This window comes from Arthrobacter sp. Soil_N43, assembly GCF_057655195.1.
On the sequence record NZ_JBDGML010000105.1, the window covers coordinates 1 to 52243 of the forward strand.

Annotated in this window: 45 protein-coding genes and 1 pseudogene; 23 read left to right on the top strand and 23 right to left on the bottom strand. The window is 66.3% G+C overall.

The features are described 5' to 3' along the window. The 4 genes from AC3A3W_RS14470 to AC3A3W_RS14485 form a co-directional block, all read right to left on the bottom strand. The coding region (locus tag AC3A3W_RS14470; RefSeq protein WP_487443726.1) for an ABC transporter ATP-binding protein at positions 1-1626 on the bottom strand (1626 nt) is incomplete at its 3' end. After that, positions 1623-3470 (bottom strand): ABC transporter ATP-binding protein, encoded by a 1848-nt coding sequence (locus AC3A3W_RS14475; RefSeq protein ID WP_487443727.1) that lies wholly within the window; start codon positions 3468-3470, stop codon positions 1623-1625. The genes AC3A3W_RS14475 and AC3A3W_RS14470, both read right to left, overlap by 4 nt. Positions 3471-3577: 107 nt before the next feature. Beyond that, positions 3578-4522, bottom strand: a complete 945-nt coding sequence (locus AC3A3W_RS14480) for a metallophosphoesterase (protein ID WP_487443728.1) — start codon at positions 4520-4522, stop codon at positions 3578-3580. A 5-nt stretch (positions 4523-4527) separates the two neighbouring features. Further along, entirely contained in the window at positions 4528-6867 is a 2340-nt protein-coding gene (locus AC3A3W_RS14485; RefSeq protein ID WP_487443729.1) for a transglycosylase domain-containing protein, read from the bottom strand. A 37-nt stretch (positions 6868-6904) separates the two neighbouring features. Between AC3A3W_RS14485 and sp36 the strand changes: the two genes are divergently transcribed. The 3 genes from sp36 to AC3A3W_RS14500 are packed head-to-tail and all read left to right on the top strand — an operon-like array spanning position 6905 to position 8523. Beyond that, positions 6905-7060, top strand: coding sequence for a Sp36 family protein (sp36, locus tag AC3A3W_RS14490; RefSeq protein WP_205652420.1), 156 nt, complete (start codon positions 6905-6907; stop codon positions 7058-7060). 1 nt (position 7061) lies between these two features. Further along, positions 7062-7595: a RidA family protein gene (locus AC3A3W_RS14495; RefSeq protein ID WP_487443730.1), complete on the top strand. Its 534-nt coding sequence runs from the start codon at positions 7062-7064 to the stop codon at positions 7593-7595. Positions 7596-7611: 16 nt separating this feature from the next. Continuing rightward, positions 7612-8523, top strand: coding sequence for an NUDIX hydrolase (locus AC3A3W_RS14500; RefSeq protein WP_487443731.1), 912 nt, complete (start codon positions 7612-7614; stop codon positions 8521-8523). Positions 8524-8630: 107 nt separating this feature from the next. On the opposite strand, the gene AC3A3W_RS14505 is transcribed toward AC3A3W_RS14500, so the two are convergent. Then, on the bottom strand, positions 8631-9308 hold the full coding sequence (locus AC3A3W_RS14505; RefSeq protein ID WP_205652417.1) for a Crp/Fnr family transcriptional regulator: 678 nt from the start codon (positions 9306-9308) through the stop codon (positions 8631-8633). A 192-nt stretch (positions 9309-9500) separates the two neighbouring features. Between AC3A3W_RS14505 and AC3A3W_RS14510 the strand changes: the two genes are divergently transcribed. Further along, positions 9501-10685: a MarP family serine protease gene (locus tag AC3A3W_RS14510; RefSeq protein ID WP_487443732.1), complete on the top strand. Its 1185-nt coding sequence runs from the start codon at positions 9501-9503 to the stop codon at positions 10683-10685. Between the two features lie 30 nt (positions 10686-10715). Here the strand turns inward: AC3A3W_RS14510 and aroQ are convergent, their stop codons facing one another. From aroQ to AC3A3W_RS14555, 9 genes are all read right to left on the bottom strand, one after another. Then, complete coding sequence (gene aroQ, locus AC3A3W_RS14515) at positions 10716-11192, bottom strand: type II 3-dehydroquinate dehydratase (protein WP_487443733.1); 477 nt, start codon at positions 11190-11192, stop codon at positions 10716-10718. A gap of 40 nt (positions 11193-11232) precedes the next feature. Next, on the bottom strand, positions 11233-12123 hold the full coding sequence (locus tag AC3A3W_RS14520; RefSeq protein ID WP_487443734.1) for a carbohydrate ABC transporter permease: 891 nt from the start codon (positions 12121-12123) through the stop codon (positions 11233-11235). Continuing rightward, positions 12123-12986 (bottom strand): carbohydrate ABC transporter permease, encoded by an 864-nt coding sequence (locus tag AC3A3W_RS14525; protein ID WP_487443735.1) that lies wholly within the window; start codon positions 12984-12986, stop codon positions 12123-12125. The genes AC3A3W_RS14520 and AC3A3W_RS14525 overlap by 1 nt, the downstream gene beginning before the upstream one ends. Beyond that, a complete protein-coding gene (locus AC3A3W_RS14530) occupies positions 12987-14267 on the bottom strand; it encodes an ABC transporter substrate-binding protein (protein ID WP_487443736.1) in 1281 nt (426 codons plus the stop codon). Between the two features lie 68 nt (positions 14268-14335). Continuing rightward, a complete protein-coding gene (gene galE / locus AC3A3W_RS14535) occupies positions 14336-15349 on the bottom strand; it encodes a UDP-glucose 4-epimerase GalE (protein ID WP_487443737.1) in 1014 nt (337 codons plus the stop codon). A 97-nt stretch (positions 15350-15446) separates the two neighbouring features. Then, positions 15447-17657 carry an alpha-galactosidase gene (locus AC3A3W_RS14540; RefSeq protein ID WP_487443738.1) on the bottom strand — a complete coding sequence of 737 codons (2211 nt, stop codon included), beginning with the start codon at positions 17655-17657 and terminating at the stop codon, positions 15447-15449. 137 nt (positions 17658-17794) lie between these two features. Further along, a complete protein-coding gene (locus tag AC3A3W_RS14545) occupies positions 17795-19144 on the bottom strand; it encodes an ABC transporter substrate-binding protein (RefSeq protein WP_487443739.1) in 1350 nt (449 codons plus the stop codon). Positions 19145-19221: 77 nt separating this feature from the next. Continuing rightward, positions 19222-20121, bottom strand: coding sequence for a carbohydrate ABC transporter permease (locus tag AC3A3W_RS14550; RefSeq protein ID WP_487443740.1), 900 nt, complete (start codon positions 20119-20121; stop codon positions 19222-19224). 12 nt (positions 20122-20133) lie between these two features. After that, positions 20134-21078 carry a carbohydrate ABC transporter permease gene (locus AC3A3W_RS14555; RefSeq protein ID WP_487443741.1) on the bottom strand — a complete coding sequence of 315 codons (945 nt, stop codon included), beginning with the start codon at positions 21076-21078 and terminating at the stop codon, positions 20134-20136. Between the two features lie 224 nt (positions 21079-21302). Here AC3A3W_RS14555 and AC3A3W_RS14560 point away from each other — a divergent pair, with 224 nt between their 5' ends. Further along, on the top strand, positions 21303-22508 hold the full coding sequence (locus AC3A3W_RS14560) for a Gfo/Idh/MocA family protein (protein ID WP_487443742.1): 1206 nt from the start codon (positions 21303-21305) through the stop codon (positions 22506-22508). Positions 22509-22522: 14 nt separating this feature from the next. Beyond that, positions 22523-23542, top strand: coding sequence for a LacI family DNA-binding transcriptional regulator (locus tag AC3A3W_RS14565; protein WP_487443743.1), 1020 nt, complete (start codon positions 22523-22525; stop codon positions 23540-23542). Between the two features lie 11 nt (positions 23543-23553). Here the strand turns inward: AC3A3W_RS14565 and AC3A3W_RS14570 are convergent, their stop codons facing one another. Both AC3A3W_RS14570 and acs read right to left on the bottom strand, forming a co-directional pair. Continuing rightward, entirely contained in the window at positions 23554-24336 is a 783-nt protein-coding gene (locus AC3A3W_RS14570; protein ID WP_487443744.1) for a DeoR/GlpR family DNA-binding transcription regulator, read from the bottom strand. A 180-nt stretch (positions 24337-24516) separates the two neighbouring features. Next, entirely contained in the window at positions 24517-26541 is a 2025-nt protein-coding gene (acs, locus tag AC3A3W_RS14575; protein WP_487443768.1) for an acetate--CoA ligase, read from the bottom strand. 466 nt (positions 26542-27007) lie between these two features. On the opposite strand from acs, the gene AC3A3W_RS14580 reads away from it, so the two are divergent. Genes AC3A3W_RS14580 through AC3A3W_RS14590 form a run of 3 tightly spaced genes read left to right on the top strand, consistent with a single transcriptional unit; the run spans position 27008 to position 30133 of the window. Next, positions 27008-28507: a hypothetical protein gene (locus AC3A3W_RS14580; protein WP_487443745.1), complete on the top strand. Its 1500-nt coding sequence runs from the start codon at positions 27008-27010 to the stop codon at positions 28505-28507. A 10-nt stretch (positions 28508-28517) separates the two neighbouring features. Continuing rightward, a complete protein-coding gene (nth, locus tag AC3A3W_RS14585; RefSeq protein ID WP_487443746.1) occupies positions 28518-29459 on the top strand; it encodes an endonuclease III in 942 nt (313 codons plus the stop codon). Beyond that, on the top strand, positions 29456-30133 hold the full coding sequence (locus AC3A3W_RS14590) for an NUDIX hydrolase (RefSeq protein WP_487443747.1): 678 nt from the start codon (positions 29456-29458) through the stop codon (positions 30131-30133). Before nth ends, AC3A3W_RS14590 begins: the two co-directional genes overlap by 4 nt. 13 nt (positions 30134-30146) lie before the next feature. Here the strand turns inward: AC3A3W_RS14590 and AC3A3W_RS14595 are convergent, their stop codons facing one another. Together AC3A3W_RS14595 and AC3A3W_RS14600 are read right to left on the bottom strand one after the other, a co-directional pair. Continuing rightward, positions 30147-30344, bottom strand: a complete 198-nt coding sequence (locus AC3A3W_RS14595; RefSeq protein ID WP_487443748.1) for a YegP family protein — start codon at positions 30342-30344, stop codon at positions 30147-30149. A gap of 219 nt (positions 30345-30563) precedes the next feature. Then, positions 30564-32318 (bottom strand): bifunctional 3'-5' exonuclease/DNA polymerase, encoded by a 1755-nt coding sequence (locus AC3A3W_RS14600; protein WP_487443749.1) that lies wholly within the window; start codon positions 32316-32318, stop codon positions 30564-30566. 167 nt (positions 32319-32485) lie between these two features. Here AC3A3W_RS14600 and ssd point away from each other — a divergent pair, with 167 nt between their 5' ends. From ssd to AC3A3W_RS14635, 7 genes and pseudogenes are all read left to right on the top strand, one after another. After that, positions 32486-33763 (top strand): septum site-determining protein Ssd, encoded by a 1278-nt coding sequence (gene ssd / locus AC3A3W_RS14605; protein WP_487443750.1) that lies wholly within the window; start codon positions 32486-32488, stop codon positions 33761-33763. Then, positions 33760-35053, top strand: a pseudogene (locus tag AC3A3W_RS14610) (TadA family conjugal transfer-associated ATPase). The gene ssd and the pseudogene AC3A3W_RS14610 overlap by 4 nt, the downstream one beginning before the upstream one ends. Then, complete coding sequence (locus tag AC3A3W_RS14615) at positions 35050-35874, top strand: hypothetical protein (protein ID WP_487443751.1); 825 nt, start codon at positions 35050-35052, stop codon at positions 35872-35874. The pseudogene AC3A3W_RS14610 and the gene AC3A3W_RS14615 overlap by 4 nt, the downstream one beginning before the upstream one ends. 61 nt (positions 35875-35935) lie before the next feature. Continuing rightward, on the top strand, positions 35936-36550 hold the full coding sequence (locus AC3A3W_RS14620; RefSeq protein ID WP_487443752.1) for a type II secretion system F family protein: 615 nt from the start codon (positions 35936-35938) through the stop codon (positions 36548-36550). A gap of 152 nt (positions 36551-36702) precedes the next feature. Next, positions 36703-36987, top strand: a complete 285-nt coding sequence (locus AC3A3W_RS14625; RefSeq protein ID WP_487443753.1) for a DUF4244 domain-containing protein — start codon at positions 36703-36705, stop codon at positions 36985-36987. Between the two features lie 140 nt (positions 36988-37127). Then, entirely contained in the window at positions 37128-37523 is a 396-nt protein-coding gene (locus AC3A3W_RS14630; RefSeq protein ID WP_487443754.1) for a TadE family type IV pilus minor pilin, read from the top strand. Next, the gene (locus AC3A3W_RS14635; protein ID WP_487443755.1) at positions 37520-37885 is read left to right on the top strand and encodes an Rv3654c family TadE-like protein; all 366 of its coding nucleotides are present in this window, start codon (positions 37520-37522) and stop codon (positions 37883-37885) included. Before AC3A3W_RS14630 ends, AC3A3W_RS14635 begins: the two co-directional genes overlap by 4 nt. Before the next feature lie 39 nt (positions 37886-37924). Here the strand turns inward: AC3A3W_RS14635 and AC3A3W_RS14640 are convergent, their stop codons facing one another. Beyond that, positions 37925-40336 (bottom strand): DEAD/DEAH box helicase, encoded by a 2412-nt coding sequence (locus tag AC3A3W_RS14640; protein WP_487443756.1) that lies wholly within the window; start codon positions 40334-40336, stop codon positions 37925-37927. A 75-nt stretch (positions 40337-40411) separates the two neighbouring features. Continuing rightward, the gene (locus AC3A3W_RS14645; RefSeq protein ID WP_487443757.1) at positions 40412-41104 is read right to left on the bottom strand and encodes a GNAT family N-acetyltransferase; all 693 of its coding nucleotides are present in this window, start codon (positions 41102-41104) and stop codon (positions 40412-40414) included. A 165-nt stretch (positions 41105-41269) separates the two neighbouring features. Here AC3A3W_RS14645 and trhO point away from each other — a divergent pair, with 165 nt between their 5' ends. Beyond that, on the top strand, positions 41270-42163 hold the full coding sequence (gene trhO / locus AC3A3W_RS14650; protein WP_487443758.1) for an oxygen-dependent tRNA uridine(34) hydroxylase TrhO: 894 nt from the start codon (positions 41270-41272) through the stop codon (positions 42161-42163). Here trhO and AC3A3W_RS14655 read toward each other — a convergent pair. From AC3A3W_RS14655 to AC3A3W_RS14665, 3 genes are all read right to left on the bottom strand, one after another. Continuing rightward, on the bottom strand, positions 42160-42729 hold the full coding sequence (locus tag AC3A3W_RS14655) for a DUF6023 family protein (protein ID WP_487443759.1): 570 nt from the start codon (positions 42727-42729) through the stop codon (positions 42160-42162). The genes trhO and AC3A3W_RS14655 overlap by 4 nt on opposite strands. Before the next feature lie 148 nt (positions 42730-42877). Continuing rightward, the gene (locus AC3A3W_RS14660; protein WP_487443760.1) at positions 42878-43321 is read right to left on the bottom strand and encodes a DUF6023 family protein; all 444 of its coding nucleotides are present in this window, start codon (positions 43319-43321) and stop codon (positions 42878-42880) included. 10 nt (positions 43322-43331) lie between these two features. After that, positions 43332-43937 carry a hypothetical protein gene (locus AC3A3W_RS14665; protein WP_487443761.1) on the bottom strand — a complete coding sequence of 202 codons (606 nt, stop codon included), beginning with the start codon at positions 43935-43937 and terminating at the stop codon, positions 43332-43334. A gap of 42 nt (positions 43938-43979) precedes the next feature. Here AC3A3W_RS14665 and AC3A3W_RS14670 point away from each other — a divergent pair, with 42 nt between their 5' ends. From AC3A3W_RS14670 to proC, 6 genes are all read left to right on the top strand, one after another. Beyond that, the gene (locus AC3A3W_RS14670) at positions 43980-45587 is read left to right on the top strand and encodes a DUF7059 domain-containing protein (protein WP_487443762.1); all 1608 of its coding nucleotides are present in this window, start codon (positions 43980-43982) and stop codon (positions 45585-45587) included. A 71-nt stretch (positions 45588-45658) separates the two neighbouring features. Then, positions 45659-46348 carry a winged helix-turn-helix domain-containing protein gene (locus AC3A3W_RS14675; protein WP_487443763.1) on the top strand — a complete coding sequence of 230 codons (690 nt, stop codon included), beginning with the start codon at positions 45659-45661 and terminating at the stop codon, positions 46346-46348. Positions 46349-46473: 125 nt separating this feature from the next. After that, entirely contained in the window at positions 46474-49197 is a 2724-nt protein-coding gene (topA, locus tag AC3A3W_RS14680) for a type I DNA topoisomerase (protein ID WP_487443764.1), read from the top strand. 63 nt (positions 49198-49260) lie between these two features. Next, a complete protein-coding gene (locus AC3A3W_RS14685) occupies positions 49261-49710 on the top strand; it encodes an SseB family protein (protein WP_487443765.1) in 450 nt (149 codons plus the stop codon). 118 nt (positions 49711-49828) lie between these two features. Next, positions 49829-50851, top strand: coding sequence for a Ppx/GppA family phosphatase (locus AC3A3W_RS14690; protein WP_487443766.1), 1023 nt, complete (start codon positions 49829-49831; stop codon positions 50849-50851). A gap of 517 nt (positions 50852-51368) precedes the next feature. Next, the gene (gene proC / locus AC3A3W_RS14695; protein ID WP_487443767.1) at positions 51369-52202 is read left to right on the top strand and encodes a pyrroline-5-carboxylate reductase; all 834 of its coding nucleotides are present in this window, start codon (positions 51369-51371) and stop codon (positions 52200-52202) included. Positions 52203-52243 lie beyond the last annotated feature (41 nt).

Genomic DNA, 52243 nt, shown 5'->3' on the forward strand with positions numbered 1-52243 from the left:
CAGGCCGCTCTGCACCAGGCGCTCGGAGGGGATGTCCAGGGAGGACGTGGCCTCATCGAGGATCAGCACGGCCGGCCGGGCCAGGAAGGCGCGGGCGAAGCTGATCAGCTGGCGCTGGCCCGATGAAACACGGCCGCCGCGTTTGTTGACGTCGGTGTCGTAGCCCTCCGGGAGCTCCGAGATGAACTCGTGGGCGCCCACGGCTTTCGCTGCTGCCTCGATTTCCTCCCGCGATGCGTCGGGCCGGCCCAGTGCGATGTTGTCCGCCACGGAGCCGCTGAACAGAAACGCCTCCTGGGTTACCATCACAATGTTCCGCCGCAGGTCGCCGGTGCCGAGCTGCCGCAAGTCCACGCCGTCGAGCGTGACTGAACCGGAGGTGACGTCGTAGAAGCGGGCGATGAGTTTGGCGAGGGTGGATTTGCCCGCGCCGGTCTGCCCGACCAGTGCCACCGTCTGCCCCGCGGGGATGCTGAGGTTCAGCGTGGGGATGACCAGCGGGCCGCTGCCGTACCGGAACTCGACGTCCTTGAACTCGATCGCGCCGTCGGCATCCCGCAGGTCCACGGCGTTGCGGGGCGGGCGGACCGTGGGCACCTCCTCGAGCAGGCCGGAGACCTTCTCCAGCGCCGCCTGGGCGCTTTGGAAGGAGTTGTAGAACATGGCCATCTGGTCCACAGGCTGGAAGAACCGCTTGGTGGACAGCATCAGCGCCAGCAGCACGCCCACGGCGAGGTCGCCGCTGAGCACGCGGAAACCGCCGAAGAGCAGCACCGCGGCCACGCAGACGTTGCCGGTCAGCACCAGCCCCGGCTGGAAGACGCCGTTGAGGTTGATGGACCGGACGGTCGCCTTCCGGTACTCCTCGGCCAGTTCCCCGTACTCAGCGGCGTTGTCGCGTTCCTTCCGGAAGGCCTTAACCGCCCGGATTCCGGTCATGGTCTCCACGAAATGCACGATCAGCCGGGCAGACACCACACGGGATTCGCGGAACGCGATCTGGGAGTGCTTCTGGTACCAGCGGGCCAGGAAGAACATCGGAACGCCGGCAGCGAGCACGATCAGCCCGCTCCGCCAATCGAGGGCAAAGACGGTGACGGCCGTGAAGAGCATGAACAGGAGGCCGGATGCCAGGGAGCTGACCCCGGAATCGAGGAGTTCGCGGAGGGCCTCCAGGTCCGACGTCTGCCTCGCGATGATCCGGCCCGAGGTGTATTTCTCGTGGAACTCCAGGCTCAGCCGCTGGGTGTGCCGGAAAACCCGCAGACGCAGGTCCAGCAGCATGGCCTGGCTCAGCCTCGCCGTCGATGTCACATACAGGGCGGTCAGGCCCGCGGTCGCCACAGCCGCGGCGAGGTACGCGGCGCCGGTCATCACGAGCGGGAGGTTGTCGCCGGCGCGCAGGGCCGGCAGTGCGTGGTCGATGCCGAAAGCGATCAAGGCAGGCCCGGCGACGCGCGCCGCCTGGGAGAGGACAACGGTGGCGATGGTGAACCAGAACCGCAGCCGGACGGGGCGGATCAGCGACGCCAGCAGGGCGAGCGACCGGCGTCGCACCGCTTTGCTGTCGCTCTTGCTCAGGTGGGCGTTGTCCTCGTTGGCGGTGCCGAATGCTGTGGTGCTCACCGGACGGCCTCCTCGGCGTCGTCCTCCAGGGCGGACAGCTCGGAGTCGAGGTCGCGGGGCTCGCTCTTCAGGCTGGCGATGACATACCGGTAATGGTCATTGGCCGCCAGCAGCTCGGCGTGCGTTCCGACGGCGGCGATCCGGCCGTCCTCGAGCAGTGCCACCCGGTCGGCCAGCGTGACGGTGGAGGGACGATGCGCCACGATCAGGGTCGTGGTGCCGGCCAGTACCTCCCGCAGGCGGTGCTCCACCAGTTCCTCGGTGTTGACGTCAAGGGCGGACAGCGGATCGTCCAGCACCAGGAGTTTGGGCCGGGCCGCGATGGCGCGCGCCAGGGCGATCCGCTGGCGCTGCCCGCCGGAGAGGCTTAGCCCCTCGTCGCCGATCAGGGTGTCCAGGCCGTCCGGCAGCGAATAGGCGAAGTGTGCCTGGGCGGTGTCGAGGGCCTCCTCCAGGACGGCTTCCAGTTCGTCCTGGCCGGTGCTCCCGGAAGTACCCACGCCGGCGTCCGTCCGGGCGCCCAGCAGCACGTTGTCGCGGACGGAATTCGAGAAGAGCGTGGTGTCCTCGAACGCAACGCCGACCACGCGGCGCAGTTCCTCCACGCTGAAGTCGCGCAGGTCCACGCCGTCGATGGTGATGGATCCGCTGGTGACATCATAGAGGCGCGGAACAAGCTGCAGCAGGGCGCTTTTGCCGCTGCCTGTGACGCCCACCAGCGCCATGGTTTCCCCGGTGCGGATGTCCAGGCTGATGCCTTTGAGGATGGGTTTGTCCGGGGCGTCCTCGAAGGCGAAGGTGACGTCGTGGAAGGAGAGGGCGCCCGTCAGTTCCGCGGGCCGGGCAGGATTCGCCGGGCTGGTGATGGTGTTCTGCGCGTCCATGACTTCAAAGTGGCGGTCCAGTGCGCTCTTCGCCGTCAGGGCCATGGCCAGCAGCATTCCGGAGAACTCCACGGGCGCTGCGATGACGGCTGCCGTGGCGAAGAACGCCACGAGCGCGCCGATGCTGAGCTGGCCGTCGGCGGCCAGGAGGATTCCAACCACCAGTCCGGCGCCCAGCGCCAGCTCGGGCAGGAGCGTGACCACCATGCTGAAGGTGGCCTGGTGCCTGGCTTTGGCGATCTCGGTCTGGCGGAGTTCCTCGGCCTGCCCGTTGAACGTTTCCAGCGCCTCGCGGCTCCTGCCGAAGGCCTTCAGCACGCGGATGCCGTGGACTGATTCCTCCACCGTGGTGGCGAGGTCGCCGGCCTGGTCCTGGCTGCGGCGGGCAACCTTGCTGAAGCGGGTCCGGAAACGGAAGCCGTAGATCATGATGGGCACCGCCGCCGCCAGGAAGATCAGTGCCAGCTGCCAGCTCATGGTGAACATTACCGCGACGCCGATCACCACGGTCAGTGTGGTGACCACCAGCATGATCGCTCCGAAGGCCATCCAGCGCCGCAGGAAGTTCAGGTCTGTCATGGCACGGGAGAGTAGCTGCCCGGAGCCCCAGCGGTCGTGGAAGGAGACGGTGAGGTCCTGCAAATGGCCGTACAGCGAAACCCGCATCCGGGTTTCCACCGTGGTGGCCGGGTTGATGACGAAGGTCCGGCGGAGCGCCACGAGCGCTGCCTCGGCGATGCCCAGGACGAGGATGACGCCGGCGGATGACCACACTGCATCAGCGGTGGCGCCCGGCCGGAGTGAATCATTGATCAGGGCTCGCAGGACCTGGGGGATGGTGAGGGCAACGACGCTGGCCAGGAGGGCGCACAGCAGCCCCAGGATAAGCCGGGGGAGGATCGGCTTCACATGCGGGTAGAGACGGCTGACGGATCTGAAAAACGAAGTCTGCTTGGCCATGCCCGCTTCTCGAACTCAAGTGCAAATGTGGTGTCCCGTAGCAACTACCCTATGCCATGAGTGCCGCGGTTCACACGGCGCCGAACCGGTGATTCAGGAGCGGTGTTTCAGGAGCGGGCAGTCAGCGTCAGCAGGACGGCCTCGGGCTTGCAGGCGATCCTGACAGGAGCGAAGCGCGAGGTGCCGATGCCGCCCGAGACATTGACCGGCGTCGTACGGCCGTTGCTTTGCCAGTCGTGCAGCCCCTTGGCCCGCCATGTCGGGATGTCGCAGTTGGCGATGACCGCACCGTAACCCGGAATGCACAGCTGGCCGCCATGGGTATGGCCGGCCAGGAGCAGGTCGGCGCCGTCCTCCGTGAAGTGATCCAGCACGCGCTGGTACGGGGCGTGGATGACCGCCACGCGCAGGTGGGCGTTGGAGTCCTGGCCCCTGGTGCCCCTGGGCCAGCCGGCGTACCGTTCACGCTTCAGGTGGGGGTCGTCCACGCCGGAGAAATCGAAACGGATGCCCCTGAGCACAATCGACTGGTTGCGGTTGGTCAGATCCACCCAGCCGCCCATGCCAAAGCCGGAGCGGAGCCGCGGCCAGTCCAGCTCCTCGGTGTCCCGCTTGACCTTTGACGGCCCCCGCAGATACGACGCCGGGTTCTTCAGCTTGGGGGCATAGTAATCATTCGAACCGGGGACGAAGACGCCCGGAAACTCCATGAGCGGCGCTAAGGCAGTGAGCAGCGGATCCACGGCCTTGGGGTGGCTCAGGTTGTCCCCGGTGTTGACAACGAGGTCCGGCTTCAGCTCGGCGAGGGAACGGAGCCATTCCCATTTTGCCTTCTGCCCCGGAACGAAGTGGATGTCGCTCAGATGGAGGATCCGGAACGGGGCCTCGCCCTCCGGCAAGATGGGCAGCGTTTCTCTCCGCAGCACAAACTGGTTCTTCTCCCAGAGGCCGTAGCCCGTGGCGGCAAGGCCCACTGCGGTTCCGGCTGCGGCAGTGACGGCAAAGCCGCGCGCGATGCTCCGCGCGCGGCTGGCCAGCTGTGATGTATCCATCAACGTCAGTCATTCCCCTTGTTGCCGTTGCCGTTGCCGGTGCCGCCGGTGTTGCCGGTACCGGTTGAGGGCTGCGGTTTGGTCGGCGCTTCCTGGGTGCTCGGGGGCTGCGGATTATTCGGGGCCGGCTGCGGAATGTTCTGGACGGGCGGCTGGTACTGGGGGGCGCCGTAGAGCAGGTTGGACGGCGGCTCCGGGAAGGGTTCGGTGCCATAGCCGGGCGCGATCTGGGACATGAACTGCGAGAACATCGGGCCGGCGATCATATAGCCGTCAATGCCGGTGTAGAACTTGCCGTTGACCGTGACGTTCTGGCCGGCCCTGCCTTGGGACCCCAGCGCGTCACCAAACCAGGCTGCGGTGGCAAGGCCCGTGGTATGGCCGACAACCCAGGTGGAGCCGTTGTTGTTGGACGTACCGGTCTTCGCCGCAATGGGGAAGGAGGTGTCTGTGGAGATCCTGGGCTGGATGAGCGAGCCGGATCCCTCATTCAGGACCTTTTGGAGCGCGTAGTTCACGCCGCGGGCCACGTCGGGTTTGATGGCGTCCCGGCACTGCGTCGACTGTGCCGGCAACTGCGCACCGGTCTGGTCGGTCACCGAAGTGACGGCAATCGGGGCGCAGTACTTGCCGTCATTGGCGAACGTGGCAAAGGCGCTGGCCATGGTCAGCGGAGCCGTCTGCGTGGAACCAAGCAGGTTGCCAAGGGTGGTCATGGTGATCTTGGGATTCGCGTCGACCACCGCGTTGGTGTCCTTGTCCCGGGCCGGCAGGCCGCCGTGGAGGCCTACGGCGTCCACGATCTTCTGGATGCCGCACAGGTCAACCTGCGCTGCGGAGGCGAACGTGGCCGTGTTGATGGAGTTCTTCAGGCCGTCCAGGACGGTCATGGGGCGGTAATAGTCCTCTTCGGCGTTCTGGAGGTCATCCGTGCCGTTGGTGCTGTCGTACCATCCGACGGTGGGGGTGGGGCAGGTGTTCCGCCACGGGAAGTCCTGCCCGTAGCGCCGCTGGGAGGCGTTGACGATGGTGTTCATCGGCTTGCCCTCCTCCAGCCACTGGGCAAACGTGAACGGCTTCATCGTCGACCCGGGCTGGGCGCCGCCGAGGCCGTTCAGGTCGTTGCCCTTGTCGTCATACTGGTCAACGCTGAAGTTGATCTGGCTGTCGAACTTTCCCTTGCCGGGAAACCACGAGGTGTTCTGTGCCATGTTGGTGATCTTGCCGGTCTTCGGCTCCACGGAGACGAGGGCAGCGCCCCACTTGTCCGGGTTGGAGCCGGCGGCTGCGTTCACCTGGTCCTGCGCAGCCTTCTGCGCCTTCGGGTCCAGGGTGGTCTTGATGGTCAGGCCGCCGCGGAAAATCTTCTTTTCGCGTTCCTCGGGGTCCGCGCCGTAGGCCGGGTTGTTGAGGAGCAGGTGCAGGACGTAGTCGCAGAAGTACGGAGCGGTGGGCGAGTAGGCGCAACCCTGCCGGGCCGGGGTGATCTTGGGCTGCACCGGGGTGGCCACTGCGGCGGTGTGCTGGGCCTTGGTGATCTTGCCCTGGCCGAGCATGACGTTCAGCACGAGGTCGCGGCGTACCTTGGCGTTCTCCGGGTTGGAGATGGGGTCGAACGCGGAGGGGCTGTTGACGAGGCCGGCCAGCAGCGCTGCCTGGGGGAGCGTCAGGTCCTTCGCAGTGGTGCTGAAGAAGAACTTGGAGGCGGCTTCGATGCCGTAGGCGTCACGGTTGAAGAACACGATGTTGAGGTAGCCCTCAAGGATCTGTTCCTTGGTGAACTTCTTTTCCAGGGCGATGGCCAGCTTCATCTCGCGCAGCTTGTCGCCCACGCCCTTGTTTACGCCGTTGAGCTTGATATCTTCCCCGCGGCCCTCGGCCTCGAGCGAGGCATTGAGGACGTTGTTGACGTACTGCTGGGTGATGGTGGACGCACCCTGCTTGTTGCCGCGCGCCGTGGCGACGAGGGCGCGGAGGATGCCTGTGGTGTCGACGCCGCCGTGCTCATAGAACCGGCTGTCCTCGATGGCGATCACGGCGTCCTTCATGTACGGCGAGATCTGCTCCAACGGCACCCGGGTGCGGTTCTCCGCGAAGAGGTTGGCGATGACGCTCCCGTCCGCCGCCAGGATCTTGGTGGACTGGCTGGGCGGGTCCACCTGCAGCTCCGCCGGGAGCGTGTCGAAAAAGTCGATCGAACTGCTCGCCGAGCTGCCTGAAACGGCGGCCGCCGGAACCAGGAGGCCTGCCACCAGGACGCCGCAAATAGCGCTCACGCCAAGGAAAGCAAAGATCTTTCCGAGGGTAGTGGCCGTGTCGAATATGGGGTTCCTACGAGTCACCATGTTCTCCACTTTACCGGCAACGACTAGGCTTGAGTTCATGACCAAATGGGAGTACGCAACGATTCCGCTCATCATTCACGCCACGAAGCAGATTCTGGACCAGTGGGGAGAGGACGGCTGGGAGCTTGTCCAGGTTGTCCCCGGCCCCGAAGGTAACGGCCTGGTGGCCTACTTGAAGAGGGAGAAGCAGTAGCATGACGACTCCCCGCGAAACCGCTTCCGGCGCCGCTGCAGCGCCGATTTCCGCCGTCGAGCAGCGGCTCGCCGAGCTGGGCATCACCCTCCCCGAGGTGGCCGCTCCGGTGGCCGCTTATGTGCCCGCCGTCATTTCCGGCAACCACGTTTACACGTCGGGGCAGCTGCCGTTTATTGACGGCAAACTCGAAGCTGTGGGCAAGGTCTCCGCCGGCAACGAAGGCACATCTGACGAGCCCACCGTGTCCCCCGAGGACGCGAAGGCGTACGCGGCCGTCTGCGCCGTCAACGCGCTGGCCGCCGTCAAGAGCGTCATCGGCGACCTGGACCGGATCACACGCATCGTCAAGGTGGTGGGCTTCGTCTCCTCGGATCCCTCGTTCACCGGCCAGCCGGGCGTCATCAACGGCGCCTCCGAACTCCTCGGCCGGGTCCTCGGCGACGCGGGGCAGCACGCCCGCTCCGCCGTCGGCGTTTCAGTTTTGCCGCTCGACTCACCCGTCGAAGTCGAGCTGATCGCGGAATTCAGCTAAGGCCCGGTCGCTTCCTTTGCCCCAGCTAGCACGCCGCCTCTTTGCACTTCCCCCCGACCTCGAAGGGGCGGCGCAAAGCTGGCTTGAACACGGCGAACGGACGCCGCGCGCACCGCGTCTCGCCTCCTCAGTGGTCCTGCTCCGCGATTCGCCCAACGGCCTGGAGACCTGGCTCGGCTACCGGCCCGGGTCTTCGCCGCTGGGCGTCCTCGCCTTTCCCGGCGGGTCCCTGGATGCGTCCGACGACGACGCGCTCGGCTGGCTGGGCCCCTCGGCGCAGCATTGGGCCGAGCAGATGGGCACGGAGGACGTCGGACTGGCGCGCCGCCATGTTGTGGGCGCCATCCGCGAACTGTTCGAAGAAACCGGCGTGCTCCTGGCCGGGCCGGACGTCTCCACCACGGTTGAAGGCACTGCCACCTCCGAATGGATGAAAGTGCGCGAAGCCGTGGCCTCGCAGGAAAAGACCTTTACCGAGGTGCTGGCCCGGCGCGGGCTGTCGCTGCGCACGGACCTGCTCAAGCCGCTGGTGAACTGGCTCAGCCCGGACTTCGCACACCACCGCTTCAACACGCGGTACTTCGCCGCCACAGTCCCGATGAACCAGCAGCCGACGCTTCTCGGGAGCAAGGGCGTGTGGGGGAGGTGGGTCTGCGCCACCAAGGTGATAGAAGAACGTGACACCACAGCGCTGGGTGACGAAGTGGGCCAGGAAAACACCGTCGGGCTGACCCTCGGCCAGCTCTTGGTGCCGGGCTCTGAAATCATGCTTGAGAAGATGGCGGCCGCCACCGGCTGCATCGCCTATCTCAGCTACAAGCGCACACCGCACGTCTATCAGCCCCGGCTCGTCCAGGAGGGCGGAAAGCTTATGCTCGAAGTCGAAGCCGCGAAAACGGTGGCCCACGAGCCCCAGCGCGAGCGCTAAGACACCGGTACTGCCTGGGGACACGCAAAAGGCCTGGCGACACCCACATGTGGGTGTCGCCAGGCCTTTTGCGTGTCCCGGGAACCTTTGCGCGTCGTCAGCGTCTGCTAGCGGGAGCGCTGGCGGAGGCGCTGCATGTCCAGGATGACCACGGCGCGGGCCTCGAGGCGGAGCCAGCCGCGCTGGACGAATTCGGCCAAGGCCTTGTTCACCGTTTCGCGGGAGGCGCCGACCAGCTGGGCCAGTTCTTCCTGCGTGAGTTCGTGGGCCACCAGGACGCCGTCCGTGGCGGGGCGGCCGAAGCGGTCGGCCAGGTCCAGGAGTGCCTTGGCCACACGGCCGGGAACGTCCGAGAAGACGAGGTCGGACAGGGAGTCGTTGGTGCGGCGGAGGCGGCGGGCCAGGGCCTGCAGCAGCTGCGCCGAGACTTCGGGGCGGGTGCGCAGCAGGGAGTTCAGGCTCTCGTTCCGGAGTCCTGCCAGGCGGGTCTCGGAGACCGCCGTGGCCGTAGCCGTGCGCGGGCTGGGATCAAACAGTGCCATCTCGCCGAAGAGCTCGCCCGGGCCGAGGATGGCGAGCAGGGATTCGCGGCCGTCGGGGGAGGTGCGGCCGAGCTTTACCTTGCCGGAGACAATGAAGTAGAGCTGGTCACCCTGGTCGCCTTCACGGAAAACGGAAGCCCCGCGTGACAGGTCAACCTCGGTGAGCTCGTCCGTCAGCAGGCGGAAAGCCTCGTCGTCCAGCGTGGCGAAAAGGGGTGCGCGGCGCAATACCTCGATGTCCATGAATTCTCCTGATTAAAATGTGTCGGCTGGGGCGCTTGTGCCATTGTTTCAGAATTTTCAAGGATCTGTGGCGTACTTGGCAGCAGAACCGGGGCAAAAGGCGTCCCTGGCCCGGAAGGTCATGTGCTGCCCACGGCAAATTGTCAGACTCCGCCAGTACAATCGGGGCGTAGCTGGCTGTAAGGAGACCCGTTGTTTGGCCTGACTGTTCTGGACCTTGCGTTGATCCTGACGCTCCTGTCCTACCTGATTTACGGCCTCCGCAACGGCTTCCTGGTGACGGTGGGCGGAATCGCGGGCTTCGCGGCCGGCGCCGTGGCAGCTTTCCTGTCCGTTCCTGTGGTCAGCGAGTTCGTCGAGGACAGCAGTTGGCGCCTTACCGCGATCATCGGCACTGCCATCGTCCTTGTGGTGCTGGGCAACGCCCTGGGCACCACAATCGGCCGCAGCATTCGCAGCGCTGTCCGCCTCAAGCCGCTGCGCGCGGTGGACAGGATGGTGGGCGGCGCGGCCAATGTTGTTGTGGCGGCACTCGTCATGTCCATGCTGGCCTTCAGCATCGGTGCCCTCGGTGTACCGTTCGTTTCCCAGCAGCTCGCCGACTCCAAGGTCATCCGGTTCATTGACGGCATGACCCCCAACCCCGTCAAGGCCACCATGGCGCAGCTGCGCTCGGCGGTGATCGGCGACCGCATTCCCCGGCTCATTGAGGGCATCGGCCAGCAGCAGCAGGTCCCGGTTCCGGATGCCAGCACCGACACCCCTGCCCTGAACCGGGCCGCCGGGTCGGTTCTGAAGATCGCCGGCACCGCGTTCCAGTGCGGCCAGAATCAGACGGGGACCGGCTTCGTCGTCTCGCCGGGGAGGGTTGTCACAAATGCCCATGTCGTGGCGGGCGTGTCGCAGCCCGTCGTCGAGGTGCCTGGCGGCGGCGCGCTGCCCGGGCGCGTGGTCTACTTCGACGGCAAACGCGACCTGGCGGTACTCGCCGTCGACGGCCTGCCCACCGACGCCCTGCCGCTGAGCCCGGACCTGCCGGCCGGCACTGCCGCCGCCTTTGCCGGCTACCCCCATGGCGGCCCCTTCCAGTCGAAGCCCGCCACCGTCCAAGGCATTTCCACGGTCCTGGTGCCCGACATTTACGGCGACAATCCTGTTCCGGACGAGGTCTACAAGCTCGCGGGTGACATCCAGCCGGGCAATTCCGGCGGACCACTGCTGACCACCGGCGGTGAAGTGGCCGGCGTGATTTTCGCCAAGACCACGTCCGACGCTGCCTTGGGGTTCGCGATTCCCATGATCGACCTGCGGCCGGTGGTCACCCAGGCGCCGGAGCTCACCAGCGCAGTGTCATCGGGGCAGTGCATCCAGCAGTAGCGGCGCACTCAGCAACAGCGCCGGGCCTGGTCAGGCCTTGCCGGCGTTCAGGTCCGCGAGGTACTCCACGGCAAAGCGGTATCCCATGATGCCGGCGCCGGCGATGACGGCTTTGCTGATGTCCGAGAGGTAGGAGTGGTGCCGGAACTCCTCGCGGGCATGCACATTGGTGATGTGCACCTCCACGGCCGGCACCTGCACCGCCGAAATCGCATCCCGGATGGCCACCGACGTGTGGGTATAGGCGCCCGCGTTCAGCACGATGCCGACGGCCTTGCCGCGGGCGGCGTGGATGGCGTCCACCAGGGCACCTTCATGGTTGGACTGGAAGCACTCGACGTCCAGCCCGTGGGCGGCGCCGGACTCCTTGACGAGCTGTTCGACGTCGGCAAGGGTTGCCGTGCCGTACTTCTCCGGTTCCCGGGTTCCGAGGAGGTTCAGGTTGGGGCCGTTGAGGACAAGGATGGTGCCGCGGCCGGCTTCGGTGGCGGTGGAGGCTTCAGTCATGAATGCAAATCTATCGCGTCGGGCATGCGGGGGCTTAACGTCACTTGATGGAGCCGCGCATGACGCCGGAGATCACCCAGCGCTGTGCGGAGAGGTAGACCAGGAGCAGTGGTGCAAGGGCCATCAGATAGGACGCGAAGGCCACTGTGTAGTTGGTGGTGAACTGGCTCTGGAACACGTACTGCGCCAGAGGCAGTGTGCGCGTCGCGGGGTCCGAAAGGATGACGAGGGGCAGCAGGAAGTCGTTCCAGGCCCAGAGGCACGTCAGGATCCCCACGGTGGCGTTCATCGGAGTCAAGAGCGGGAAGATGATGCGGCGGAAGATGCCCCAGGTGGAAGCGCCGTCCATGGTCGCGGCTTCCTCCAGTTCGCGCGGGATGGAGCGGATGAAGGCCGTGTAGACGAAGACATTGAAGCTGAGCCCGTAGACGGTGTACAGCAGGAACAGCCCCACAGGGTTGTCCAGGCCCAGGACCGCGGTTTCCTTGGTGGCCGGCAGCATGATGATGGGAAACGGCACGAAGAGTGCGGCGACGAAGAAGTAGTACAGGAACTTGAAGAAGCGCTTGTGAAGGTTCCGTGCAATCGCGTAGGCCACCAGGGAGTTGGACAGGATGGTGAGGACCACCGCGCCCACAGTGACGATTGCGGAGTTCAGCAGGGCGCGCGGGAAGTTGGTCAGGTTCCAAGCATCGGAGAAGTTCTCCAGCCGGACTCGGCTGGGCCACTCGAAGCCGGAGCCGCCAAGCTGGTCCGGGGTCTTGAGTGCGGTGACGACGGTGAGGTACAGCGGGATGAGCACGGTCAGTGCCAGGACGGCAGCCAGTGCCGTCAGCGGCCAGTTCACGCTGTGGAGCTTCCTGCCGCGCCGCCGCGGGCCACGGCTATCCGCTGCGGTCCGGGCTGAGGCTGCCGTTTCGGTTGTGGCCATTAGAAGTCCGCCTCTTTGCGCTGGAGGGTCCGGAGCTGGATCACGGACACTGCCACGATCACCAGCAGGTAAATGACGGAGTTGGCCATCTGGTAGCCGTATTCCCCGCCTTGGAACCCGCCGCGGAAGATGACCATGGCAACGGATTCGGTGGAAGTGCCGGGACCGCCGCCGGTGAGGGCGACGATCTGGTCGAAGGCCTGCAGGAACCCTTTCAGCGCCAGCACCATGTTGATGGTGAAGAACGCGCCGATCATGGGGAAGGTGATCGAGCGGAACTGGCGCCAGTAGCCGGCCCCGTCCAGGTCCGCCGCTTCATAAAGGTCGGCCGGGATGGTCTGCAGTCCAGCGAGGTAGAGGATCACGCTGAAGGCGATGGACTGCCATGCCGAGACGGCCACGATGCCCAGCCAGGCCAGGTCTTTGTTGGCCAGGATGGAGGTCGAAAGCCAGTCGATGCCCGCCCACTGCCCGAACAGGGGGAGGGAGTTGGAAAAGATGAAGTTGAAGACGTAGCCGATGATGAGGATGGCCAGCACGTTGGGGATGAAGAAGATGCCGCGGAACGCCGTCTGGAATTTGATCTTGGCATTCAGCAGCATCGCGATGCCAAGGGCCAGGACGTTGACGATTAACGTCGTCGTGATGGCGAACAGGAAGGTAAAGCTGTAGGAGGACAGGATCCGGTCGTCCTTGAAGAGGCTGAAGTAGTTTTCGAGCCCGATGAAGGTCCAGGTCCCGTAGCCGGCGTAGTCGGTCAGGCTGAAGAACACGCCCGTTAGCGCCGGGACGGTATGCAGTGTCACAAAGAGGAGCAGCGCAGGAATGGCCATCCAGTAGAAGGCCTTGCTGGAATGCGTCATTTACTGGTCACCTCGTTTGGGCATGCGGGCGGCAATCTTGAACCATTCGTTGTCCAGCGTGTTCAGGTAACGCGCCTTGTCGCCATCCAGGACGAACTGCTGCGTGATGTTGACCAGCGGGATGCTCGGCGGCAGCTGATGGTCCATGTAGCCATCCAGCTTGCCGGAGGTGAAGTAGGAGGCCATGCCCTGCAGTGCCGGGTCCTGCTGCGGCGCAGCTGACCGGGTGGGGGCGAACGCGCTCTGGTTCTTGGCGTACCTGTCGATCACTTCCTTGGACAGAAGGAAGTCGATGAACTTTTGTGCTTCCGCGCGGTGGGGAGTTTCCCGGCCCATGGCCAGCGCCACGTCGACGCCGGATACCACCGTTGTATTCGCGGGATTGTTCGTGACGGGGTAGGGGAAGGAAGCGATTTTCGCCTCCGGGTTGGCAGCCCTGATGGCCGGCACCGCGAAGCTGCCGTTGAGGTACATCGCGGACTTGCCGTCGGCAAAGGCCTTGTTGCCGGTCGCGTAATCGACGCCGGCAGCGCCCGGCTGGGCGTATGCGAAGAGCTGGAGCAGCTTGTCGGCGACTTCCTGGTAATCCTTGCTGAAGGACACAGGGCTGTTGTTCCGGTCGGTGCCGGCCGCTCGGAGCCGGTCAAAGAAGCCTTCGGGCTGAAGCTGGGCGGCGAGGTTCACCAGTGCCGGGGAGGTGGTCCACGCGTCCTTGAGGGTCATGTAAAACGGCGCGACGCCATTGGCCTTGAACTTTTCGGCCGCAGCAATCAGCCCGTCCCAGGTCCGAGGTACGGAAACCCCGTACTTCGCGAAAATCTCGGGGTTGTACAGGATGCCGCTGGCATTGTTCGCCATGGGAAGGCCGTTGATTTCGGAGTCCCTGCACCTCCCGTTGGCATTGAGGATGTCCTGCACTGCGGGCAGAACCTCCTGCGCCGAGGGTTCCTGGCTGAGGTCGGCGAAGACACAGGCTTTGGCGAGGAGGCCGAAGCTGGCGTTCCCGTTGAGTGTCAGCACATCCGGTGTCTTGTTCTTGACGAGGAGGGTTCGGATGGCGGTGTCCGGGTCCGGGACGTTGTTCTGGAGCACCCTGATGCCGGGATTCGCAGCTTCGAACTCGTCAATGAGGCCGGCGAATTCCTGGACAGCTTCGGGCTTGAACTGGAAGAAACTGAGCGTGACTTCGTTCCCGGCCGGTGGCCCGGCGCAGCTGGTCAGCAGCACTGCCGCAAGTGCGGCGGCGAGGGCTCCTGCCCGCCCTTGCTGGAGATGGAGCATCTGTTTGTCCTTCGTGCCGACGGTGGCCAGGGTCCCACCGGGGGCGTAGTTGCCGGATGCCGGTGATCCTAACCGGCGTACCCGTTGGGGTTATTCTCCTGCCAGCGCCAGTGATCCTCGCACATCTGGTCCACGGTCTTGGTGGTTGACCAGCCGAGGTCGGCTAGGGCGGACGTGGCATCAGCCCAAAAGGCGGGAAGGTCACCGGCGCGGCGTGCCGTGATCTCGTAGGGGAGGGGCCGGCCCACGGCCTTTTCGAAGGACCGCAGGACTTCCAGTACCGAGGAGCCCTTGCCTGAGCCAAGGTTCCAGCGGAATACACCGGCGCGGTCAGCCACGTGGTTCAGGGCGGCAACATGGCCTTCGGCAAGGTCCACCACATGGATATAGTCGCGCAGGCAGGTACCATCCGGCGTGTCGTAGTCGCCCCCGAAGACCATCAGCTTGTCGCGTCGGCCGACGGCGACCTGGGCAATGAACGGCACGAGGTTGTTCGGGATGCCCTGCGGGTCCTCGCCGATCCGGCCGGACGGGTGGGCGCCGACCGGGTTGAAGTAGCGCAGCAGGGCGATGTGCCAGCGGTCGTCGGCGGCGCCGACGTCGGAGAGGATGTCTTCGATCTGTTCCTTGGTGCGGCCGTACGGGTTGTTTGCGCCGATCTCCATTTTTTCGACGTAGGGCACGGGATTATGTTCGCCGTAGACGGTGGCGGAGGAGCTGAAGACGATGGAGCGGACGTCGTGGCGCTCCATGGCCCGGACGAGGTTGAGGGTGCCCACCAGGTTGTTGTAGTAGTAGCTGAGGGGTTCGCGGACGGATTCCCCTACGGCCTTCAGACCGGCGAAGTGGATGACGGCGTTGATTCCGCCGGCAGCAAAAACCCGTTCCACTGCGGCTTCGTTCAGGAGGTCAACGTTGTGGAATTCGGGGGCCGTCCCGCTCAGCTCGGCTACCCGGCGCATCGACTCTTCACTGGAGTTCACCAGGTTGTCGATCACCACCACCTCGTGCCCGGCCTCCTGCAGGGATAGGACCGTGTGGGAACCGATGTACCCGGTGCCGCCTGTAACCAAAATCTTCATGTGTGTTCCTCTGGGTGGGCGCGGACTGCCCCGCCGTCCCCAACGCTCCGGAGAGCGGGGACCGGCGGGTCAGGCTGCGATGCGGTCATGTGGATGCCTAGAGAGCCGTGACCTTCAGCAGCAGCGCGTGCTCCGGGTTGAGGCTGGGCATCGGGAGCCCCACCTCGGCCAGGAAGCGGCCGCTGGCTTCCGCCCCGGAAGCCAGCCACGCGGGCGGCTGGATCTGCGTAAAGGTGTGCGCGTAATCGGCGTCCCCTGGTTCCGGGAAGATAGCCTCCACACGGTAGCCACGTGCCGCCTCCAGCCCGGGAAGGGCCACCCGTCCCAGCTGCTCGGAGAACGAGGTGCGTGTGCTCACCAAGGCGAACAGGGCCGCCGTCGTGCCGCTTTCAACGGAACCGGCGGCACCCGCAACGGAGCCTGCCAGCACACCGTGCAGCATCAGCGAATCGTCCGGGACGTCAGCCCGGACCATCCGGCCGCTGTGGATCAATCCGCGGTGTTCCTTGTACAGCCCGATGAAGCGCTTGAGTTCCTCGCGCTCCTCGCCCTGGACCTCCCGGACGTCCCATTCCATGCCGAAGTGGCCGAAGAAGGCCGTGATGGCGCGGAAGGACAGGTCGTGCGTGCGGGCGGTGGTGTGCGACGTAGTGGGGCCGATGTGTCCGCCCACCAGTTCGGGCGGCACCACGACGCCGGTCCACCGCTGGATGGTCTGCCGCTCCAGCGCGTCGTTGCAGTCCGAACCCCAGATGCGGTCCGTGCGCTCGAGGATGCCCAGATCCACCCGTGCCCCGCCGGAAGAGCAGCTTTCAATTTCGACGCCGGGGTGGGCCTTCCGCAGTTCGTCGAACAGGCGGTAGGCGGCGAGGGTTTGCTCGTGGACGGAGGAGCGTCCGGCGTGCCCGTGTTCGGTGAGGTCGCGGTTCTGGTCCCACTTCAGGTAGCTGATGTTGTTCTCGCGCAGGAGGGCGTCGATCCGCTCAAAGATGTACTGCCACGCCTCGGGGTTCACCAGGTCGATGATGTGCTGGTTCCGCCAGGCCAGCGGCAGGCGTCCGCCGTTCTTGTGGGAGACGGCGGCCGGCCCCACAATCCAGTCCGGATGTGCGCGTGCCACGTCGGAGTCGAGGTTGATCATCTCGGGTTCCACCCACAGGCCGAACTCCATGCCGCGGGACGTCACGGCCTCGATGAGCGGTGTCAGGCCGTTCGGCCAGAGCGTCTCGTCCACGAACCAGTCGCCCAGTCCGGCCGTATCGTCGCGGCGCCCGCGGAACCAGCCGTCGTCCAGGACGAAGCGTTCCACGCCGAGATCGGCGGCCGAGTCCGCAAGCTCGATGAGGGTGGCCAGGTTGTGGTCGAAGTACACGGCTTCCCAAGTGTTCAGCACTACGGGACGCGGCTTTCCGCTTCCGGCATTGGCTGAAGCTGCGGGCAGCACATGGTGTGGGCGCGAACGGAACCAGCTGTAGAACGCCTCGCTGATGCCGTCCAGGCCGCGGTCTGAGTAGGCGGCGAAGAGCGTGGGCGTGGTGTAGCTGGCGCCGGGCTCGAGGACCACTTCGGCCGGTCCCAGCAGTTCGGAGCCGCCGATCATCGTGCGCCCGTCCGCGAGGGTGTCCGCGAACTGTTCGTGGTTGCCGCTCCACGCCAGGTGGGTGGCCCAGACCCGGCCGTGGCGGTTGCCGAAGCCGGCGGTGCCGGCCGCGAACAGCAGCGAGGAGTCGTGTCCCGTGCGGCCGTGGCGGCCGGTGCGCACCCACGTACCCTGCTGGATGGGGCGGCGCTGGGGGTGCCGTTCCCGGCACCAGCGTCCGGTCAGGTCGAGAAGCTCGACGGCGTCCGGGGCCACCGGGAGGACAGTGGCCAGTTCGTCCACCTGGAACGGCGAGGTTCCGGTGTTCGTGACGGTGTGGCGCAGTTCCAGCAGGCCGCCGTCGTGGAGAGTGAGCGTGGATTCGACGGTGATGCCGGCTTCCGCATCCTGCTGGACGACGTTGGCCGAGTTGCCGTTGCCTGTGGCACGCAGGGCGCGCAGGCGAACGGAGAAGTCGAGTCCGGAGACGCCGTCGGCGATCCGGTGGCCGCGCAGGGCCGGCCGTCCGCGCCAGCTGGAGGACGCCTGGGGGAGCAGCCCCGCCGGAACGGTGGCGTCGATGGCGGAGTTGGGGATGGCCTCGGTGAGGATCGACAGGTCAGGGAGTTCGCTGCCAAGGTCGGCACCCCAGTGGATGACCTCGGCCTCCCCGCTGCTGAAGCTGACCACCAGGCTGGTGCCGGCGGAACGGAGGTGCAGGGGATCCATAGGTAAGTCTCTTTCGTGAGGAGCAAGAAGCTGCATTTATAAAGGGTGTTGCGGGGCCGGTGCGCGATGCGCGGTCCGGCCCCGCAGCGGTGGTGCTGAGTGGATGCCTGGGCTTTGATTCTCGCCCAGTTTCATCGCTACTTGAAGAGGGAGTTGACCTTCTCGGTGGCCTCGCCCAGGGTGCTGGCGTCCTTCTTGCCGGACACCACAGCGTCCATCGCCGGCGCCATGAGGCCGTCGACCTTCGCCGCGTTTTCGGTAATGGGGAAGAGGAACGTGGTGCCGTCCTTCACATGCGTGGTGAAGGCGCTGACGTCGATGCCCTTGGTTTTGAAGGCCGCGGCGGCCTTCTCGGAGGAGCTCTTGATGGCCGGGAAGACAACGGCCTTGGAGGCTACGACGTCCTGGCAGGCGCTGGAGGCCAGGTACTCGACCCACTTGGCGGAAGCAGCCGGGTTCTTGGTTCCTGCCCAGATGGAGTCGGCCAGGCCATTGAACATGCTGGCGCGCTTGCCGTTCGGTCCCTTGGGGGTGGGGGCGATGCCGGTTTGGATGCCCTTGTAGCTGGTGTACTGGCCGATCATCCAGGAGCCGTTGGTGTTGATGGCGGCCTTCCCGGCGCCGAAGGCGTCTGCAACGCTCGCGCCGACGGTGGTCTCAAGCTTGGGCATGTAGCCCTTGTCGGCGAGGCCTGCCCACCACTTGATGGTTTCCTGGAACTTGGGGTCGTCGTAGTTGAACTTGGTGCCCCACGGGTTCTTGTCCGTGTGCGTCCAGCCGGTGGTCCCGGTGAGGAAGCTCCACTGCGTCTGGCCCTGGCCATTGCCGGAATTTTCCAGGCCCAGGCCGTAGACGGCAACGTTGTTCTTGTTGAAGCCTGGCTCGTCGCCGCGCTTGCCGCTCTTGTCTACGGTGAGGTGCGCGATGGCCTTTTCGTAGCTGCCGCCGTCCTGCGGGTTCCAGTCGAGGTTAGCCAGCTGTTCCTCCGTGTAGCCGGCGTCCTTGACGAGCTTCTTGTTGTAGAACATGGCGACGGTGTCCCAGTCCTTGGGCAGGCCGTAACGCTTGCCGTCCTGGCCCACCCAAAGGTCAGCGAGGCCCTCGTTGTAGATGTCCAGCTTGACGCCGTCCTTCTCGACCGCTTCATCCAGGGCGAGGAGCTGCTTCTTCGCTGCGTATTCGGGGTACTTGGAGAGGTGGTTGGTGAAGACATCGGGCGCGTTGCCGGCGACGAAGCCGTTGGTCAGGGTGGTCCAGTAGTCGCCCCATCCGCGCTGGGTGATCTTGACCTTGATGTCAGGGTTGGCCTTGGTGAAGTCGGCGGCGCACTGCTTGTAGGCCGGGAGCTGGTTGGCATCCCACAGCCAGTAGTTGATTTCACCCTTCGCCTCGCCGGAGGTGGCTGAGGGGGAGGAGCCGCCACCGCAGGCGGAGAGGGACATGGCGATGGCTGCGGCGGCAGCGACGGCGCCGAGGGTCTTCTTCATGATGAACCTTTCGAAACAGGGCATGGGGTTGCCCGGAGTGGAGTGGGTGTGAAGCGGTTAGTGGTTGGGTTGGGGGTCTATTTGATGCCGGAGAAGCCGATGGAGTTGACCACCTTCTTGCCGAAGGCGATGAACAGGATGAGGACTGGCACTGCCGCAACGATGGTGGCGGCCATGAGTCCCGACCAGTCCGGGGCGCCCTGCGGGGACTGGGACTTGAAGACGCTCAGGCCCACGGTGAGGACGCGGACGTTCTCTTCCTGGCCCACCAGCAGCGGCCAGAAGTATTCGTTCCACTGGCCGATGAACGTCAGCAGCGCCAAGGTGGCCAGCGGTGCGGCGGCATTCGGCAGCACGATCTGGAAGAAGATGCGCAGGTGCTTGGCGCCGTCGAGCATGGCGGCCTCCTCGACTTCGCGGGACATGCTGATGAAGAACTGGCGGAGGAAGAAGATGGCAAACGCGGACATGAACACGAAAGGCAGCGTCAGACCGGCAAAGGTGTTCAGCAGTCCCAGGTTTTTGATGAGGAGGAAGTTGGGCAGCGCCGTGAAGATCGGCGGAATCATCATGGTGGCCAGGAACAGGCCGAAGACCTTGTCCCGTCCGGGCCAGCGGAGCCGGGCGAAGGCGTAGGCGGCAAGTGCGCTGAAGAAAACCTGGCCTGCCGTTGTCACGGTGGAAAAGATAATCGAGTTGCGCAGGTACATCCAGAAGTCGATGTTGGCCCCGGAGCCGCCTTCTGCGATGGCCTCTTCTGCGGTCTGCATCCCGAAGACGCGCTTGAATGCGCCCCAGGAGAAGTCAGCGGGAAGGAGATTCGTCGAGTTGGAGGCGAGCGAGGCGTTGCTGGAGAGGGCCGTGCGGAGCATCCAGAGGAACGGGAGGATGGTGACGGCCAGCGCGAGGGCCACGAGGGCCCAGGCGCCGATGAGTCGCCAGTTGAGGGGTTTGCGGGTGATTGTCTGAGTGGTCATGGCGGGGGTTCCTTAGTCCAGATCCGATTCGTTGCCCTTGAGGAACTTCATTTGGAAGAAGGCCACCAGGGCGAGGATCACGAAGAGAATGACGGACAGGGCTGAGGCGTACCCGAAGTCGGATTCGCCGAAGGCTTTTTGGTAGATGTACATCTGGATGACGCGTGAGGCGTTGACAGGCCCGCCGCCGGTGGTTACCGCTACCGTGTCGAAGACCTGGAAGGAACCGATGACGGTGACTACCAGAACCAGTGCCAGGACCGGGCGCAGGAGCGGCATGGTGATGGACCAGAACGTCCTGGTGGGCGAAGCGCCGTCCAGGGAAGCCACCTCGTAGACATGGTTGGGGATGGCCTGCAGCCCGGCGAAGATGAGCAGTGCCGTGTAGCCCATGTGGCGCCACACGTTGACGAAGGCAATCGTGGGGATGGCCCACTGTTCACTGCCGAAGAAAGCGATGCGTGGGAGCCCCAGCCAGCTGATGACTTCGTTGACGATGCCCAGCTGGTAGTCGAGCATCCAGAACCACAGCAGGGCGACGATCACGTTGGCCACGAGGAACGGGAGCAGCAGAGCGCCGCGGATAAGCGTTGACTTTGCCACCCGGTGCATGAGCAGCGCCAGGCCAAGCGCGATGACGGTCTGCAGGCCGATGTTGATGCCGACGTACTGCACTGTCACCGCCATCGCGTTCCAGAAGAGCTCGTCGGCAAAAATTGCGGTGTAGTTCTTGATGCCGATCCACTCCGGTTCGCCCAGCACGCTGTACTCGGTGAAGCTCAGGTAGACGCCCCGGATGGTCGGGACCAGGCAAAAGGCAATGAAGCCGATCATCGCCGGGAAGATGAACAGCATTGCGATCCTGAGGTCGCCCAGTTTTGCCATGCCACGGCCCCGGTTGAAACGCTGCGGCGCCTTGTGCGCTGCGGCGGGCGGATTCTTGGTAAGGGTGGTCATCGTCGACCCTTCCTGAGTGTGTGATGTGACTAACAATCGCTACTGAATCTACACGAGTAGATATCTGCCAACAAGTTAATTTCCAGAGATTTTCAGGAAATTTTCTCTGCAACGTTGCAGACGTTGACTCGAGTAGATTGCGGTGAAAGACTGTGCGAAACCGTACCGAGGCCCAGCGTGCCCGGCCGGCCGCGAGAAATCAGAATCACGGGAGGCACCTGACAATGACGTTTTCCATAGGAGTAGTAGGCGTAGGCCAATTCGGCGGCCAGTTTGCCCATCTGTTCAACCTGCATCCCGGTGTCAGTGAGGTCTTCGTCGTCGACGAACGGGCGGAGCGGGCGGCCGAGGCAGTCGAGCGCTTCGACCTGGCCGGCGCCAAGAGCAGCTTCGAGGATCTGCTGGCCTCCGACGTCGACGCCGTCGCCATCTTCACGCAGCGGTGGACCCACGGCCCCCTGGTGGAGCGCGCGCTCCGTGCGGGCAAGCACGTCTACTCCGCTGTGCCGATGGCCATTTCCGAGGAGGAAATCGCCCGTATCATCGAGGCCGTCCGGGAAACCCGGAACGTCTACATGATGGGTGAAACCAGCTACTACAACCCTGCCACGGTCTACGCCCGCAACCAGCACGAGGCGGGGAAGTTCGGCCGGGTTTTCTACACCGAGGGGGACTATGTCCACGACATGGATCTCGGCTTTTACGACGCCTACCAGTACAGCGGGGGAGACCGCTGGAAGGAGACCGCGAGCTACCCGCCCATGCTGTATCCGACGCACGCCATCGGCGGCGTTCTGGGAGCGCTGCCTGCCGCCCATGCCGTCAGCGTCAGCTGTGTGGGCGTCAAGGACGACCGCCAGGACGGGGTGTTTGACAAGGACGTGAGCATGTTCGGCAACGACTTCTCCAACGCCACGGCGCTGTTCGAACTGAACGACGGCGGCGTGATGCGCACCAACGAGATGCGCCGCGTCGGCTACCCGTCCCACATCCGGGAGTCCCGCTTCCGGTTCTTCGGCACGGAGGCCAGCTTCGAGCAGCTGGCCAAGGTGACGGTGTGGCAGGACAAGGCCAACGTGCATGACATCTCCGAGCAGATGGAGTCCCGGCCAAGCATGGCCCTGGACGACCCCTCGCTGGCCAACGTGGCCCCCGAGCTGCGGGACGCCTTCGTGTCCGGGCTGGCCCCCGTGCATGACAGCGACCGGCTGCCGGAGGAGTTCCGCGGCGCTCCCAACGGGCACGAAGGCAGCCACCATTTCCTGGTTGACGACTTTGTCACCGCCGTCAACACCCGGACGCTCCCGCCGGTGAATGCCTGGACCGCGGCACGGTTCACACTGCCGGGCATCGTGGCGCACGAGTCCGCCCGGCGCCATGGTGAACGCCTGCCCATCCGGGACTTTGGCGATGCCCCCGTGTCGCTGTAGTTAGCATAGACACTATGACCAGTCCTGCAGTGCCCGCCCCGCGTACCCAGGTGACCCGCAAGGATGTTGCCCGGTATGCCGGGGTGAGCACCGCCGTCGTCAGTTACGTGGTTAACGGCGGGCCCAAGAAAGTTGCGCCGGCCACCGAAGCCAAAGTCCAGGACGCGATCCGCCTTCTCGGCTACCGGCCCAACGCCGCGGCCCGCGCGCTGAAGCTGGGCTCGACCGAGACCATCGGCCTGATCATTCCGGACAACAGCAACCCGTTCTTCTCGCTGCTTGCCCACGCGGTGGAGGACGCGGCGGCGGAGCTGGGCTTCGCCTTGTTCCTGACCAATTCGGACGGCAACCTTGCCAAGGAGCGGCGGAATATCCGCAACCTCGCCGCCAGGCAGGTGGACGGCGTGGTGCTGGCGAGTGTCCTGCTTGATCCGGATCTGACCGACCTTGAGGCAGCTGAGATACCGTCCGTCCTGCTGAGCCACAGCGAGAGGGCCGCAGGTTTCACCACCGTCGGTGTGGACCTGGCCGAAGGAGCCCGCAAGGCCGTCGAGCACCTGGTCTGGCATGGCCACACCAATATCGGCCTGGCCATGGGTACCACTACCGGAAATGAAGGGGACGCCCGTGAGGACGGCTGGCTGCAGGCGCTCAAGGACGCCGGCCTGGCCGAAGGGCCGATCGCGCGCAGTGCATTTACCCGGGTAGGGGGCTATGCGGCAGGCCAGCGCCTGCTCGCATCGGCAAACCGGCCCACCGCCATCTTTGCCAGCTCGGACATGCAGGCGATCGGCATTCTTCGGGCCCTCCACGAAGCCGGGCTGTCAGTGCCCGGCGACATGGCGCTGGCATCCTTCGACGGTGCGGTTGAGGCCGAGTACTCGTGGCCTCCCCTGACCACCGTGGAGCAGCCGGTGCGCGACATGGCGGAAGCCGCAGTGCGCGCCCTGGTGGGTGCCGACCGCGGCGAACCTGCGCGGCACCGTGTCTTCCCGACGCGCCTGCTGGTCAGGCAATCCTGCGGTTGCCGCTGAGGCCGGCCGCGCTACGCCAGGCGGAGCCGTCCCACCCGGTCCCGGAGGATTCGCTGGGCCTCGGGGGATAGGCCGGCATCGCTGATAACCTCATCGGCGTCCTCAAGATTCGCGATCGTGCTGATGCCCTGGGTGCCCCACTTGGTGTGGTCCGCGAGGACAACCACCCTGCGGGAGGCCGCCACGAAGGCGCGGTTGGTTTCGGCCTCCAAAAGGTTCGGCGTGGTGTAGCCGGCCTCCTCGTCCATGCCGTGCACGCCGAGGAACAGCAGGTCCAGGTGCAGCTGCCGCAGTGCCGCCGTTGCGATGGGTCCCACGAGGGCGTCCGACGGCGTGCGCTCGCCGCCGATGAGGATCACCGTGGAAGCGTTGCGCCCCGGTCCGGACGCCGAGGCGTGGTGGAACAGGTCGGCGATCCTCACCGAGTTGGTCACCGCGGTGATGCGAGGCCCGTTTACCAGTTCCTTGGCCAGTGCCCAGGTAGTGGTGCCGGCACTCAGCGCCACTGCCATGCCCTCGTGCACCAGCGTGGCGGCTTCGACGGCAATGGCCCGCTTCTGCGCGGTCAGCTGGGTGGACTTCAGCTCGAACCCAGGCTCGTGCGTGCTGGCGTCGCCGGGCAGCTTGGCGCCCCCGTGGATCCGCTCCACTTGGCCGCTTTCCTCCAGCATCTCAATGTCGCGGCGCACCGTCATCAGGGACACGCCCAGCTGCTGCGCGAGGTCGGAGACGCGGACCACCCGCTCGCGCTGGACGGCGTCCACTATGGACTGGTGGCGGGCGGCGGGAAGCATCAGGATCCTTTCAAGCGGCAAGGCCGCGGACGGCCCTCATACTGCCCATCATCGCGTACTCCTCGCAAAAGAGAACAGGAACGACCGAAAAACAACACTTTCGACGGCGGCTGCCCGCCGGGGCATGAAGTTGGGCCCGCCCGGTGATACCGGACGGGCCCAGCCCGGAGCGACTTGCGACTACTTCTTCAGTGAGGCCGCAATCTGTGCCATGACGGTGTTGTCGGCCAGGGTGGTGGCGTCTCCGGCTTCGCGGCCTTCAGCGACGTCCTTGAGCAGGCGGCGCATGATTTTGCCGGAGCGGGTCTTGGGCAGTTCGGGGACCACAAGGACGGTCTTGGGTTTGGCGATCGGGCCGATTTCCTTGCCGACGTGGTTGCGGAGGTCCTGGATGATTTCGTCGCCGGAGTCCACAGCGTCTCCGCGCAGGATCACGAACGCGACGACGGCCTGGCCGGTGGTTTCGTCGGTTGCGCCGACGACGGCGGCTTCCGCCACGGCCGGGTGGGAGACCAGGGCGGATTCGATTTCGGTGGTGGAAAGCCGGTGTCCGGAGATGTTCATGACGTCGTCCACCCGGCCGAGGAGCCAGACGTCGCCGTCCTCGTCTTTCTTGGCGCCGTCGCCGGCGAAGTACATAGTCTCGAAGCGGGACCAGTAGGTGTCCTTGAACCGTTCCGGGTCGCCCCAGATGCCGCGGAGCATGGCCGGCCAGGGTTCGCGGATCACCAGGAAGCCGCCGTGGCCGTTGGGGACAGAGGTGCCGTTCTCGTCGACGACGTCCACGGCGATGCCGGGCAGCGGCACCTGCGCGGAGCCGGGTTTGGTGGCGGTGACGCCGGGCAGCGGGGCGATCATCTGCGCCCCGGTTTCGGTCTGCCACCAGGTGTCCACGATCGGGGCGGGGTTCTTCTTGCCGCCGCTGTTGCCGATGACGTCGCGGTACCACATCCAGGCTTCGGGGTTGATGGGTTCGCCCACGGAGCCCAGGACCCGGATGGAGGAGAGGTCGTACTTGTCCGGGATGTCCCGGCCCCACTTCATGAAGGTCCGGATCGCGGTGGGCGCCGTGTACAGGATGGAGACCTTGTATTTCTGCACGATCTCCCACCAGCGGCCCTGGTGCGGGGAATCTGGGGTGCCCTCGTACATGACCTGTGTGGCGCCGTTGATGAGCGGCGCGTAGGCGACATAGGAGTGCCCGGTGACCCAGCCGACGTCGGCCGTGCACCAGTAGACGTCCGTTTCCGGATGCAGGTCGAAGACCGCCTTGTGGGTGTAGGCGGTCTGGGTGAGGTAGCCGCCGGTGGTGTGCAGGATGCCCTTGGGCTTTCCGGTGGTGCCGGAGGTGTAGAGGATGAACAGCGGGTGTTCGGAGTCGTGCCCGACGGCGGTGTGCTCGGCGGACGCTGCTCCCACGGTGTCGGCCCACCAGTGGTCGCGTCCTTCGTGCCAGTCCACGTCCTGGCCGTTGCGCTTGACCACCACGACGTTCTGCACGCTGTGCCCGGCTCCGCTTCCCTCAAGGGACAAGGCCTCGTCCACCGCGGGCTTCAGGGCGCTCGGCTTGCCGCGCCGGTAGGTGCCGTCGGCGGTGACCACGAGCTTGGCCTCGGCGTCCTCGATGCGGGAGCGCAGCGCGTCTGCGGAGAAGCCGCCGAACACCACCGAGTGCACCGCGCCGATCCGGGCGCAGGCCAGCAGGGTGATCACGGCCTCGGGGATCATGGGCAGGTACACGGCGACGCGGTCGCCCTTGGAAACGCCCAGGGATTCGAAGGCGTTCGCGGCTTTCTTGACCTCCTCGGTCAGCTCCGCGTAGGTGTAGGCGCGGGAATCCCCGGGCTCGCCCTCGAAGTAGATGGCCACCCGGTCCCCGAGTCCGTTCTCGACGTGGCGGTCCAGCGCGTTGTACGCGGCATTGACCTCGCCGCCGACGAACCACTTCGCGAACGGCGCGTCGGACCAGTCCAAAGCCTGCGTGAAGTCCTTGTCCCACGTCAGCAGCTCGCGGGCCTGCTTGGCCCAAAACGCGGGGCGGTCGGCGTCGGCCTCAGCGTAAACCTCCGCACCAACCACGGCGTTCGCGGCGAAGTCCTCCGAGGGGGCAAACTTGCGGTTCTCATGCAGCAGGTTTTCAAGAGCGTCGCCCTGCTGGGTGATGTTGGCGGCAGTGGCCGTCGAGCCGGGAGTGTCTTGGGACATGGTGAACCTCATCATTCATCGATCTTTGCTGCGCGGGCGGCCCCTGACTGGCCGCCACCCGGGCGCGCAGCGGCGTCCTCGGGGCCGGCCCATCACGGACATACCGCAAAGAGCTGTTCCGGAAAACAGCCTATCGCTTCCGGCATTGCGGCGTGTCCAGCGTCACATAGTGAACAGCGAGCGGTGCGGATTAAGCGACGAATGGTCTGCCCCGGAGGGAGGGTGCGGGAATTGTGCGGGGAGTGTGCGGGGATCGTGCGGGCATGGTGCCGGCACCTTGCCGGCACCATGCCGGGCCCCTGCCGCGGCCGGTCAGCTAGTGATCATGCATGCACTTGGCTAGGCTGAGAGGGACTCGTGACATAGGCCGGAGGCAGCCTGACCCGCAGGGGTCCGGTCCGCCGGCCATTAGGTGTCGCCCTGAATTGGACAGTCGTTCGGGTGCCGCCACGCTAAGGAGAACAGTATGAATCAGCCAAGCCACGACCAGCCGGGCCTGGCCCAGCCGGGTCCAGCCCAGCGCGACCACGGCGTTCCGGGCTCAGCCTCGGAAGATCCGTCCCGGAACAGCGGAGCCGGACCTAAGGACGCAGCGCGGGACGAGACCCCAGGCGCGGCCCATGGTGCCGTGTCCGGCAGTCACGCGGTGACCCCGAAGGCCGGCGCCGCTGCTGACAACACTTCTCGCACCTCGGACGCCGCGACGGACAAGCGCACGGGAATCCGGAACGAGGCCGTTGCCGGCCCGTTCACCGTCCGCGACGTGACCGTCTTTGCGGCCACACTGGTTCTTTTCGTGGCATCACTGATTCCCATGTTCTCCGCCAGATACAACCTGTGGAACCTGGGCAGCCTGTTCTTCCTCGGTCTGGGAATCGTCCTTCCGCTGATTGTGGCGGCGCTGTTCGTCGCCCGCCGCCTTGCCCCGGAGACGAAGGTGCGGATCGGCTCACTGTCCGTGGACCAGTTCGGTTCCGTGGTGGCTTCCTTTGCCGTTGCGTTCTTCTTCCTGTCCGCCGCGGTCGGCTTCACGCCGGTGCTGCTGATGGCCCTGATCGGTTCTCTGGTGCTGCTCGCCGCCACGGTACTGGCCCGCTTCATTCCCTTCTTCGCCGGCGACTTCCTGGACCGCGCCGAAGTGCCTGCCCATGTCATGGCGCGGGAATCTGCTGTTCCCGTGCGGAAGCCCAAGCCAGCCAAGGCCCCCAAGCCTGCCAAACCTGCTGATGCCAAGCCTGCAGATGCCAAGCCGGCACTGCAGAGTCCGACGGCGGCCGGACAGTACGCTGCCGGCCAGACTTCCGGTGGCGGAACTTTCGGCAGCCCGGCTGCCGCTGCCGGGACGGCGGGCGCCGCGGGCGTAGCCGGCTCTTCGGGCGCGGCAGTGCCCGGGACCGGCAGCCCGGCAGCGGGGGCTGCGTCTGCCGGTTCGTGGTCCGCATCCAGTTCAGCGGCAGCGTCCCCGGCAACTGAAGCCGCCGCCGTCGTGCCTTCCGCCACCGATTCCGCAACCCAAGCGCACGCAGTCACGAAGCCGGCCGTTGCGTCTCCCGATGAGACCCAGCTGGACGGCGTTCCCGTCGCCGGTGCTGTGGCACCGGCTGATGAGGCACGTGCGGCTGCGCCCGTTGATGAGGTACGTGCGGCCTCTGCGACTCCCGCCACCGCCGTGCATCCCCAGGTGAAGGTACAGGAGCCGGTGAGGTCCCAGGAACCGATCGGCGCCACTGTGGATCCCGCCAGCCGTCCGGATGAGTCGGAGCAGCAGCCTGTCCACGAGGCTTTCTGGTTCGCTGTGGCACAGCACCGCACGGCCGTGGACGAGCGCACGGGGGCACCGCTCTTCGGCATCGAACCGGGCGGCTGGGTGCTGGCGCTGGAGGACCGGGGCGACGAATTCCTGGTGCAGCACACGGACGGCCGGGTGGGCGTTCTGCGCGACCTCAGCAACATCGAGCGCGGCTAACACGCCCCCCATGGCCACCTCCCGCACGCCCCGGCGCAGTACCCCGCGGAGCGGCCCGCCCGGCCAGGCGGGTCCGCCGGCGGATGCCCCGGCTGTCGATGGTCTGGCTGCTGCTCGTGTGGCTGCCGGGACATCCGCCTCCGGCCCCTCCGGCGGTGCCGGGCGGCTGTCCGGTGAATCGACGCTGGCACTGAAGCGGCGGGCGCGGCGAATCAATCGCGCGCTCGCCGAGCAGTACCCCTACGCCCATGCCGAGCTCGATTTCCGGTCCCCTTTTGAGTTGCTCGTCGCCACAGTGCTCTCTGCGCAGACCACCGATGTGACGGTCAACCTCATCACGCCGCTGCTCTTCGCCCGATACCCGGATGCGCGCAGCATGGCCGAGGCAGACTCTTCGGAGCTTGAGGCGATCATCAAGCCGACCGGGTTCTTCCGGGCCAAGGCGAAGAATCTCATGGCGCTGGCGACCCGGCTGGTGGATGAATTCGACGGCGTGGTGCCCGGCCGGCTCGAGGATCTGGTGACACTCCCCGGCGTCGGACGGAAGACAGCAAACGTGGTGCTCGGCAACGCCTTTGGTGTTCCGGGCATTACCGTGGACACACACTTTGGGCGGCTCGCGCGCCGTTTCGGCTGGACCGATTCCGACGATCCCGTCCGCATCGAGTCGGACGTTGCCGAGCTGTTTGAGCCCAAGGACTGGACCATGCTGTCGCACCGCGTGGTCTTCCACGGCCGGCGAGTCTGCCACTCACGGAAGCCCGCCTGCGGGGCCTGCGCCGTGGCGAACTGGTGTCCCGCCTTCGGCATGGGTGAGACAGATCCGGCGAAGGCCGTGAAGCTCCTCAAATATGAGCTTGCACCGGGAAACGAAGAGCTCCTTGGCAGGCTCCTCGCGGAAACCCACCGTGCCGCGGAGATCCGCATGGATTCCCAGCGGAGGTCACCGTGACCGCGCGCCGGGACTTGGTAAACCTCGTGGAATCGATCAGTGCGGGGACTGGGCCTCCCCGGAATCCGTACTGGCAGAAGCTGACCGTCGATCCCTCGGAGGCCCGCAAGGCCGCCGTGCTGATCCTGTTCGGCGCCCTCGATGACGTTCCGGCGGAATCGGGTAAACCGCTGGCGGCGGCCGACCTTGACGTCCTGCTCCTTGAACGGGCACATACGCTGGACGATCATCCCGGTCAGGTGGCCTTTCCCGGCGGCGGCATCGATCCCGACGAATCGCCTGTTGCCGCGGCCCTCCGCGAGGCGCAGGAGGAGACGGGCGTGGACCCCAAGGGTGTAGAGGTGCTCGGCGCCTTGCCAGAACTGGCGCTGCCGCGCGGCAACTACCTGGTGACGCCCGTGCTGGGCTGGTGGGCCTCACCGTCCCCGGTGCGTGTGGTTGACTACGGTGAGTCCGCCCAGGTCTTCCGCGTTCCGGTCCGGGATCTGCTGGATCCCGAAAACCGGGCCATGGCCACTGTCACGAGGATGAACCGGACGTTCCAGAGCCCGGCGTTCACCGTGCGGGACGTTGTGGTGTGGGGCTTCACGGGAATGATCCTGAATGAGCTCTTTGACCAACTGGGATGGTCGGTCCCTTGGGACCGCACACGGCTGCACCCCCTGAAGGTGTAGCAAATCCGGCTGGCTAGCTCGAGTGCTGCGGCTTCCGCAGGTCCACGACAATTCCCGTTGCGGCACTCTCCCGCAGGGCATCTATGCCCGCGATGACGCCGGACAGGTTCTTGAACCGCGGCGACTCTGCCACCAGGTTGCCGTCCCCGTCTTTGAGCCGAAACCTGTAGAACTTCTCGTCGTCCTGGTGTACTTCAAATCTGCCCGCCATCGGCCGGACCCCCCTGATAATGCTTCGTTGCACCTGCCGGGCCAACTAACTGCCACTGCCCGGTTACCTTCGAGGGTAGTGTGATGCGCCGCACTGGCGCGAACTACCAGCGGGTAAGTTACTTACTGAAACGGGGGGTTTCGGTGTGCAGGCATGTGACTTTCGTTCCCGCCGTCCACGGGCTACTCTCCGCCTTCCGCCTTCTGCCTTGGGGGTGGGCTACTTCGCCTTGTCGTACGAGTCCACCACCGCCACACTGACCGGGAACTCCACCGGAATCCGTCCGAAGAGCAGCTCCTTCGCGGCGTTGGCGGCATCTTCGATGGCACGGATGCAGCTTTCGACCGCACCGTCCGGGGCGTGCACCATGACTTCGTCGTGGAGGAAGAAGACGAGCTCACCGGAAACCGAACCGTCGGCACGCAGGCCGCGCAGCCGGCGTCGTAATTCCGCAAGCCAACAGGCGGCCCAGTCGGCCGCGGAACCCTGCACTACGAAGTTGCGGGTGAAGCGGCCGCGTGAGCGGGCTATCGAGTCGGCGCGGCGCTGCTCCTCCGCCGAGGTGGACTGCTGGCTTCGGAACCATTGCTCGGAGGGCGGCGGGCTGCTGCGGCCGAGCCGGGAGGTGACAGTCTTGCCCGCCTCGCCCGCGCGGGCGGCCTGCTCCACGAAGCCGACGGCGCGCGGATAGGTGCGTGCCAGCTGCGGCATCAGCCGGCCTGCTTCGCCCGATGTGGCGCCGTACATGGCACCGAGCAGGGCCATCTTGGCCTTGGCGCGGTCGCCGCCGAATCCCTTGGCGGCAATGCCCGCATAAAGGTCCTGGTCCCGGGCGGCCTCCGCCATCGTGGAATCCTGCGCGAGCGCCACGAGCACGCGCGGTTCCAGCTGGGACGCGTCCGCGACGATCAGCTTGTGCCCCGGGTCGGCGTGAACCGCGCCGCGGATCTGGCGCGGAATCTGCAGCGCGCCGCCCCCGCGCGACGCCCACCGGCCGGATACCACGCCGCCCACGACGTATTCCGGCTGGAAACGGCCGTTCCTGACCCAGGCGTCCAGCCACGTCCAGCCGTTTGCCGTATGCAGCCGCGAGAGCTTCTTATAAGCCAGCAGCGGTTCAATGGCAGGGTGGGTGGACTCCTTCAGTTCCCACTGCCGCGTGGACTTCACCTCGATGCCGTTCCGGTGGAGGGCACGCATCAGCTCCTGCGGGGAATCCGGGTTCAACGCGGGGGAGTGCAGCAGCCGGCGGAGTTCGGTGGTGAGCGCCTCCAGCTTGGCGGGGCGGTGGCCTGCGGGCGGGCGGGGACCCAGATGGTCGGCGAGGATCTGTTCGTGCAGCTCTTCGCGCCAAGGCACGCCTGCGTGCTGCATCTCGGCTGCGATCATGGCGCCCGCAGACTCGGCGGCGAGCAGCAGCTGGAGGCGCTGCCTGCGGTTGCCGTCCGTGCCGGCGTCGGCCAGGGCTTCCTGCTGCGCGGCGTACTCGGCGCGCAGTTCGTCGAGGGCTGGCCGCAATTCAGACTGCACACCCGGATCCTCGAAGAGGGCACCCTGATCGGCGGGCGGCGGGGGCGGCTGAAGCACCCGCGGGGGCTGCTGGAGGTCGTCGTCCTGCGTCATCTTCTCCGCGCGGAGCGCGTAGGGCGTATGGGCCGTGAACTCCGAATGCGCCAGGATCGCCCCGCTCAGTGAGAGGTCGTAGCACCGCTCCAGCTCCACGCCCGCCTCCAGCAACGCCGGATACCAGTCCTGCGTCCGGTGCCAGATCCAGCGCGGCCGCCGCTGTTCGAGTTCACGCACGACGGCGGGAAGTCCGGCTATGACGGAATTTCCTCCGAGGTTTTCGGGGACAGCGGTCGCGGCCGTGCGGCTGATGATCCGCGGATGGGGATTGCGCGGGCTCGGCAGGCCATCGGCTGTGAGCTCCTGCAGGGCCGCGCCGTCGGGGTGGGCAGCCAGCAACAGAAACATGGTTTTATTGTCCCCTGATTTGACGCCGCCCTGTGCCGGGTGGCTGCCGGGGGGCCTGTTTACGTGCCGGCGCAGCATCTCCTCCACATGACGGCAGCCTGTGGGGTTTGTCCACATAGCGCCGTCTGTGACTGCCGGGCGGGACCCGTTCCCGCAAGAGTTGTTCCATGAGCAGGCATCATGCACGCAACCAGGCAACTCCGTCAGTACCGGATGGGGCGCTCTCGGCGGCGGGCACGGACCGGCCGGCGGGACTGCTCCCGGATCCGGCCACCGTGCGGCTTTCGGCGCCCAGCGGGGCCGCAGTCCGCTTTCCCGGGCCAGAGACTCCGCTGCGGGCCGCGCCGTTGCGGCCGCCTGAGCCGGGACCGGGCGCGTGGCTCCCCGCGGATACCGACGAGGTGCTGCTGGTGACGGGCTTTGATTTTCTCCAAGGCGAGGTGGAACGGATAGTGGCCGCGGCCGGCGGGCTGCTGCGCGTTGTCGCCGATGTCTCGGAGGCCGCGCCATACTGGGATTCGGCGGCGGCAGTCCTGGTCGGAAGCGACATCCGTGAGCTGCCCCCGCGCCGTCGGGCACCTGCGGTCTTGGTGGGTCTCAGCGGCGAGGGGGACAGCCTTTGGCATTTGGCGGCGGCCATTGGAGCGCAGCGGGTGGCCGTGCTGCCCGATGCCGCAGCGTGGCTGGCAGAATACCTGAGCCGCTCACGCTCACCGGAGGCGGGCGGCCTGGTGCTGGGCGTCACCGGCGGCTGCGGTGGTGCAGGTGCCACTACCGCCGCCATCTGGATTGCGCAGGCGGCCGCGGGCCTTGGCGCGCGGGTCCTGCTCGTGGATGCCGACCCCTGGGGAGGCGGACTCGAGCTAGCCCTGGCGGCAGAAGAATCGCCGGGACTGCGCTGGCCGGACCTGGCTGACGCGAGCGGCAGCATCGATCCCGGGCAGCTCGCGGACGCCTTACCCGTCGCGGGCGGCTTCTCGTTCCTGTCCTGGCCGGGAAGCCGGGAACGGCCACCCGCCGTGGACGCCGCCACCGTCGGCGGCGTGCTCGATGCCGCGCGGCGGGGCTACGAGCTTGTCGTCGTCGACATCGGCCGCAACGTCGAACCGCTGCGGACGTTTGCCTGGGACTGCGACCGCCTGCTCGTGGTGGTTCCTGCCCAATTGAAGGCGGCTGTGGCGTCCGCCCGGCTGCTTCAGGAGCTTCCGCCCGTGGATTCGGCGCTGGTCATCCGGGGCAGGGCAGGTGCCGCCCTGGACGGGACGTTGATTGCGGAGTCCGTGGGCCTCCCGCTGCACGGAGTTATGCCCGAAGTGCGCGGCACTGCCGGGGCGGCTGAGCTCGGCCGCCTGCTGGAACAGGGTAAGCGGCGGAGCGTACGCCGGTTCGCCGCCTCCGTCCTCGAGCTGCTCGACGGTGGGCTGCCGGCAGGAGATGCGCAGTGAGCGCGCACTCGGACGCCCCGGGGCGAGGTCCCCGGTTCGGTCCCGGGCCGTCCGTCGGCAGACCGGTACCCACGGACGGCAGCGGTCGGCGGCGCACATCCAGAGCGTTGGATTCCGGACTCCTCGAGAGTGTGCGGGAATCTGTCATGGCGGATCCCGGGCCGGTGACGCCCTCACGGGTGGCAGCCGCCGTGCAGGCCACCGGAAAACTGCTCGGCACCGCCGGGTCCCTTGCGGCTGTTGAGCGCATCAGTGCTGAACTTAACGGTCTGGGGCCGCTTCAGCAGCTTGTCAGGGATCCTTCGGTCACGGACATCTTCGTCAATGCGCCGGACTCCGTATGGCTGGACCGCGGCCGGGGGATTGAAAGGGCGCCGGTGGCCTTTGCCGGGGAGACGCAGCTCCGGGCGCTCGCGTCGCGGCTCGTGGCCGCAGGCGGACGCCGCCTCGATGACGGTTCTCCCTGTGTCGATGTACGGGCTCGACGGCGGCTACCGGGTCCATGCGGTCCTGCCTCCCATTTCCACTGCCGGAACCCTGCTGAGCGTCCGCATCCGCCGCGAGCAGGTTTTCTCCATGGACGAACTCAGGGCCGGCGGGATGTTCGGCCGGCTGGTCCAGTCCGTGCTGGAGCGCATGGTGGACCATCGGCTGAGCTTCCTGATCAGCGGGGCCACCGGGTCGGGAAAAACCACTCTGCTGTCCACCCTGCTTGGGCTGTGCCATCCCGGGGAGCGGCTGGTCCTGATCGAGGACGCCTCGGAGCTGAACCCGGTGCACCCGCACGTCGTCGCCCTTGAATCGCGGCACGGCAACCTGGAAGGAGGCGGCACCGTGGATCTGGGCGAGCTGGTGCGCCAGGCCTTGAGGATGAGGCCCGACCGGCTGGTAGTGGGGGAATGCCGCGGCGCTGAAGTGCGCGAACTCCTGACGGCCATGAACACGGGCCACACCGGCGGTGGCGGGACGATCCACGCCAATACCGCCAGTGCCGTGCCTGCCCGCCTCACGGCTTTGGGCGCCCTGGCGGGGCTGGGGCAGGATGCCGTGCGGCTCCAGGTTGCCAGTGCCTTGGACGTTGTCGTCCATGTCGCCCGGCGCCGGGAAGGACGGCACGTGGCCTGCGTCGGACTGCTGCAGCAGACTGCCGGGACGCTTGGCGTTTCCGCCGCCCTGGAGGACGTGGGCGGGCAGTTGGTCGCTGGCCCGGCATGGGAGACGCTGGCCGGGCGGCTTGGCTTGGATCCTGCTCTCTCCAGGCCGCAGCTTTCCGGCGGAGCCGCGGGATGACCGCCCTTCTCGTGGTGGCGCTGGCCATGGCGCTGTGGTTGATCCTGCGGCCGCCGCGCGGCGTAAGCCGCCGGGTGCGCAGCGCCTTCAGACGGGGCAGCGTTCACCGGACATCCGGTCCCGGAACCGGCGGCGGGGGCACCGGCGGCGGTTTGAACCGCAGGCATTCTTCATTGCGCGGGCGCCTCGGCGCCAAGCGCGGCAAGGACACGGCCGTGCCGCTCACCGTGGTGGTCCAGCAGCTTGCAGCCCTGCTGAAGGGCGGCCGGACACCGTCCCGGCTCTGGGACGAACTGTGGCTGGTGCATGCCGGAGCCGGCGCGGCCGTGGGCACGCCCGATGGCCCGCGGCTCAGCACCGCATCGGCGGCGATTCTGGCGGCCGCCCGCGGGGCGGCACTGCGGGGCGCCCCGGTGGCCGAAGCAATACGGCTCGCCGCCCGGTCGTCAGGCCAGAGAACGACCGGCCACGAACCGCGGATCTGGGCGGAGCTTGCCGCCTGCTTCGATATCGCAGAGGCTAGCGGTTGCCCCCTGGCGGACGTCCTGACCCGGTTCGCGGCGCAGCTGGAAGTAGAGGACGACGCCGAGGCAGCACGTCAAACCGCGCTCGCGGGGCCTAAGGCGACAGTCACGCTACTGACGTGGCTGCCCCTGCTCGGACTCGGGCTGGGAATCTGCCTGGGCGTGGACCCACTGGCAATGCTCGTCGGGACGCCGCTCGGTGTCGCCGCCCTTGTCGCCGGGATCCTGTTAACCGTTGCCGGCCGGATCTGGTCTGCAAGGCTGGTGCGGGCGGCTGCCGGAGCGGCAGTGGCGTGACGCTCAATGGAAGTGAACCGGGGCGGCAGAACCGGACCCGTGGCGTGAGGGCGGCAACGATATGACGGAGCCGACAGTGTCCGCGGCCGTGATTGCATCGTTGTTGGCGTTGGCGGCGGCACTCGCACTGTCCGGCCGCTCACGCATGCGGAAGCGGCTGCTGGCCAAGGTCGGCGTGCTGCTGGACGACGCCACGTCTCCCGGCGACGCGGCGAGGTCGGGTCCGGCCGGCCAAGAAGCCGGTCTGCGGGATCCGGCAGTGATGCTCGAGTTGGTCGCCGCGATGCTGGATGCCGGATGTGGCATCGGCCGTTCCCTGGAGCTCGTCGCGGCTGCTGCCTCACCCTCGTATCGCACTTCTTTGAGGCCTGTGGTGGCCGCGCTGGCCATTGGAGCCGATTGGGAAACCGCTTGGCGGAGTTCCGAGGGGCACGCCGCTGAGGTAGTCGCATTGCGCGACGCCCTGGGGTTCGCCGCGCTGACTGGAGCGCCCTCGTCCGCGATTCTGTACGCCCAGGCTGCCAGGATGCGTCGTGAACGGTTCCGGTCGGCGGAAAGGCGCGCCGCGTCCCTCAGCGTCAAGCTGGTGATTCCTTTGGGCCTCTGCTCACTCCCGGCGTTTGTCTGTCTGGGCGTGGTCCCGGTCCTGCTCGCCCTGGTGCCCTCGGGATCGTGAGTGTGAAAGTCCCTGAGCCGGGCACTTTTCCTCCACACGGCGGAGCGGGCGCTGGTTTTCCACTTAGGTCAACGCAGCACTTATCGTCCGGTCCGGCAGACGGGACAGTCGGAGTAGCCGGCAACACCGCCGGTAAATCAGAAAGGAATACCATGTCCCTGAACCAAAACAGACTCGGCGGCGCCCAGCCTGCACGTCAGGAAAGCGATTATGCAGAAGTGCGGGAAATCTATCCGGGGGCTGGCACGGCTCCCCGCGTAAAGATGCGCCCGAGGAAGCGACTCACTGGATCCGAGGTCGGAATGGCAACGGCGGAGTATGCCATCGCCACCTTGGCGGCGGTCGGCTTCGCCGGGATTCTGGTATTCATCCTGCGAAGCGACGAAGTCCGCGGTTTCCTGCTCAACCTGATCCGCACGGCGCTGGCCTTGCCATGACCCCCGTGCTGCAGACCTCGGCGGACCGTCCGAGGCAAGTCTCCGCAGGCGGGGGCCGCGCAACAGACAGCCGCGCAACTGGGAGCCGCGCGTCTGAGAGTGGCGCAACAGACAGCAGCGCAACTGGGAGCCGCGGCGCCGTGACGGCTGAATTCGCGGTCGCACTGCCTGCAGTCATCATGCTGCTGGCCATGCTCCTGGCGGGGTCTGCAGCAGGGATCACCCAGCTTCGGCTGGAGGAAGCAGCCCGCGCCGGTGCCAGAGCCCTTGCCCGCGGCGAAGAACCGGCCACCGTTGATGGCATCGTCCGCAAGCTGGCAGGCCCCTCGGCCACGTCAGTGGTGGTGACCGACGGTGAATGGCTGGGCGTAACCGTCACGGACCGTGCAGCCGGACCCCTTGGAACCGTGGTGCCATGGACACTGACAGCGAAGGCCGAAGCTCGAGGGGAAGCGGCGGCGACGGGAATCCCCGGGACCCACAACGGTGTCGCCGGCGGCCTGAGGGACGCGCCTAGGGCAGGGAGACCGGTGTGAACGCTAATGCGTGGCGTGGTGAGGGGTGTGAGCGCGGATCCGGCACAATCCTTGCTGCAGGACTGGGAATGGTGGTCATCCTGGCTATGTCCATGAGTCTCCTGCTCGCGCAGTCGGCGGTCATGGCGTCCCAGGCCGCAGCCGCGGCCGACCTTGCCGCTTTGGCCGCAGCGGACGCACTGCGCGGCGTTTCTTCGGGAGAACCCTGCACCGTTGCCGCCGCCGTCGCGGCCCGACATGACGCGAGGCTTGTTGCGTGCACGGAGGGAGGTGATCAGTCCGTGGAAGTCCGCACCCAACTGAGGGCCAGCACTATCGTAGGATCCGCCGCAGGCCGTGCCCGGGCGGGACCTCCTCCGTAGCGGGTCCGGCCGCCTCGGCCGATGGAGCAGCCGTGGGTGTCAGCCGATTCCCTCGCCGGCATCGGGCAAACCCGCGGTCGACGCAAACTCCTTGGGCGGACGGACGGTTTCGGTCGCATGCCTCAAGAGGACATCGATCAACGTCACGGCCGCGTCCTTGTCGAGCGGGTTGTTCTTGTTGCCGCACTTGGGCGACTGGACGCAGGACGGGCACCCGGACTCACACTCGCAGGCCTTGATGGCATCACGCGTGGCCGTGAGCCACACCTTGGCCTTTTCGAAGCCGCGTTCGGCAAAGCCCGCGCCGCCGGGGTGCCCGTCGTACACAAAGATGGTGGGCACCCCGGTGTCGGCGTGGAGCGCCGTCGAGACGCCGCCGATGTCCCAGCGGTCACTTGACGCCACGAGCGGCAGGAGCCCAATGGCCGCATGCTCCGCCGCGTGGAGGGCGCCGGGGAACTGCGCCTCGATCAGGCCGGCACCTGTTAGGGACCGGTTGTCCATCACGAACCAGACGGCCTTCGTGAACAGGTCCCTGGCGCCCAGTTCGAGGGGTTCTTCGCCCAGGACCTCGTTTGAAATGAGGGCTTTGCGCTGAAAGGAAACCACTTGCGTCGTCACCTTCACGTCGCCGAAATGCACCGCAACGTCACCCCACTGCGCCGTCCGGTCGGTCGCCAGTACGTCGATCTGCGTTATATCCCGGGCCGTGGTGTAGTAGTCCGGATTCGCGCGGCGCACCACCACGCAGTGTTCGTCCTCGTTCAGGTCCTCCACCACATAGCTGTCACCCTGGTGGACGTAGACCGCGCCGGTATGCGCCTGGTAGTGGGTCTGCGGGGAGTCCATGGTCCCCAGAAGGGACCCGGTGTCGGCATCAACGATGCTCACCGGACCACCTCCGTCGGCCCGGAGGTTCACCATGGCTGCCGCGCTCTGCGGATGGGTCCAGAACCAGCCGGCCGGGCGCCGCCGCAGATATCCCCGCTCCACCAGCTGGCCCAGCAGTTTCTCGGCCGTGCCACCGAACAGCGGAAGCTCCGCTGGGCCCAGGGGCAGTTCGGCGGCAGCGGCACAGAGGTGCGGGCCGAGAACGTAGGGATTCGAGGGATCGAAGACCGTTGCCTCCACCGACACGTCGAAGATCGCTTCAGGGTGGTTCACCAGGTACGTATCCAAAGGGTCGTCGCTGGCCACGAAGGCGGCAATCGCATCCTGCCGGGCGCGCCCAGCCCTGCCTATTTGCTGGAACAGGGAGGCCCTCGTCCCGGGCCAGCCGGCGACCAGCACCGCATCCAGGCCGGAGATGTCAATGCCCAGTTCCAGGGCAGAGGTACTGGAAATGCCCAGCAGCTGCCCTGACCGCAGTGCCTTTTCCAAAGCGCGCCGCTCTTCGGGGAGATATCCGGAACGGTAGGCGGCGACCCTTTGGGGCAGACTGGGGTCAACCTCGTCAAGCAGGCGCTTGGTGATGGACGAGATGGTTTCCGCTCCCCGCCTGGATTTGATGAACGCAATCGTCCGGATCCGGGATGAGACAAGGTTGGCCAGCAGGTCAGCTGTTTCGGCCACGGCCGTTCGTCGTTCCTTGGCGCCGTTTTCACCGCGTACCTCGGTCAGGGCCGGCTCCCAGAATGCCACGGTGGTGGAGCCGTGAGGGGATGAATCTTCCGCGACGGCCTGGACCGGGGCTCCGATGAGCCTCCCGAAAGACTTTTCCGGATCTGACGCGGTGGCGGACGCTGCGATGAAGACCGGGCCGGGGGAGGAGGTGCCCGCGCCGTAGTAGGCGCAGATGCGCCGGAGCCTGCGCATCAGGTTGGCCACGTGGGAGCCAAAAACCCCGCGGTAGCTGTGCGCCTCGTCCACGATCACGTACCGCAGGCGCCGGAAAAACCCGGCCCACCAGGCATGGTTGGGCAAAATCCCGAAGTGCAGCATGTCCGGGTTGGCCAGGATGATGTTGGCATGATCCCTGATCCAGCGGCGGGATGCCGGGTCGGTGTCGCCGTCGTAGGTTTCTGCCCGGACTGTGGGCAGCTTGAGCGAGCGGATGGCCGCCAGCTGGTCCGCTGCGAGGGCCTTGGTCGGCGACAGATACAGTGCCACCGCACCGTCGTCGTGTATCTTGCCGGGCTCGGAGAGCACACGCAGTTCTGAGCGGTGGATCGCGTCCAGGGCAGGAAGCTGGTAGGCAAGCGACTTTCCGGACGCCGTGCCAGTAGCGACCACAACATGTCCGCCGGAGTGGGCGATGTTGGCTGCCTGAACCTGGTGCCGGTACGGCTGGTGAATGCCCAGGTTGCCGTAAGCAGCCACGAGATCGGGATGAGCCCATTCGGGCCACGGGTCGTGCACTGCCTCGCGTGCCGGGATGGTCCGCACATGCCGCAGCTGTTCCGGGTTCGGGCCGCGGCCCAACAGGGGAATCAGCGAGTCATGGGGGTTCACCCCAATATTCTTTCACCTGCGAAAAAATCGGCGGACACCGCGGCGGGTGGAAGCCCCCAGGCGGGACGCAGCGCGTCAGACGACCGAGAGGTCGGAGCCTTCGTCCGAGGCGGAGAGCATCAGGACGTGGCAGACCGACGTCCATCCCAGGTGCGAATAGAGCTTCTGCCCGTCGAGCGAGGCGAGCAGCAGGCCGTCCTCCACATCGTGCTCAAACGCCTGTGCGGCCAGGGCCTTCATGATGAAGCTGCCCAGCCCGCGGCGCTGGAAGTCCGGTTCGGTCACGATCTTGTCGAACACGGCGGTCCCGTTGATCACGAGCACCTGTCCGCTGGCTGCGAGTTTGTCGCCCGATCGGACAACGGCATGGTGCACGCCGTTGGATTCGGACGACTCGAAGGTCAGTTCGTCATCGGAAAGCCACGGGTCCTCGGCGTCCTGCGTTTCCATGTCCACGACCATCATGGTCTGGGACGCGGATGTGACATTGAGCCCGTGCTGCTGCGCGAGGACCGTATACCGGTCAACGTCGTTGGTCAGGATGGTCAGCACCCGCGCCGGCACCTCTGCGGTCTTGGCTGCCAGGTCCGCAAACTCCGAGTCGGAGGGATCGGAAGCAAAATACTCCCATTCCCCGGTCGTGTCGGCTCGGAGGGCGGCAGGGAACCGTCCCTCAGTGCGGGTCTCATAGCCCCGGCAGCCGGCCCAGCCGGCTACCCAGACTTCCAGCAGATGAGTGATGTCTCCAACCATGGCTTCTGGCGTCATGTGATGAGACTATTCCAGCGCTGTCACAAGCAACAGAGCTTTGGCACTTGCTTATGCAATTGTGATGGGGCCCGGCCTTCCGCCCCGAGGAGCACCTCCATCGGCTTCGCCGTCCTGCGGCACCCGGATTCCGGTGCCTTCTACACAGCCAGTACCCTTAAATACGTGGCCTTGAACCGAATCGTCCTTTTTTACGGCTTTACCCCCATCGCTGACCCCGACGCCGTTAGGCTCTGGCAGCGAGCCCTTTGCGAGAAGCTGGGCCTGACCGGGCGCATCCTGATCTCCAAGGACGGCATCAACGCCACTGTGGGCGGCGAAATCAACGCGGTCAAGCAGTACGTCAAGACCACTCGCGAGTACAAGGGCTTTCACGGCATTGACGTGAAGTGGTCGGAGGGCGGCGCGGCTGACTTCCCCCGTCTCAGCGTCAAGGTCCGGGACGAGATCGTCTCCTTCGGCGCCCCCGGTGAGCTCAAGGTGGACGAGAACGGCGTCGTTGGCGGCGGGACGCACCTGGGGCCCGAGGAACTCCACAAACTCGTGGACGCAAAGAAGGAAAGCGGCGAGGACGTCGTGTTCTTCGACGGACGCAACGCCTTCGAGGCGCAGATCGGCAAGTTCAAGGATGCGGTTGTGCCGGACGTTGCCACCACCCACGACTTCATCAAGGAACTCGAGTCCGGTAAATACGACGCCCTGAAGGACAAACCGGTGGTCACGTACTGCACGGGCGGCATCCGCTGTGAGGTGCTCTCCAGCCTGATGGTAAACCGGGGCTTCAAAGAGGTGTACCAGCTCGACGGCGGAATCGTCCGGTACGGCGAAACGTTCAAGGATCAGGGCCTCTGGGAAGGTTCGCTGTACGTCTTCGACAAGCGCATGCACCTTGAGTTCAGTGAGGACGCGAAAACGATCGGCCAATGCGTCCGGTGCGCGTCGCCGACAAGCAAATTCGAGAACTGCTCCAACCTCAGCTGCCGCACCCTGACGCTGTACTGCGCCGAATGTGCCGCCAGCCCGGAAACCCTGCGCTGCCCGGAGGGTTGCGCAGCCTAGAGCCGGCTTATTTTGACCGCGAAGTTGGCATCCCTTCTCGCCTCCACGGTTATCCGCAGCACCGAAGCCTTTGAGAGGTGCACCACGTTCACCCTCGATGTGCCGCAGCGCAGGCTCAGGTCCACGAGGGCGAACTCGGAATCGCGCACGGTGAACGAGACCCGCCGTTCGCTGCGGCAGGCAAGCGTCAGGGCATACGTGCCGCTGGGCAGCCGCCCCGTGGACTCTTTCGTTTCGTCGTCCTCTTCGACAGTGCCGTAATCGGTGTACACGACCTGCCCCGAGGAGTCCGGCAGGACCTCGCGCGCCCATGCGTCGAGCTCGGCGCCTGACACGGGAAGGTTCAACAGCGGATCCCGCGGCAGCGCCGCGTCTGTCACGGGCGTTGACGTGTCGACGGGAAGTGCGCCACGGCCGTCGTCGTAACTGTATTCGCAGCCGCTCAGGACGGCGCCGGCACTAAGCGCAAGGAAAAGCACGACGCCGGCTGCCGGGGCTCGCAGTGGCGGCACCCGCGGTGCCCGCCTGAAGGGTTTGCGTACGGAGGACATCCGCACTGTGGGCATACACCGACTTTAAGCCCGCCGGACCCGCGGGGCTATAGGCCAATGCAAGGTAAGCGGAGCTGGTCCGGCCCCGCGCTTCAGGACCCCGGTCCAGGTGCAGATTTTTCCGCCAGCCCCCTCGAACGAGCCGGTGTTCCCAGTGGCCGGGCTAGTTCGCCGGGACCAGCTGGTACGCATAAATGAGCGGGGCATCGACGCTGGACGTGCTGATTTCAAGAGCCCCGGCTGTGTCCACCGTGAGCTTGGTTGTTTCCCGGCTGCCGTTGCAGGCTGCCCCGGCATCCACCAGCTGCCGCCCGTTGAGCGACACTTCAAAGAAGGCTTTGCCCCCGCCCTCGCATGTCGCCGTCAGGGTGTAGCGGCCGGCCGGGACGCCGGCTGCTTCCCGGATGATCCGGTCGCGGTTGAGGATCTTGCCTGCATCCTCAAGAACAGCATCGCTGGCAGACGGCAATGCCGTGGCTTTCCACGCGGGAACGTCGGCGTTTTCGATGGACACCACGGATGAGCAGGCCGGAAGGACGAGCAGGATGCAGGCGGCTGCCGCCGCCCCTGAGAGGGCGCGGAGCATCGCCGGGAAACGTTCAGCCATACCTATAAACTTACCTGCTGCCGGAGGGCCGGCCGGCGGCCGGCCCGGCCCCGCCAGGGCCGTGATGCCGGGCCGCAGTGAAAGAGACAAGTCTGTCTGCAGCTGCCAGCGCTTTCGCCATTTCCGGCGAAGCCGCAAAGACCCGCTCCCCGCGGGACTCGAGGTCCACAGGGACAAGGTCACCCCGAACCGAGCGATGCCCCGGCGGCACTTTCCCCGGGATTCCCTGCTCCGCGGGGGCAGGCTGCGTGGGCGCCGGAGCCCCGGTGGGCCGGCCTGCGCTCTCTTCGGACAGCGTGAGGGCATCGATCTTGGCGCCGCCGATCTTGTCCAGCATCTCGTAGTCCTCGGCGGTGCAAAGGTCGCTGTCGGCCAGGTGCCTGAGCGTTATGAGGCCCACTACTGCCCGGCTGAAATCGCGCTCCATCGCCAGGTCGATGGCCCACTGGGTGCGCTGCCACCACTGGTCCCGGCGGTCCGCTTCGCGCCGTTGGGCGAGCGTCCGCCAGGCAATCCAGCCGGCGATCACAGCCGCCGCCAGCGTACTGAGGGGAGCGAATGCCGCAACGTACTGGAGCCACTCCGGGCCAGCCGCCGCTGCTTGGGTGCCGAGCATGGCCCCACTCTAGCCTCCCCCTAGGACAAATAGACTTGCCCGGTGACCGAATCAACGCTCTTCACTGCCGGCAATACCCCCGATGCTCCCCGCAGCGACCTCCCGGACCTCCTGCAGGCTTTGGCTGCGGACCTCCGGGAGCTGGACTACTCCGTGGACGGCGTCGCCGAGCTGCTGGGCCCGTCGGCATATTCGGCGCTGGACCGGGACCAGCTCATCCCCGCGCTGATCGTTACAGAGGAAGCCTCCCACGGCGCGCCGCGCACCGCGGCCCTTGCCGCCGTCGTACGTTTCTGGCTGCTGGCCGTTCCGCAGGATGCCACAGCGATCGATACCGCACTGCCGCGGACCCGGACGGCGGGCCTGGTGTCACTCGGGCTCGCGGAGGTCGCGGCGGCGGGGGTGACGGCAGTCGCGGACCTCAGGCCCTACGGCTGGGACGGCGCGGACCTTTGGGTGGCCAGCGACCTCGCCGCGCACCAGCGCCCCGGTGTGCTCCGCCACGACCACGTCCTGGGCATCGGGCAGGCCTCCACAACGCTGGTGCAGACCACCATCCGGCGGCGGGCCACGCGGGCCCTGGACCTGGGCACAGGCTGCGGCATCCAGACCTTCCACCTGCTGCACCACAGCGAGCACGTCACCGCCACGGACATCTCCGCGCGGGCCCTGGCGTTCACGCGCTTCAATATCCTGCTCAACGCCGAGGCGCTCCGCGTGGACCCGTCGCGGTCAGAGGACCGGGTGACGCTGCGGCGCGGCTCGCTTCTCGAGCCCGTGGCCGGACAGGAGTTCGACCTCGTAGTATCCAACCCGCCCTTCGTCATCACGCCGCGCAGCGACGGCGAGGCTGCCAAAGACCAGTTCACCTACCGCGACGGCGGCCTGCCGGGTGATGACATCGTGGCCTCCCTGGTCAAGTCCCTGCCGGAGGTGCTGGCGCCTGACGGAACAGCCCAGCTGTTGGGCAACTGGGAGATCACGGCGGGGAAGTCGTGGGAGGAGCGGCCGCAAAGCTGGGCCGGTCCGGACACCGATGCCTGGTTTATCCAGCGGGAGCAGGTCGGACCGGAACAGTATGCCGAGACCTGGCTGCAGGATGCCTCGGAAAACCGGGACCGCGGGCACTATCAGGAGGCATACTCCGCCTACCTCGATGACTTTGCTTCGCGGAACGTTGGCGGAATTGGCTTCGGCATGATCTGGCTGCGGCGGCCCGCGGCAGGATCCCGCCGGATCTACCGGTTTGAGGAGATCACGTATCCGATCGAGCAGCCTGTGGGTCCCCACCTCGGCGCCGCAATTAAACGCAGCGACTGGCTAGCTGCGAACGACCTGTCTACCACCCACCTGCTTGTGGCTGAGGACGTCACCGAAGAACGCCACCAACGGCCGGGCGCCGAACACCCCGGCGTGATCCTGCTGCGCCAGGGTGCCGGGCTTCGGCGCACCAACCTGCTGAGCACCGAACTTGCCGGTTTCGTCTCGGCGTGCGACGGCGACCTCTCGGCAGGGCAGATCATCGGTGCCCTGGAAGCCCTGCTGGGCGGATACGAGGGCTTTGACCGGGAAGCCTTCCGTGGCAGCATGCTCGCCGACGTCGCCAACCTGGTCAGGGACGGGTTCCTGCTGCCGGCAGGGGAGGACTAGGCCCTGCGGGGACCAAGGCTGGATATCAAGCATTCCTTTCACAACTGCGGCCGGCTGACTAGACTTAAGGCGTGAGCACAGACACGCCCCGCGGGGACCCTGCCGTCGGCATGGCACCAGACGGGGATGCCCAGCCGAAGCGCAGGGGCCGCCCGGAAAATAGGGTGGAGATCACCGACCCCAAGGCAATCCGGGCGCTGGCCCACGCCGCGAGGCTGGAGGTCATCTCCGAGCTGTACTCCACCCAGCTGAGCCGAACGGCCACCGAGCTTGCCGGGCAGACCGGCCTCACACCGAGCGCGATGAGTTACCACCTGAGGGCGCTGCAGAAATGGGGAATCGTGGCTCCGGCCGAGACGGCCGGGGACGCGCGCGAGCGGCGCTGGAAGGCTGCCGGCACTGATTTCGCCATCAACTCCGGCGGCGGGCCAGCCAGCCCTGACCTCACCGTCGTCGACCTCGAACTGCAGGCCTTCCGCCGCCGCGCCAACGCATACGCCAAGGCCCGGGCCGAGCAGCAGCAGCCCGGCGAAGTTCCGCCGCCCGCGGCGGTGGTGCTCGCCACTGACCTGCTGTATCTGACTCCGGCACAGCAGCTGGAACTCCGCGACAAGGTCTTTGGACTGCTGCGCAACTATGAGCTTGCGGACCTGGGCAGCATCCCGCCTGGGGCTGAGCGGATCGCCACCATGTGGTCCATGATTCCGGACGACCGGGCACCGCAACACCAGGGACGGAAGGGCGCCTCCGAGGGGTCCTAGCTGCGTTTCGTGGCCGTGACGGCGGCCACGCGTTTTCCACATGACTGCGCATGATTCTGCAAAATATGGTGAACTAGGCCAATATGGGCTCATCTGCCCGAGCAACCTTTTTCTGTAGGAGCACTGTGCCAAGCAAGGCCAAAACCGGCAAGAAACTCGTGATCGTGGAGTCTCCGGCCAAGAGCAAGACCATCGCCAAGTACCTGGGCGAGGGCTTCATCGTTGAGGCCTCCATCGGTCACATTCGCGACCTGCCGCAGCCGTCCGAACTTCCGGCGGAACTGAAGAAGACCTCCGTGGGCAAGTTCGCCGTCGACGTCGAAAACGGCTTCAAACCGTACTACGTCGTGTCTCCGGACAAGAAGAAGAAGGTGGCCGAACTCAAGGCCCAGCTCAAGGATGCCGACGCCCTCTACCTCGCAACCGATGGGGACCGCGAGGGCGAGGCCATCGCGTGGCACCTGCTGGAAGTGCTCAAGCCCAAGGTCCCGGTGTACCGGATGACCTTCGGTGAAATCACCAAGGAAGCCATCCACCGCGCCATGGACAACCTGCGCGACGTCGATGCCGCCCTGGTCGACGCCCAGGAAACCCGCCGCATCCTGGACCGGCTCTACGGCTACGAGATTTCCCCGGTGCTGTGGCGCAAGGTGGCCCGCGGCCTGTCTGCCGGCCGCGTGCAGTCGGTGGTGACCCGCATGGTGGTTGACCGTGAACGGGAACGGATGGCCTTCAAGGCAGCGTCCTACTGGGATTTGACCGGCCAGTTCGGCGCCGAGTCGGGCTCCTTCAAAGCGAAGCTCGCCGCCGTGGACGGTGCCAAGGTCGCCAGCGGCCGGGACTTTAACGACGACGGCGTGCTCACCGCCCGCAACGCGGTCCACCTCAACGAGGAACTCGCCACGTCGTTGGCGGCCGGGCTGGAAAATGCCGACTTCCGGGTCCGGTCCGTCGATACGAAGCCGTACACCCGCCGACCGGCCGCCCCGTTCACCACCTCCACGCTCCAGCAGGAGGCCGGCCGCAAGCTGCGGTTCTCGTCCAAGAGCACCATGCAGATCGCCCAGCGGCTGTACGAGAACGGCTACATCACCTACATGCGTACGGACTCCTCAGCGCTGAGCGACGAAGCCGTTACTGCAGCCCGCCGCCAGGCCTCAGAACTGTACGGCCCGGAGTACGTTCCGCAGTCGCCGCGTGTCTACACCAGCAAGGCCGCGAACGCGCAGGAGGCCCACGAGGCCATCCGCCCCGCCGGTGACTCGTTCCGCACCCCGGCCCAGGTCGCCAAGCAGCTCTCCGGTGACGAATTCCGCCTGTACGAACTGATCTGGAAGCGCACCGTCGCATCCCAGATGGGCGACGCGAAGGGCTCCACCGCCACCATCCGCCTCGGCGCGGTGGCAGCCGACGGCCGCGACGCCGAGTTCTCGGCCTCCGGCACCGTCATCACCTTCCCCGGCTTCCTCGCTGCCTATGAGGAAGGGAAGGACGAAAGCCGCGGAGACGACGAGTCCGAGGAAGCCCGCCGCCTGCCGAACGTGGCCAAGAACGACTCCCTCACCGCCTCGGACATCATCGCCGTGGGCCACGAGACCTCCCCGCCGCCGCGCTACACGGAAGCCTCGCTCACAGCCGAACTGGAAAAGAAGGGCATCGGACGCCCGTCCACCTACGCCTCCACGATTTCCACGATCCAGGACCGCGGCTACGTGCGTAAGCAGGGCTCGGCTTTGGTACCCAGCTGGATTGCCTTCTCCGTGGTGCGGCTCCTTGAGCAGCACTTCACGGATTACGTGGACTACGAGTTCACGGCCGACATGGAAGGCGACCTGGACAAGATCGCCAATGGCCAGGCCGTCGGCGCCGCCTGGCTCAAGCACTTCTACTACGGCGAAGATGCTGATCCCGGCCTGCTGAGCATCGTCAACAACCTGGGCGAGATCGACGCGCGGGAAATCAACTCGGTGCCCATTGCGGACGGCATCACGCTGCGCGTCGGAAAGTTCGGACCGTACCTCGAAAGCTCTGTCCCCACCGTGGATCCGAAGACGGGCGAGGTGGTGGAATCCGCCCGCGCCAACGTGCCCGAGGACCTGGCCCCGGACGAGCTCACAGCCGCCAAGGCCGTGGAGCTGATGGAGACAGCCGCGCCTGAGGAACGGGTCCTCGGCAACGATCCCCACACCGGCCACACCGTGGTCGCCAAGAATGGACGGTACGGCGCCTACGTCACCGAGATCATCCCTGAGATGACCGAAGAGCAGATCGCCAACCAGCCGGTCGAGTACTACAAGAACGGCAAGCCCAAGCCGCCGAAAAAGCCGGTCAAGGCCAAGCCGCGCACCGGTTCCCTGTTCAAGTCCATGACAGTGGAATCCATCACCCTCGATGAGGCCCTGCAGCTCATGAGCCTCCCGCGGGTGCTCGGCGAAGACACTGAGGGCAACGTGATCACGGTCCAGAACGGCCGCTTCGGCCCGTACCTGAAGAAGGGCACGGACTCGCGCTCCATCGGCTCGGAAGAGGAAATCTTCACCATCACGCTGGAGCAGGCGCTGGAGATCTACTCCCAGCCCAAGCAGCGCGGTGCCCGCGCCGCCGTGCCGCCGCTGGCGGAGTTCGGCCCGGACCCTGTCTCGGAGAAGAACATCGTGGTGAAGGAGGGCCGCTTCGGGCCGTACATCACCGACGGCGTCACCAACATCACCGTGCCCCGGAGCACCTCGCTGGAGGAACTGACGCGGGAACAGGCTGTCGAACTGCTGGCCGAAAAGCGGGCCAAGGGTCCGGTCAAGCGGACAACCACCCGCAAGGCCCCGGCCAAGAAGGCAGCGGCAAAGAAGTAGGGACTGAGCCGCTGGTTGTGCTGCGGAATTGCGCCGGGCTTCGCATCGTGGTCGAGTAGATACATGACTGAACAGCCCGGACCCGCAGACACCACGCCGCTGAACGACCTCGAGGAGAAGCTGGCCCAAGGGGACCGGCCGGACGCCAACCCGGTGGACGTCATCCTGTCGTTCCTCAACAACGAGGTCTACATCATCAGTTCCGACGCCCTTGAGGGCGAGAACTCCGAGGTGGAACCGCTGGTGCTGGGCAACGCCGAGGGCCAGCCGGTACTGGCCGTGTTCTCACACCCCAGCCGCGTGGACCAGGAATACCTCGAGGCGGCCCCGAACGTTCTCGGGACCCAAGGTGCAGCCATCATTGCAAACATCGGTGACGAACTGGGCATGGTCATCAACCCCGGTGCAGCCTACGGATTTGAAATCAACCCCGAGGGCATCGCCAACATCAAGCGCGACTTCAAGCGGGCTGACGACAGCGACGCCAATCCCGCGGGACTCGAAGGCGAGTAGCGCCCCCCGTTCGGCACCAGGGATTCGGCACCAAGGGTTCGGGACCAGAGATTCGGCACCAAGGAAATGTGGACGCACGGATTGCTCCCGCCGGCGTTCCGGAGGGAATAATGGCAGGATGCGGCTAGGCGTCCTCGATATCGGATCCAATACTGTCCACCTCCTGCTGGTGGATGCACACCCCGGCGCGCGCCCCGTGCCTTTCGCCTCCCACAAGCGGCCCCTGTCCCTCGTGCAGTATCTCGACGGCGACGGCAACATCACCGATGCCGGCCAGCATGAGCTGGCAGAGTTCGTCCTTGAGGCGTGGGAATTTGCGGCGCGCCACAAGGCCGATGACCTGCTCGCCTTCTGTACGTCCGCCATCCGCGAGGCCACGAACGGGCCGACGGTGCTGGCCCGGGTGAAGCACGAGACGACAGTGACGCTGCAGGAACTGACCGGCAGCGAAGAGGCCTCCATGACGTTCTTCGCCGTCCGCCGCTGGTACGGCTGGGGCGCCGGCCCCATCCTGAACCTGGACATCGGCGGCGGCTCCTTCGAGATGGCGTCCGGCCAGGACGAGCTCCCGGAGCTGGCCACGTCCGTGCCCCTCGGTGCCAGCCGCCTCACCAGGGACTGGCTGCACGAGGATCCCCCCTCCGCCAAGAGCGTCAAGGAACTCCGGCGCTACATCCGGGCGACGCTCAAGCCCGCCGTCCGGAGCTTCGACCCGATCGGCAGGGCCAATGTCGTTGCCGGAACATCCAAGACCTTCCGCTCGCTGGCGCGCATCGCAGGCGCGGCACCGAGCGGCGCAGGCCCGTACGTGAAGCGCGAGCTGAACGCCACGGACCTGGGCATCTGGGCGCAGCGCATCTCGGCCATGAAAAGCGAGGACAGGCTGCATCTGCCGGGCGTCTCGGAGGCGCGCGCCAACCAGCTCCTGGCGGGCGCCTTGGTGGCGGAAGCGGCCCTGGAACTGTTCGCGTTCAAGAAGATCAAGATCTGCCCCTGGGCTTTGCGGGAAGGCCTCATCCTGCGGCGTCTCGACCAGCTGGTCTTTGAGGGCCCGCTGGAGCCGGCTCCGCATGTCGGACTCCCGCCTGGGGCCGCCCAGCACGCCGGTCCCCAGCAGGCGGAGCCGTTAGCGGCCGGATGAGCCGCAGCCGGCTTGGCATCAACCATGTCTGCTGATGAGGGTGCCTGTCAGCGAACCGGTTAAAGGTGAAGCGCCGGACGGTTTCGCAGAAGGAGTTGGGGGAACACTCCTGCAACCGACCGGCGCCGCGCCGATCCCGAAGGATCAGCTCCATCACTCGCACCTTGTGAGGCACTAAAAACACTAGCGAGCCAATATGGGTGTTCGACGGATTTTCCCTGAGTGGGAGCTGGGAATCGGATTGCCCCACCAGAGCGGCACTGCCTGGTTGAACCACCTAAGCGGTTAAAGAAAAAGCACCGACGGCCTGCCGCAGGAAAATGGGTAAACCGCTGCAGTCCGTCGGTGCCGGGCAAACATCCCCATGCTTGCCGTATCACTCGCACCCTCAATGAGGTAACACCAACGTTATGGCCCAAGAATGTGCGGAAGCTCGGACAAACATGTGAGCTTCCTGTGAATGGGCTCATGAAGCGGCCGGCCTGCATCCTCGGCGGCGAACTGCAATGATGGAGCAATGAGCAACCGAATCGCATTCCTTGGCTGTGGATCAATGAACGAGGCAATCCTGGGCGGTCTCCTCGAGGCGGGTACCAACCCGATGGACGTGGTGGCCACCGTGCGGCGCGCGGAGCGTGCTGCCGAACTGGCAGAACGCCATCATGGGATTACCGCCATTGCCGGTTCCGAGGAGCCTGACAACAACAAACAGGCGGCAAAGGGATCGGGTGTGGTCATCCTCGGTGTGAAGCCGATAGGGACGGCCGACCTGGCCCGCGAAATCAGCGGTTCTCTTGCCCCGGACACCATCGTCATCAGCGTCGCGGCGGCGGTCTCGATCGCCCAGCTGGAAGCAGCACTGCCGCAGGGGCAGCCGGTCATCCGGACCATGCCCAACACCCCGTCGAAGCTGGGACGGGGCGTCGTGTCCGTCTCCGCCGGTACCCACTGCACGCCTGAGCAGCTCCAGCAGGCTAAAGACATCCTCTCCGCGGTGGGGACCGTCGTCGAAATTCCGGAAGAGCAGGTGGACGCCCTCGGTGCCATCAGCGGTTCCGGGCCCGCGTACGCGTTCTACCTCGCCGAAGCCATGGCGGCAGCCGGCGTCGAGCTCGGACTTGATGCCGAGCTGGCCCTGCTGCTGGCTCGGGAGACCGTAGCGGGCGCGGGATTGATGCTGGCCGAGCCCGGTGCCGAGCCGGCCGCGCTGCGCAAGGCCGTGACCAGCCCGAACGGCACCACGGAACGCGCCATTGCCACCTTTGATGAGCGCGGCATGCCGGCGATCATCGCAGCGGGGGCGCGTGCGGCCGCGGACCGCGCCGCCGAGATCACCCGGCAGCTCGGCTAGTCCCCCCCCCCCCCCCCCCCCCCCCCCCCCCCCCCCCCCCC

Coding starts and splice junctions, on each gene's coding strand:
- AC3A3W_RS14475 (WP_487443727.1), bottom strand. CDS start 3,470: ATGGCCAAGCAGACTTCGTTTTTCAGATCCGTCAGCCGTCTCTACCCG.
- AC3A3W_RS14480 (WP_487443728.1), bottom strand. CDS start 4,522: ATGGATACATCACAGCTGGCCAGCCGCGCGCGGAGCATCGCGCGCGGC.
- AC3A3W_RS14485 (WP_487443729.1), bottom strand. CDS start 6,867: ATGGTGACTCGTAGGAACCCCATATTCGACACGGCCACTACCCTCGGA.
- sp36 (WP_205652420.1), top strand. CDS start 6,905: ATGACCAAATGGGAGTACGCAACGATTCCGCTCATCATTCACGCCACG.
- AC3A3W_RS14495 (WP_487443730.1), top strand. CDS start 7,062: ATGACGACTCCCCGCGAAACCGCTTCCGGCGCCGCTGCAGCGCCGATT.
- AC3A3W_RS14505 (WP_205652417.1), bottom strand. CDS start 9,308: ATGGACATCGAGGTATTGCGCCGCGCACCCCTTTTCGCCACGCTGGAC.
- aroQ (WP_487443733.1), bottom strand. CDS start 11,192: ATGACTGAAGCCTCCACCGCCACCGAAGCCGGCCGCGGCACCATCCTT.
- AC3A3W_RS14520 (WP_487443734.1), bottom strand. CDS start 12,123: ATGGCCACAACCGAAACGGCAGCCTCAGCCCGGACCGCAGCGGATAGC.
- AC3A3W_RS14525 (WP_487443735.1), bottom strand. CDS start 12,986: ATGACGCATTCCAGCAAGGCCTTCTACTGGATGGCCATTCCTGCGCTG.
- AC3A3W_RS14530 (WP_487443736.1), bottom strand. CDS start 14,267: ATGCTCCATCTCCAGCAAGGGCGGGCAGGAGCCCTCGCCGCCGCACTT.
- galE (WP_487443737.1), bottom strand. CDS start 15,349: ATGAAGATTTTGGTTACAGGCGGCACCGGGTACATCGGTTCCCACACG.
- AC3A3W_RS14540 (WP_487443738.1), bottom strand. CDS start 17,657: ATGGATCCCCTGCACCTCCGTTCCGCCGGCACCAGCCTGGTGGTCAGC.
- AC3A3W_RS14545 (WP_487443739.1), bottom strand. CDS start 19,144: ATGAAGAAGACCCTCGGCGCCGTCGCTGCCGCCGCAGCCATCGCCATG.
- AC3A3W_RS14550 (WP_487443740.1), bottom strand. CDS start 20,121: ATGACCACTCAGACAATCACCCGCAAACCCCTCAACTGGCGACTCATC.
- AC3A3W_RS14555 (WP_487443741.1), bottom strand. CDS start 21,078: ATGACCACCCTTACCAAGAATCCGCCCGCCGCAGCGCACAAGGCGCCG.
- AC3A3W_RS14560 (WP_487443742.1), top strand. CDS start 21,303: ATGACGTTTTCCATAGGAGTAGTAGGCGTAGGCCAATTCGGCGGCCAG.
- AC3A3W_RS14565 (WP_487443743.1), top strand. CDS start 22,523: ATGACCAGTCCTGCAGTGCCCGCCCCGCGTACCCAGGTGACCCGCAAG.
- AC3A3W_RS14570 (WP_487443744.1), bottom strand. CDS start 24,336: ATGCTTCCCGCCGCCCGCCACCAGTCCATAGTGGACGCCGTCCAGCGC.
- acs (WP_487443768.1), bottom strand. CDS start 26,541: ATGTCCCAAGACACTCCCGGCTCGACGGCCACTGCCGCCAACATCACC.
- AC3A3W_RS14580 (WP_487443745.1), top strand. CDS start 27,008: ATGAATCAGCCAAGCCACGACCAGCCGGGCCTGGCCCAGCCGGGTCCA.
- nth (WP_487443746.1), top strand. CDS start 28,518: ATGGCCACCTCCCGCACGCCCCGGCGCAGTACCCCGCGGAGCGGCCCG.
- AC3A3W_RS14595 (WP_487443748.1), bottom strand. CDS start 30,344: ATGGCGGGCAGATTTGAAGTACACCAGGACGACGAGAAGTTCTACAGG.
- AC3A3W_RS14600 (WP_487443749.1), bottom strand. CDS start 32,318: ATGTTTCTGTTGCTGGCTGCCCACCCCGACGGCGCGGCCCTGCAGGAG.
- ssd (WP_487443750.1), top strand. CDS start 32,486: ATGAGCAGGCATCATGCACGCAACCAGGCAACTCCGTCAGTACCGGAT.
- AC3A3W_RS14615 (WP_487443751.1), top strand. CDS start 35,050: ATGACCGCCCTTCTCGTGGTGGCGCTGGCCATGGCGCTGTGGTTGATC.
- AC3A3W_RS14620 (WP_487443752.1), top strand. CDS start 35,936: ATGACGGAGCCGACAGTGTCCGCGGCCGTGATTGCATCGTTGTTGGCG.
- AC3A3W_RS14625 (WP_487443753.1), top strand. CDS start 36,703: ATGTCCCTGAACCAAAACAGACTCGGCGGCGCCCAGCCTGCACGTCAG.
- AC3A3W_RS14645 (WP_487443757.1), bottom strand. CDS start 41,104: ATGACGCCAGAAGCCATGGTTGGAGACATCACTCATCTGCTGGAAGTC.
- AC3A3W_RS14655 (WP_487443759.1), bottom strand. CDS start 42,729: ATGCCCACAGTGCGGATGTCCTCCGTACGCAAACCCTTCAGGCGGGCA.
- AC3A3W_RS14660 (WP_487443760.1), bottom strand. CDS start 43,321: ATGGCTGAACGTTTCCCGGCGATGCTCCGCGCCCTCTCAGGGGCGGCG.
- AC3A3W_RS14665 (WP_487443761.1), bottom strand. CDS start 43,937: ATGCTCGGCACCCAAGCAGCGGCGGCTGGCCCGGAGTGGCTCCAGTAC.
- AC3A3W_RS14685 (WP_487443765.1), top strand. CDS start 49,261: ATGACTGAACAGCCCGGACCCGCAGACACCACGCCGCTGAACGACCTC.
- AC3A3W_RS14690 (WP_487443766.1), top strand. CDS start 49,829: ATGCGGCTAGGCGTCCTCGATATCGGATCCAATACTGTCCACCTCCTG.
- proC (WP_487443767.1), top strand. CDS start 51,369: ATGAGCAACCGAATCGCATTCCTTGGCTGTGGATCAATGAACGAGGCA.